Raw genomic sequence first — 56,506 nt, forward strand, 5'->3', positions numbered from 1 at the left:
CTTGCCCGGCTCAATCTGGGTGACCCGCACTCTGTGGTTCCCCTCCTGATTGAAACGGGCGATCACGTCGTCGATCACGTAACCGGCTTGCTGGGAGTGCCACAGCTCCAGTTCAGGCTCCTGAGCCTGCAGGGGGTGGCTCAATGCGAACAGGCAAAGCAGCAAGAGATGATAAAAAGATCGTTTTCTGCTCATGTTATCATCACCGTTATTCCCTGAATTCCAAGGGAAAAATGTAACAAACTACCGGCAAGATCGGTAGGCTCGGGTGTCAACTAATTGACTGAAACAACAAAAAGCCCGGCGCGTGGGCCGGGCTGGGGGATAAATTGCTTATCCGCATATTCTTCGAGGCATCTATTGTGGATGTTGTTTGAGGATGTCGTATATCTCCTCTTTCAGTTTGAGTTTCTGTTTTTTCAGATCTCTCACCTCGGCGCTATAGTCGCTGGCGTGATGCTTTTCCAACTTTCTAATCTCCGCATCCAGGTCGTTGTGCAAGTCAAACTTCTTCTGGAAATGGACATCACTGCTCTTCAGTTTCGAGATGAGTTCTCTGTACTCTGGGAACATGTAATGGAGCCTCCTTGGTTTCGTTTGATTGTGCCTGTAAGACCAAAGCTACCCCTTAGTGCCGGGGATAAATGTGATCCTGATCGGATTTGGGGGCAATGATTTGGGGTATTCGGCGGGATATTTATAACTTGTTGAATCAAAACAAGATAAGTGATTTGTCAATCTGAATGGTGAGCCAAACTGTGCGACAAGTCACAACAGGGGCAGGGTTGGCGTGAGGGTGCAGGATCAAAAAAGGGGCCGAGTGGCCCCTTTTTATGGATGCAGGCAACGTTACTCTTTATCTTCATCCGCCTGCTCTTTTTTCTTTTTCTTCTCGGGCAGCGGCTTGCCGTCGCGGTGGATCACCTTGCCCGCCTCAAAGCCAATCTGGGCGGCCAGCTCCTCCAGATCCGCCGACTTGGCCTGATCCCCGATGGCGTAGCGATAGTTGGCGATGGAGAGTTTGTCAGCCACCGGCGTGCCCGGGACGATAGGCTCGCGCCAGCCCTGGCCGATGTGGGCCACCAGGGTGCCGTTCATCAACAGCTCGCCGACGATCTCCTGGGTCGGATTGCCCTTGCCGTAGGTGAGACCCTGCGGGTGCTTCTTGCCGACCAGCGGCTCGTTGCTGGCGGGGATCAGCTTGGTGCGGATCAGCCACTTGGGCTTTTTGGTGTTGCCCACCGCCTTGCCGGTCTGGTACTCGTTGATCTTGATGGTCTTGATCATCTGGGCCATGAAGTCCTTGGTCAGCGCCTTCTGGGCGTCGCTGGTTTCATCGATGGCGATGGGGGCCACATACCAGGTCTGGGTGGCTTGAGCCTTGGGAGCGGCAGGGGCAGTTTGCGCCATGGCCAGGGGGCTGAGCAGGATGGCAGCCAGCAAGAGTCCTATCTTCTTCATTGTGATTCCGCTTTTGTTTCAACAAGAATTTTGTTTTGCCAGCGACGACTGCGCCAGCGCCAGAACATGGCCAGACCGCGCACCCACTCGTCGCAGGCCAGCGCCAGCCAGATACCGACCAGTCCATAACCCTGCATGATACCGAGGAAATAGGAGAGTGGCACGGCAATTCCCCACATGGAGAGCAACGCCATGTAGAGGGGGAAACGGGCATCCCCGGTGGCCCGCAGGGCGTTGATCACCACCAGATTGAAGGTGCGGCCGGGTTCGAGGATAAGGCTGATAAGAAACAGTTGCGCCACCTGGGTGATGATGTCGGCATCATCGGTAAAGAGGCTGATGATGGTGCGGCCGTTGAGGGCCGCCGCCACGGCGATGACGCAGGTGACCGCCAGCCCCAGCTTGAGGCTCTTGAGCAGCTGCTGATAGGCGCGATCGAACTGTCTTGCTCCCGCCAGATGGCCGATGATGATCTCGTTGCCAAGGCCGATGGAGAGGCCAAACAGCAGGATAAACAGGCAGATCTGAAAGAAGTAGGATTGGGTCGCCAGCGCCTTGTCCCCCAGCAGTCCGACAAAGGCTGTCACCACCATAAACTGCAGCATCCAGGAGAGGTTCTCCCCTGCCGCAGGCAGGCCGATATGGAGCACCTTGCCCAGCATCTCCCGGCTGGGGTGGACGATATCGCGCACCACCAGGCGAATGCCGGTCTTGCGTGATACCAGCCACACCAGCAGCACCACGCCGACCAGTCGGCCAGCGACCGTGCTGATGGCGACACCGGCGACCCCCAGCTGGGGCAGGCCGAACCAGCCGTAGAGCAGCAGCAGGTTGCCGACGAAGGTGATGAGGTTGACGATGAGAGTCACATACATCGCCTGACGGGTGTGGCCATGGGCGCGCAGGGTCGCCGCCAGACAGAGGGCCGCGGCCTCCGGTAACAGGCAGAGACCGATGATCTGCAAGTAAAGCGTCCCGTCGCTCATCAGGTTGGCAGGCAGGTTCATCAGCGCCAGCATGGTGCTGGCCCCCGCCATCACGCCGATGGCGGCCACCAGACCGATCAGCAGGTTGAAGCCGATAGCGGTGTGGATCACCACCCGACTCTTCTCCCGATCGCCTGCTCCCAGATACTGGGTGATCACCACGCTGGTACCGATGCTGACGAAGCTGAACAATGTGATGGCGAGATCGAACACCTGATTGCCGACCGCCAGCGCGGCCACTCCCTGATAGGAGACGTGACCCACCATGAAGGTGTTGAGGGCACCGGTCAGAAAGTGCAGGGCGAGATCGATAAAGAGCGGCCAGGTCAGCGCAAATAGCGTGCCCGGGCCTGCGTGGGATTGAGATTGCATGGCATGTCCAACAGCTGGGAGGGCACGGGGGAGTGCCCTCTGGGGGCGCATTTAACACCAAGGCCAAGGCCGGTGCAATCCTTGTGCAGGATTGCACCGGCCAGGGGAGCAGGCCAAGGGGTCAGGCAGGTGTGGCGCCCGCCTCCTGTTCGCTTGGCAGGGTGAGGCGCGCCGAGTCGGGCAGGGCATCATCCTGCGGCCAATTTGAGCGGATGGCATCTGTGGTGCTCTCCACCACCGCATCATCCTTGAACACCGGCTCGCGATAGCAGCGTGTCAGGCGCAGCGCCTGATACATGTCGGGGCAGAGGATGATCCCCTCATCGCCCACCCGCACGCCTGCCTGCTTTAGCCAGTGGGTCATCTGGCCGTGGCGACCCGCCATCACCATATGGATGCCACGCCGTTTCAGCTCCTTGTGCAGCTCTCCCACCATGCTCATCACGCTGATGTCCTGATGGGTGAAGCAGGCGACCGCATCGATCACCAGACACTTTGGGGCTCGGGGATCCTGCACCAGCAGGGCCAGCACCCGCCGCTTGAAATAGGGGGCATTGAAGTAGGTGAGCGGCGAGTTGAAGCGATAGACCAGAATACCCGGGATCGCCTTGGCCTGTTCGTTATCTCCCAGGGTGCGCACTACCCCCTCGTCATCCATGCCAAGCAGCTGGTCGGTGGGGCGCATCACATTGCGCAGGAACTGGAACAAGCCGAGCAAAACCGCGAGGGTGATCCCCGGGATCACCCCCATGGTGAGCACGCTGATAAAGGTGACCAGCGCCAGCCAGAAGGCGGAGCGATCGGAGTGGCGCAGGGCCCAAAGACCGCGAAAATCGGTGAGTGACAGGGAGGCCATCACCAGCACCACCCCGAGGGCGGCGGTGGGAATATATTTGAGCGGCGCCGTCAGATAGAAGGTGATGAGGGCGATCACCGCCGCGGCGATGATAGAGACCAGCTGGCTCTTGCCGCCGTTGGCGTCGTTGACCGCGGTGCGTGAATCCGCGCCGCTGATGGCAAAACCCTGGGAGACGGCGGAGGCGAGGTTCGCCATACCGAGGGCCCGAAACTCTTTGTCCGCGTCGATTTCGTAACCGTTTTTGGCTGCAAAGCTGCGAGCGGTCAGCATCATGGAGACGAAGCTCACCATGGCCAGGTTAAGCGCAGGCAGTACCAGCTCCCGCATCAGACCGGGAGGAAATTCCGGCATCTGGAACGCGGGCAGGCCGGAGCCCACCGTCCCCAGGGTGGCGATATCAAATTGGCCGAGATTAAAACCCCACACCAGCGCAGCGGTCACCACCATGGCCACCATGGAGGAGGGCCATGCCGGTTTGTAGCGCTTGGCCAGCAGCAGGGTGAGCAGGGCTACCAGACTCATGGCCAGGGTCGGCAGATGGGTCTGGGTGATATAGGTGGCCCCGCTGGCGATCCGCTCGATGAGGTAACGTTCGCTGAAGGTGAAGCCGAAGATCTTGGAGAGCTGGCCCACCATGATGGTGATAGCCACACCATTGAGCAGCCCCATCAGGATGGGGCGGGAGAGAAAGTCCGCCAGCACCCCCAGCTTGAAGCGGCTGGCAATCAGGCACCAGAAGCCGGTCATGGCGGTCATGGTCATCACCAGTTGCCAGTGACGGGTGGGGTCGCCTGCGGCCAGCGGCGTTACCACGGCGGCGATGACCGCACAGGTGGCGGCATCAGGGCCGACGATCAGCTGGCGGGAGGTGCCGAATAGGGCATAGACCAGCATGGGCAGGATGCAGGAGTAGAGGCCGACGATGGCACCCACCCCGGCAAGCTCGGCATAGGCGATGGCGACGGGCAGCGCCACTGCCGCCACCGAGAGTCCGGCGCGAAGATCTGGCATCAACCAGGCGCGCTGGTAATGCAGCAGGGCGGCGAGGCCCGGTAGCCAGCGTTCGAGAGAGAAGAAGTCGCGCATTATTTAACCCATTGAGTTACAACCAGCTTTTCCCCTAGTGTGCCCAAGGTTATCGAAAGATTGCAATCAGGTTATGGCCAGTTTACCTGAAGGTCAGGCCAGATAGCCTGCCAGCGTTTCTCCTTGATGCGCTGGGTAAAAATCTGTTTGTCCTGACGACATTTGGGGTTGGCACTCACTTGCAGCGACCAGTTGATGGCAAAGCCGTAGGGGGCAAGCCACTCGAACTCGCCATCTCGGGCGAGACGCACGCCGATACAGGTGGGCACCTCGACCCAGTGGCTCAGCGCCTCAAGGCTGCTGGCAAATGGCGCTACCAGTTGGCGAGTGTGCATGCGGGCCTGATTGCGCACTTCCCACTGCTGATCCGGCAGCCGCTTTGCCAGCCAGGCTTCATGCGCCGTCTCGGCTAGCCCTTGCGGGTCGCTACTATCGAGGTAGATAAGGTCGATATCGTTGAGCGGGGTAGGGGTTGCCTTGTGATGCAGGTGATCCCAGATGAGATTGCGGATAAAACCGGCCCCCAGCGCCCAGTCGGGCAGATTGAGCTCGGCGGCGGCTTGCAGGCAGGCCATCCGCTGCGGATCAGCCCGCAGCAGGGCTTCTGTTTTGGCTTGGAATTGCTGTTCGAGGACGGTGTTCAGAGGTTCAGTTGTTGGCATTGCGGCGTAACCAGACATCAATGTAGCGGCAGCTCGGCACTATAGTGAGCCCTTCCGCCTGAGTCCAGCTGAAGAAGGCGCGCGCCAGCTGATCGGCAATCCCCTGCACCCGCAGCTCGGGCGGTACGAAGGTGCTGTAGGCGTCGATGGTCTTGGCATCGAGCCGCCGGTAGCGCAGTCTCGACTCTTTCCCCTCCACCATACAGATGAACTGCTGCTGGTTGGCCTGATGGATGATGTCGCTCATGGTGGGCACCTCTGGCATAAAGTTGGGTCTCTCGGCACAACATAACTGTTAGCCAAGGTATAGAACAGATAGTGGATGATGTATCGATTGTTATCAGGATTATTGAGCCAGCTCTTGCTCTCTGGCTTTTATCTTGGCACGAATCGATGTGGCAATAATCAGCAAGTTCGGAAGAGGTAAAAATGGACACGGTAATGTTGAAAGTTACCCGGAAGGTGTTGGCTCAAAGTCAGAACAGCCCAGATCAGCGGCAGATTGCGATTTCTGATGCATCCAACCCTGAACTCAAGGCTCAGTTTGAAATGGCAGGTAAAAATAGAAAAATTCGGCTGTTGTTGGCCAGGAGAATCTCATTGTGGATGGGGGATACGGGGGCTATTTGGTATAGCCACAACCGAGCGAGCAAAAAGAACCAAGATGATTTTGATCAACTCTTTTTATTGTTGGCGCACCATCCTGATGCGCCATTCCAGTTTATTTGTGAGGTTGTAGCCGATTAGCCACTAGGCCCAGGCTCGCTCCAACAGAGTGAGTAACTGCTCACGGTCGGCGTCCTTGCGATTGAACAGCAGGGCACCGTCGTTGACCGCCAGATCGCGGATCTCGGTCAGTAGCGAGCGATCGCTTACCCCTGCCTCGCTCATGGTGCGCGGCAGCTTGACCGCTTGCCACAAGGTGTCGCGCAGGGTGCGAATGGCTGTGATGGTCGCCTCCGCCCGCTGATGGGCCGGGGTGGCGGCAAAGCGCTCTGCCCCCACCAGCGGCAACAGCAGCCGGGCCAGCTCGCTATCCACCTCGGGGCGGTTGTAGTCGAGCACGGTCGGCAAAAAGAGGTTCATGCACAGCCCGTGGGGCAGATGGCAGCGGGCTCCCAGACTGTGGCCGAGGGCGTGCACCAGCCCCACCATAGAGTTGGAAAAAGCCATGCCAGCCAGCGTGGAGCCTTCCGCCAGCTGCAGCCGCAGCAGTTTGTTTTGCGGGTCGTGGATGATTTGCGGCAGGGCGCTGGCGATCTTCTCCACTGCCATCAGGGCCAGCGCATCGCTCACCGGGTTCTTGGCGGTACCGATAAAGGCCTCGATGGCGTGGGTCATGGCGTCCATGGCGGTGGCGGCGGTGATATTGAGGGGCAGCCCCTGGGTCAGGCGCGGGTCTAACACCGCCAGCTGGGGCAGCAGGAAGGGTGAGGTGAAGGGCACCTTGCGCCCGCTCGTCTCATCCTTGATCACTGCAACCAATGTCACTTCTGATCCTGTGCCCGCTGTGGTTGGTACCACCGCCAGCGGCTTGAGGGGACGGGTGAGACAGCCGGCGCCCGAGTAGTCGAGCAGGTGTTCACCCCCCATGGAAGTGAGAATATTGACCGCCTTGGCGGTGTCGATGACCGAGCCGCCCCCCAGCGCCACCAGACTGTCGCAGTCGAGCTCGCGGTAGCGTTTGGCGATCCGCTCCACTACGGCAGTGGAAGAGTCGGCCGGGATCTCGTCCCAGATGGCGGCGACCGGCAGCTCCCCCTCGGCCAGCACATTGGCCAGCAGGGTGGCAAGGCCGGTGGCATTGACCCCCTTGTCGGTCAGCAGCAGCGGGCGACGGGCCCCGAGGCTGGCCAGCTCGCTGGCCAGCTGCTCCAGCGCCTGTTCACCGGCCAGCAGTTTGACCGGGCAGAAGAAATCGTAATAGCGGCTCATTTCAAGGCTCCTTGCGCGTTAGCCGGTCACCAGACCCAGATAGATGTTGCAGGCCCGGCCGATCTTGTTGGTCGGGGCGGGATAGTGGCGCAGCAGCGGCCGCGCGATAAAGGCGGGCAGGATCAGGGACTGCAACTGCTCAAGCCCCCGCACCAGATGCATGGCAACGGTCAGGTCTCCCTCCACCAGCAGCCGGTTTTCGCCAAATGCCTGATTGACCCCGAGCCGAAAACTCAGGGCGCGAAAGGCGATATTGGGATGCTTGAAGCGCACCCGCAGCGGATGGATGGTGGCATGAGGGGCGACTGGCGCGCCGGGATACCAGCGCCCACCCTGCTTGTGCATGTTCATGGCGTAGCGGATGCCGCCTACTTCGAGGCGGATTGCCAACCCGTCCGGCAACGGCGCCAATTCGCGGCGTACCGCCTCATCGGTGCGGGCAGCGCGGCAGAGGGTACGACCCACCACCCAGAGCAGTGTGGTGATCCAGAGGCGGCGGCCAAGGGCTGCCGCAGGTTCAAACATCCGTGTTTGCATGAGGATTGGTTCCTGAGATGGCGGACCAGAAGAGGGCGAACGCACTGGCTTGCCAGTAGTCGTCCTCTCCCAGCTCCGGTTGATCGACAAACAGTGATGCGCAGGCGAGGAACTGGCCCTGACACACCTCCAGCAACAGTGGCGCGGGGGCCTGCATCAGCTCGCCGCTGGCCTGCCCCTTTGCCAGCAGAGCAGGCAGAAAGCGCAGGGCATCGTTCAGGATCTGGCTGCGGGCCGGTCTGGCCAGCAGCGGAGAGTGAAAGAAGCCCAGCACGAATTTGAGCTCATTGGGATGCGCGAGCATCCACCCCATCGCCAGCTGCCAGTAGTGGCGGGTCTGGTCGTACAGCGACAGGGTGGGATCCGCTTCATGGATGGCGCCCCCCATCCGGGTCTTTACATCCTGATAGAGGGCGAGGATCAGCGCCTCCTTGCTCGGAAAGTGGTGGAACAGGGTGCCGTTGGCCACCCCGGCCGCCTTGGCGATACGGGCGGTGGCAGCCCCCTGCAGGCCATCTTCGGCGCAGAGGGCGAGGGCGGCATCCAGGATCTGGCGGCGCTTGTCGGTCATGGTTTGTGGCTGCGGGATAGCCTGGTGCATGGTCATCTCCATCAGCGCAGGAAGAAGGCCATCATCAGCTTCTGGATCCAGCTGTGGTAGGGGGGATGGATCAGGGAGCCGGTAGTGAACTTGCCGCGGGTCAGCACGGTTTTCGCCTTGGAGAAGGTAAGAAACCCCTCGTGGCCGTGGTAGTGGCCCATGCCGGAGGCGCCGATGCCGCCAAACGGCACATCGTCGGCCGCGACCTGAAACAGGCTCTCGTTGATCGCCATGCCGCCGGAGTGGGTCTCCCGGGTCACTTGCGCCTGCAGCTCGGGGTCAAAGCTCATCAGATAGAGGGCCAGCGGGCGGGGCCGCTCGGCCACGTAGGCGAGTGCCTCCTCCAGGGTGTCGTAGGGGATGAGCGGCAGTAGCGGCCCGAAGATCTCCTGCTGCATCACCTGACACTGACCCGGCACCCCGGTCAGCAGGTGGGGCACCAGCAGGCGACGCTGATCGTCGCGGGCCGGGCTGCCACAGGGGTGGAGCTGGGCACCCGCCTGCTCGGCTTCATCGAGCCAGCTGACGAGACGTTGATACTGGCGGTCGTTGATGATGGCGCCGTAGTCGGCGCTATTGAGCCCCTGCGGGTAGAGCTTGCTGAAGTGGCGGCGATAGGCGGCGATAAAGTTATCCACCTCGCTACGGGGCAGCAGCACATAGTCGGGGGCGACGCAGATCTGCCCGGCGTTGAGGCTCTTGCCGAAGATCATCCGCTCGACCGCGGTGGCGACCGGCATGTCGGGGGCGATGAGACAGGGGCTCTTGCCACCCAGCTCAAGGGTGAGGGGGGTGAGCTGGGGCGCGGCGGCGGCCATCACCAGCTTGCCCACCATGGTGGAGCCGGTAAAGAGCAGGTGATCGAACGGCAGTGAGCTGAACGCCGCCGCCATCTGGGCATCCCCCTCGATGATGGCGATCTCGTTTTCGTCAAATACGCTGGTGAGCATGGTGCGCAGCACGGCATTGGTATGGGGAGTGAACTCGGAGAGTTTCAGCATCGCCCGGTTGCCCGCCGCGATGGCGGTGATGAGGGGGCCAAGGCTCAGCATCACCGGAAAGTTCCACGGCACGATAATGCCGACCACCCCGAGCGGCTGGAAGTGCACCTCTACTTTGGCGGGCGCCAGCAGCAGGCCGGGGTGGCGGCGGTGAGGCTGCATCCAGCGCTTGAGCCGCTTCTGGGTGTAGTTGATCTGCATGATGCAGGGCAGCACATCGGCGATCAGGCTGTCGTAGTGGCTGCGCTGGCCATAATCTGCTGCCAGTGCCTTGCACAGCTGCCCCTTGTGGGCGAGCAACGCCTGCTTGAGTTTGGTCAGTTGCGCCCGGCGCTCGGCCAGGGTAGGCATGGGATGAGCCAGACTCGCCCGCTTGAGCCGTGCCAGCTGATCCGGCAGGGACAATTTGATGGCGAGGATATCCTCAGGAGTGTGTTGAAGCTGCGCCGCACCCATGTTGTTCTCCGCATGAAAAATGACCGACTGATTAGTCGGTCTAAATCTAGCTGTTTGTTACCGGAATGTAAAGCTGGCAAGCTGTCTGCCGTTCACCATGAGCCGGACGCAAGAGAGAACTGTGTGTCTCCCCACACTTTTGTGGTTTGCTCGTTGGTGACTTATCTAATAAGGGGTAGTTTTTGGCTATTAACCTACACGGAGAGAGCACTATGACCAGGGAACTGAACAGCTTGTTGGCCCGGCTTGAAGATGTGGTTGAGCGGATGCCGGATTGCTTCAACACCTACGAATTCGCCCAGAAGCTGGCACTGCAATATCAGCCGGAATTCTTTGCCGCGGGCCACTCTCTGGCCGAGCACGAGGGCAAGGTACTGCGGGTGCTGCACCAGAAGATCGCCGAAGCGCTGGCAGGCAGCGAGATGGTGATTGAAGGGGCGCTGCTCCCCTGTGTGACCCCCTGGGGAGAGAAATCCACCTCACCGCGCTGGCATCGCAAGCACTGAGGGGCGTAGTCAGGCAGATCGGTGCCAGACAGCAGATAACGAACAACGATAAAGAGCGCGGCGCTGGCAACAGGGCCGCGCCGTTTTTTGTGCAGATTGTCGCCAGCAGCGCCCCCGCTGCCGGGAGCAAAGGCCCGGTCTGTGATCCCATGCCGGGATACGAGACCGTCAGCCGGGTAGACTCTCCCTTTTGTCGCAGGGTTTGTCACCGTAGGAATTTCTCATGACCCATAAAATCATTCTGGATACCGATCCGGGTATCGACGATGCCATGGCCATCCTGTTTGCCGAGGCCCACTCCGCCATCGACCTGCTTGCCATCACCACTGTTTTTGGTAACGCCACCATCGACAATGGCACCCGCAACGCCCTCTGGCTCAAGCAGAAGTACGGCATGAAAGCAGATGTGGCCAAAGGCGCTGCCGCCCCGCTGCTGCGCGAGCCGGTCGGCCCTACCACCATAGTCCACGGCCCGAGCGGCTTTGGCGACATGGAGGCGGGGGAGGTGACTATCGCTCCGGATCCCCGCCCCGCCTGGCAGTACATAGTCGAGGCGGTGAAAGCCGCGCCGGGGGAGATCACCCTCGTCACTATCGGTCCGCTCACCAATCTGGCGCTGGCGCTACAACAGGCGCCCGAGATTGTCTCGCTGGTGAAACAGGTGGTAGTAATGGGCGGCGCCTTTGGCGTCAACGGCCATCGCGGCAACGTCACCCCCTATGCCGAGGCCAATATTCACGATGATCCCGATGCCGCCGACCGGGTCTTTACCGCCGACTGGCCTGTGGTGATCATCGGGCTGGATGTGACCCAGCAGAGCTTCTTCAGCAGCGTCTATCTGGATGAGCTCAGGGACAAGGCGGGGGAGCCGGGCCGCTTCCTGTGGGATGTCAGCCGCTTCTACCTGCGCTTCTACTCCGAGAAGCTGGGGCTATCCGGTTGTCATGTCCACGACCCGTCCGCCATCGCCTATGTGATTGATCCGACCCTCTTTACCCTGCGGGAAGGGCCGGTGCGGGTTATCACCAGCGGCCCGGCCATCGGCCACACCCTGCAAAAGTTCGATGGCAAACGCCACTCCCACGATGATTGGGCAGCCTATCGTCCGCAGCAGGTCGGGGTAGCGGTGCGCGATGAAGCCTTGCTGGCGCTCTATCGCGAGACGCTGGTGGGCTGGGGCAAGGATTGCTGAGTAAAGAGGCGCTATTGCGTTGACGCGGGGGCTGTGATCGGCGCCAAACAATCCGAGCGCACGGCCGCTTATACTGCCTTATATCAAGAGCTTGGGAGGGATGAAGATGGCCTGGATTTCCTTGATAGTGGCGATAGCCCTGATCTGGTGGTTGATGAAGCTGGGGCGTGGTGCCCTGTTCGAAATCCGCCTTGCACCCGGCAAGGTGGTGGTCAAGCAGGGCAAGGTGTCACCCGCCTTTATTGACCATGCCAAACAGATCCTGCGCCACGATACGGTGCGCGGTCGTATTGTGGGGCAGCGTGATGGCGATGGCGTGAAGCTGATCTTCTCCCGCTCCATCCCCGAACCGGTGGCCCAGCGGTTTCGCAATATCTTCCCCTATGGCGATTACCGCCAGCCAACGGCGCCACTGCCGGGGCCCAAATCCCGCAAGGGATAAGCACCGGAACCTGGTTCATCAATAGCAAACGGGCCTCCAGTGGAGGCCCGTTTTTTATGGCACTTGGCCAAGAGAGGGCTGACTGCCCTTACTCCTTGCCGTGCAGCTCGCGCTGGGCCTTGACCGCCGCCGCCTTGACGGCGGAGCCTTCATTGCCCCAGGAGGCGCGCAGGGTGTTGACCAGCTCGGCGAGCCGCTCGTCATCCATGGTCCAGCCATAGCCCGGCATGTGGTAACCCAGATGGCCGTGGGTGACCGGTGTTTCGGCACCGTGCAGCAGCACGTTGATCAGGCTCGACGGATCGTTCGCCAGCACGGTGCGGTTGTTGACCAGCGAGGGGATGACGTGGTCATTGCCCTGGCCGTTGACCCCGTGACAGGTGGAGCAGTACATGGCGTAGTCCGCCTTGCCGCTGGCACTGGCGTAGGCGCGGGCACCTTTCTCCGCCACCGGCTCATCTTTCAGATCGGTGAGATAGGTGGCGATGCTGGCCAGATCGGCGTCGCTGAAATACTGGCTGCTGTGAGTGATCACTTCCCCCATGGGACCCGCGACCGCTTCATGCTGGCTGCGGCCGGTTTTCAGCAGGTCGATCAGCGCCTGCTTGCGGTAACGGCTGCCGCGAATGTCGGGGGCATACCAGCCATCCAGCGCCGCACCGCTCAGGTAGACAGGATCCGCCTCGGTCAGCGCTTTCTCCTGCATGCCGAGCCCGCGCGGAGTGTGGCAGCTGCCGCAGTGACCGGCGCCTTGCACCAGATAGGCGCCGCGGTTCCACTCTTCGCTCTTGCCCGCCACCGGGGTGAAGCGGCTGTCATCGTGGTAGATCCAGTTCCAGCCCATCAGCGGCCAGCGCATGTTGAGGGGCCAGGGGATGTCGCTCTCCTTGTTGGCGATGGCCAGCGGCTGCATCTCCTTCATCAGGTAGTGATAGAGATCTTCGAGATCCTTATCGCTCATCTTGGCGTAGGCGGTGTAGGGCATGGCCGGATAGAGGCGATGACCATCGCGGGCCACCCCTTCACGCATCACCTTGATGAACTCCAGCAGGCTGTAGTTGCCGATACCGTGGGTCTTGTCCGGGGTGATGTTGGTGGCAAATACGGTACCGATGGGGGTCGGGAACCCTTTGCCGCCCGCCAGCGGCTTGCTGGTTTCGCTGGTGTGGCAGGCGGCGCAATCGCCGAGCTTGGCCACGTATTCCCCCGCCGACATGGCGGGGGCTGCGTTGGCGGCAAGGGCGGGCAGAGCCAGCATCAGGGCGCTGGCGGTCAGTGACAGGGCGCGGCTCATTGGGCACCTCCCTTGCTCATGGCAACCAGCTCGTTGACGGCGCGCCACGCTTCGTCGATGGCGGCGTGGGCGTAGGGGCTCCAGCCTGCATCCGAGTTGGCGATGGTGATGTTGCCGATCGGCTGGCGACCCAGTTCAATCCATTTTTCGCACTGCGCTTCGTCATCAAACAGGGTGTTGGTGACATAGGAGTAGCCGTGGGACCAGCGGTTGACCGTGATGGCAAGGATATCCTGCTCATGGTTGAAACCGGCGCTGCCGAGCATCCCCTGCAACTGCTCGCGGATCATCTGCTCATGCTGCTCGAACGGCATGCCGAGGATCATGGCGCGCCCCTTGCGGGACTGTTCGCGGGCCGACAGACCGCTGCCCGGCAGGGTCGGCACATAGACCATGTGCAGGCACATCGGCTGATCCGGGCTCTTGGGATGCTCGTAGCCACCCATGCTGACCGGATAGTCGAGCTTGACCCGGCTGTAGGGTGCGGCGGGGGAGTAGACCTCGTGCACCCCCAGCTTGACGAAGGCTTGCCAGTTCTTGATCACCACCTTGGTGTAGACCAGCGGTGCCTTGGCATTCTGGCGCAGCGCCTCCTTCTGGGGCTCCGGCATCTCGGGCACCATGTAGGGGATCATCATGTTGTAGCCAGCCATGATCGACTGCTTGGCCCGCACCCGGTGCAGTTTCCCCTCCTTGATGTAGGTGACATCCACCGCCAGCTTGCCGTCGGCGAGGCGCACGTTTTTGGCCTGCAACGCCGTGCTGCCAAGGCGCAGTTGCACCTTGTGCTCCGGCAGGTCGAGCTTGCTGTAGTCAAACTTGGCCAGCACCACATCCTGCATGGTGTGACCCGGCGCCACCTGCGGAATGAGCTTGCGCACCATCAGGCGGGTGAGACCGGCGTTGCCATCGGGGAAGTGGAAGATGTAGGGATCGTCCAGCTCCGCCTGCTCCTCGGCATCCAGCGGCGTCAGATTGAGGCCGTCGAAACCCGGCAAGGCGCACAGACGCGCATCGGCGCAGGCGGTGGCGTCGATGCCGACCGCCTGGAAGTCGTTGGTGCGCTGCTGGAAGTAAGTGATCGCGCGCTCGCTCAGGCCCACTTTATCGCGCAGGAAGGTGATGTAGCTGTTGCGGGTCACCCACTCGTCCTGCTGCTCGCGGGTCATGCCGCTCAGGTAGTCGATCTTCGATTCGTGCAGGGCCAACAGGGCGGCCTTGTCGGCATCATCGAGGGGGAAGTCACCGATAAATTCTGCCAGCGGCCGGCCGTTCAGGCGATCGCGGGGGATATCGTCCGCCACGTTGTGGCCCGGATCCCCGTTCACTATCTTGTTGACGCCAAAGTGCTTCTCGTCGAAATAGACGCCACGGCTCAGCCCCAGATCCGGATAGAAGGTCTGCTGGAAACCGGCGGCCAGCTCGTCGATGTTGACCTCCAGCGCCTTGAGCAGACCCAGCGCCACCGGGCTGTAGACCGAACGCGGTGATTGCAGGGACTCACTGCCGCCGTAACCCAGACGCAGGCCATCGGGGGTGGTGAACTCGTTGCGCTTGGCGTGGCCGCCAAAGTCGTCGTGGTTGTCGAGTAGCAGGATCTTCTTATCCGCGCCGAGCAGTTGCTGATAGAAGCAGGCGGCGGCCAGACCGCTGATCCCGGCGCCGACGATCACCAGATCGACCTCTCCCTCTAGGGGAATATTGGCAAAATCATACTGCTTGCCGTCACGGGCGATGCTGTGGGCCGGTTCGAAAGAGCCCGGGTGGTTGCCGCGCAGGCCAGTGAGGGCGGGCGGGTAGGCCAGGGTTTTATCTGCCAGCGTGCTGCCGCCTTCGGCAGCCTTGAGCAGATTGATGGGGGCGACGCCTGCCGCAATGGTGATGGCAACGCCGTTGAGAAAATCTCTGCGTGTAATACTCATGGCTATCCCTGTGTTAGGAGAAGTAATGAATAAGTGGATTCATTATGGGAGGGAGACACAGATCCTGTTCAGGATTGGGCGCCGAATCTACCGCTATCCTCACGCTGAGTCCATACGATTGCTAATGGATTATTAAGCACCATTTTCCTGCTTGTGACGAGAGTGATGCACTGATGGGGGTGATTTGCCCTGTTGAAGGGCAAATTATCTTCCGGCTCGGTCGGTCAATGATTGCCGCAGCTGATTAGTTTGGGAGGCGTTCGGGCATCATTGTCGACTCGGGGGGATGATCGCGCTAAGCTCTTAACTACTTGTTTTATCGACTCTCTTTTTATTCATAGGCATAAAGGCCACTCAGGAGGCGCAATGAACTGGTACATCTCGGTCCTCAAGCAATATGCGGTATTCAGCGGGCGGGCCCGTCGCACCGAATACTGGATGTTTGTGCTGTGCAACGTCATCGTTATGCTGCTGCTCGGCATGGTGGACAAGCTGATTGGCGGCGACAATGAGCTGATCAGCTCCATCTATTCGCTTGCTGTGCTGCTGCCATCGCTGGCGGTGGCGGCCCGTCGCCTGCACGACACCGACCGCAGCGCTTGGTGGCTGCTGCTCGGGCTTATCCCAATTATCGGCACCCTGGTGCTTATCTATTTTATGGTTTGCAACGGCCAGCAGGGGCCAAACCGCTTCGGTGATGATCCCAAAGCTGCCCCCTCGCAGGGCTTTATCGTCAGCTAACGGGCGCGGCTTGGCCAATCATCGGTCAATAAAAAGAGAGGGAGGCATCACGCCTCCCTCTCTTTTTCGTTTTGATGGCCGATCAACGCTCGATCAGCGGGGCGGAGCGGTAGCTCCACATGCCGTAGGTGCGCAGGGCGTCGCGATAGATGCCGAGCAGCTCGCTCTCGCTCGGGGTGGCCAGCTCCTCGAGGGGCTTGTCGGGGTAGCTGACGCTCGCCACCTTGATGTTGGCCGGGCCAATCTGGTCGCAGGCGATTTCCAGCACCGTCTGGCCGCGGCGTACATGGCTGGCGGAGCTTACCAGCACCGCATAGTCAATCTGGTGGCGGGCGAGGGCATAGGCGCTATAGAGGGCGTTATCCACCGTGCTGGTGGCGTAGTTCTCTTCAATCAGGCGGCTGCGGTCGATGCCGTGGTTGGCCAGCCAGTCGGCCATCAGCTTGCCCTCGGTCTGGCGATTCTGCGGCACGCCGCCGGTCAGGATGATCAGCGCTTCCGGGTCGGCTTTGGCCAGCTCAAGGGTGGTTTGCAGGCGGCCCAGCAGGATCTTGTCCATGCTGCCGTCGGGATTGAGGGCGTAGCCCAGGGTGACGATGGCGCGCTTGCCCTCCTGGGTGGCCTTGACCTGATCCCCGGTCAGTTCGGTCTGCAGCGGGGCGGCGGTGATCCGCTGTACCCGGGCGATGATCTCCTCCAGATCGGCGGCGCGGCCACTGTTGCGATCCGCCACTTTCGCCAGATAGCTGCGGGAGGCCTCCTTGTTACCCTTCACCAGCTGCCAGATGGCGAGATAGCTGTTGATGTCGAGATCATCCGGGGCGACGGCCTGCGCCAGCTCCAGCAAGGTGATGGCGCGGCTCAGGTTGCCGTTGTAGATCTGGGCGTTGGCCGCCGAGATGAGCAGGTCGGTGCGGTAGGGTTCAAGCTGGTAGGCTGCCAGCAGCCGCTCGGTCACCAGCTCCATATTGCTCGGCATCTTGGCGGTAAAACCGGCGTGGGAGATCTTGGCAGGCGACTTGTAGATCTGCAGCGCTTCGCCGAGCAGCATGTCCACCGCCTGGCGTTTGCTGACCAGGGTATTGAGGTCGTGCTCCATCTGCATCGAGCTCTCGGCCGCTTGCAGGGCGAGGGGCGAGAGCGCCAGAAGGCCGCCGAGGGTGAGGGCAAGAAGGGTCTGTTTCATCAAAAGGTCCTCTGTCGGGCTGAATCGCGCCGTAGTGCGCCGGCGTGTGGGCCGATGGGATAAGGCAAATATGCGTCAATTCAGTCTGTTAGTGCCAAAGAGAGGGCAATATAGCAGCTAACGGCGTGGCAAACTGTGAGTCGGGGCGGGTCGTCGGGTGATGCCACACCTGTGGCCGCAAAAATGGCCGCAACGGGTCAGCAGCCATCTGAAAAGGGCAGGGGGAGCGTGACTCCCCCCTGCTGGGAGGGGCGCTGGCCCCTCCCTCTATCGCGATGCAAGACTGATGGCGTCTGAATCTATCTGCTGACGAGTATTCGCGGTCAGTTCCACATCGGGGAGATGCGGGCTTCCAGCGTCTCTTGCTGCTCTTCGGGCATATCGCTGAAGAAGTTGAGTTGGGTCTGTTCCTCCACCTCACGTACCGAGACCCGGTAGTCGGCGATCTGGCTGATGGGCACCTCTTCCTGCGGCATGATAAAGGCGATGGCCTGCAGTCTGGCCGGGTCCATCACGATCTTGTAGTAGGCGCTCGGGATCGCCACACCCTGACCGATGGACTCTTCAGAGCCGGTAAAGATGGGGCCGGTGATCACCTGCACATCCTTGCGGGAGACCGCCCACTTGTTCACCTTGTCCTCCAGCACGCGCCACGCCTTCTGGTTGAGCCCCCCGATCTGCGGTGTCATGTTGCTCAGCAGGAAGCTCTCTTTCATGGTGTTCTTGTTCGATTTCATGTCCCCCGCCGGGGCCTGATGGCCACGGTCGTAGCCCGAGCCCTTGTAGTCGGAGAGGGTGGCGCGGTAGGCAACCGGGATCTCCCTGTCCTCGGCGAAGGCATCCTTGCGCGGCACTGTGCCCTGTGCGCTCTGGGCGGTCATCCGGTAGGAGACCCAGTCCGCCACCTTGTAGTCGTAGTTGTAGCCGACGGCATACCCTTCACGGCAGAGCTTCTGATCCGATTCGGAGGGCAGGCCGAAGCGCACGTGCTCACCGCACTCCCAATGGGCGGCCAGCAAGGGGGTGGCAGTGAGGGTGAGGGTAACAGCCAGAACCAATTTATTGATTTTTATCATTTTTGTGATGCTCCAGTTTAGTAGGCGGAGCCATTTGACATGAGATCTGACCAGCGCTTCAATTGCTGTTTTTTTACACGTCACCGTTCTGTGACGGCTCGCCAAGATCCGTGATGTGACTGGTTAATATGTTTTAAATCAGTGGCTTGGTCGGTGGGATGATATGCGGTTGCTCGGCAGGCAACGAAAAGGGGCCCGTGATGGGCCCCTTGTACTGGTTGGTCTGACTGCTATCAGGCTGCGTTTGCCTTGTTGCCCAGCGTGCGGGCCAGCAGTGCTTCCGGATTGTGGATCGCCTCCTTGGTCTTCACATCGATGACTTCGATATCGGTGAAGCGTTCACGGTATTTGATGGCCACGTCGTGGGCGAAGATAACGCAGCGGGCGTTGGCGACATCCTTGGCGGTAATGCGGTTGATGATGCCGTTGGCGCCCTGGGTCTCGACCTTGATCTTGATCCCCTGCTTGGCGGCAGCCTTCTGCAGGCTCTTGGCGGCGAGGAAGGTGTGGGCCACGCCAGACGGGCAGGCAGTGATGGCCAGTACGTCCGCTTCTCCTTCCGCTTCAATGACTTCGAAGCTGGTTTGGGTGGCGGTCACGTCATCTTCTTCGCTCACCGGCTTCTTCAGCAGGTTGACGATGATGGCGGTGGTCAGGGCGCCGAGGATGGTACCCAGGATGTAGCCCATCTTGCCTTCAACAACCGGCAGGACAATCCAGCCACCCCAGGGGGCGTGGTTGATACTGTGCATCATAAAGCCGGTGATGTTGCCGACGATGCCGCCTGCGACGATGGCCGGGATAACACGCATGGGGTCAGCAGCGGCGAACGGGATAGCACCTTCACTGATACCGATCATGCCCATGATGGCGGCTGCTTTACCGGATTCACGCTCCTCTTTCTTGTAACGCTTCGGAGACATGAAGGTCGCCAGTGCCATACCCAGCGGCGGTACACAGATGGCGATACCGACGCCGCCCATCAGCCAGGGCTGGGTGTTGACCTGAGTCTGGGCAAACAGGGTAGCAACCTTGTTGACCGGGCCGCCCATATCGAAGGCGGTCATACCACCCAGAATGGCACCCAGCATCACTTTACCTGAGCCCGCCATGCTGGAGAGCCAGTGGTTCATCCCTTCCATCATGGCGGCGATCGGGGCACCGATCCCCCACATCACGATGCCACACACCAGGAAGGTACCGATCAGCGGATAGATGAAGATGGAACCAAGGGAGGTCATTGAGTCAGGCAGCTTGATCCGTTTGAGCTGATTGACCACGAAACCTGCGATAAAGCCCACCAGAATGGCGCCGAGAAAACCGGTTTGATAGTGCTGAACGGCAATCCAGGAGCCGATCATGCCCGGGGCCAGGCCCGGCTTGTCAGCCAGCGAGTAGGCGATGTAGCCACCCAGTACAGCGGTAAACAGGGTCAGACCGGCGATACCCATAGTCGCCATGTCTTTGAGGAAGCCCGCTTCCGGCACGGCACCCTTGCCGCTCATCATCACCGACAGGGAGAGCAGCACGCCGCCCGCCACGATGAAGGGGATCATGTGGGAAGTACCAAACAGCAGGTGCTGCTTCATGGTGTTGAGGCGATCCTTGAAGGTGCGCTCTTCGGGGGCCGCCGGGGCAGTGGCTGCCGGTTTGGCGGCTGGCGCCGGTTTTTCCGCTTTCGGGCCTTGCTCGAGCAGGGTCAGGGCTTGTTCGACAGTGGTGGCCGCCTTCATCTGCTCGATAAAACCCGGTTCCAGCAGACGGGTAGAGAGCTCCGCCAGCACTTCGATGTGGTGGTTGGCGCCGCCATCCGGTGAGGCGATCATGAAGATCAGCTGGGTCGGCTTGCCATCTTCGGCGCCGTACTCGATACCTTGGCGGCTGACACCGATGGCAATGGCCGGGCGGCTGACAGCCTTGCTCTTGGCGTGGGGCAGGGCGACACCCTGCTCGAAGCCGGTGCAGTCCAGCTGCTCGCGGGCCCAGATATCCTTGACGAATTGCTGTTGATCAGACACGGCGCCATCGCGCGCCAGCATCTGTGCCATCTCGTCGAACAGGGCCTCCTTGCTGGTGGCCTTCAACTCCAGGCAGATGAGTCTGCCGTTGGTCATGGTGGGTAACATATTACTCTCCTGGCTCCGTTGCCGAGCCGCATGATGGGGGGAACAATTGACCTGGATATTGTTCTCCCGTTGGCGCGGTGCCGAAATCGGACAAATGTGCCGTTTACTGGATTTTTGTGCTGTGCAAGTCGCCATGTGACCCAGCTCGCATATCATCATGAAAGCCAATTCATACCGATATTTTTATTTTTTTAAATAAAAACAATGTATTGTGAGTGCGTCTTGCTACTTGCATGAGTGCAACGAAAAGGTTTCGCCTTCGGAGGTATGGAGATTTGTGTGCTGCTTTGAGGGCGGAAAATGTGAAGGTGCTGGCAAAACGCGTTGAGAGAACAATCAGAAAGAGGGGGGGCTGCTCTTGATGTGAGTTAATCCATCTACTGGTCACTTGTTATGTTCATCATCGGTGTCCTTGGGTTTTGCATGAGCCCTTATTTAACAAAGCCCGCCACTTTTATGGATGGCGGGCTGTTTAGTGCTTCAGCCTTATTGAGCTGATTAATGAGGGGAGGAGAATCGGGCGTTATGTCCGAAACTTGCGTACAACCTCCTGCAGTTGTGTTGCCAACAGGTTGAGGTCGTTGCAAGCCTGAGCCATTTGTTTGGCGCCGGTCGCCACTTCTTCCGAGGCATTGCTGATGTTGACTACATTGCGATTGAGCTCCTCGCTTACCGCCCCCTGCTCTTCAGTTGCGGTGGCAATCTGAATATTCATGTGAGAGATACTGTTAACCGAGCTGCTTATTTCGGCAATAGAGGCTCCCGCTTCACGAGCTGTGTGGACCGTCTCGGACATCATATCCTGACTCTGTTGCATGGTGATGCCAGCTTCGTTAGCACGCTGCTGCAGTTCGGAGATGATGTGGTTGATCTGGGAAGTGGAGTCTTGAGTTCGTTTGGCCAGAGTGCGGACTTCATCTGCAACCACGGCGAAACCACGACCTTGTTCACCGGCTCGGGCTGCCTCGATTGCCGCATTCAGTGCCAGCAGGTTAGTCTGCTCGGCAATCCCCTGAATGACTTCAAGCACCATGCCGATATTTCGGCTGTCATCACCCAGCTGGCGGATCACCAAAGCTGTCTCTTCGATGGCGGTAGCCACCTTTTCAATCCTGCCGATTGAGTCATTGACGGTCTCGCTGCCCTGTGCGGCTGTGTCGCTGGCCGACGTTGCTGCGCTGGCGGCGTCGTTGGTGTTGCGGGCCACCTCCTGTACCGTGGCTTGCATCTCGTTCATGGCTGTGGCCAGCTGATTGAGCTCATGTTGCTGGGCGCCCATGTTGTTGGCCGATTGCTGTGCCACCGCGCTAATCTCTTCGGCGGCCGCGCCCAGCTGCACTACCGAGCCGGAGACCTCGTTGACCAGCATGCGCAGATTGGATTGCATCTCGTTGAACCCCTGAGCCAGCTTACCCAGTTCGTCATGGGAGAATTGCTTCATGTCGAGTTGGCTGGTGAGGTTGCCTGCCGCCACCTGGCGGGTCTGCTCCAGCAGGGTCATCACTGGATTGCGGATCTGCCGGATCAGCAGCCAGGCCACAATAACGACGAACAGCAAGGTTAGCGCACCGACTGTAGTGCTCAGCAGTTTTGCCCGTTCATAGGAAGCCTCACTCTGCTTGGTCAGCAGGTTGGCGACCCGATCGTTCTCCTTGCGCAGCTCCAGACCATCCTGTCCTGCCTGCTCGAGGGCTGCACGAGATTCGTTTTTGATCAGCGACTGCACCTTGGCAATATCTCCCTGCCGTATGGCTGTTTCCAAGTCACCATGGGCTGAAAAATATTTGGCTGCTGCAGTTTTCAGCTCTGCAAACATGTTGCGATCTCGCTCCGACACAAAAGGCATCGATCCATACCGTTGCTCGGCGGCCATGTACTGACTCTTTGCCGCTTCGAAAGACTGAGTGCTGCTGTTGAGGGAGTCGGGATCCTTGCCCAGTGCATCTATCACCATGTTCAGTTCGGCACGGCGAGCGTCCAGCAAGGACACATGCATCTGGCTGGATGCCCGGATGGAGGGAACGATATTGTCGCTGACCTCACTGGCGTCACGGTAAATATTGGAGAGTTGTAAAGTAGCAAACCAGGCAAAACCCAGCATCAACAAAGCGAGAGTGGTAAACGCCATGGTCAGCTTTTGCCCAATTGTCGTTTTTGTCAGCATATATCCTCTTTTATCTATTTTTGTCAGGGGATCTTTGTGTGAAATTTATAGCGGCGAATAGATGTGATACCTTAAAAATAAATCAAATAAAAGAGATCTTAATCACAGAGGGTATTTAAGGTCTATTTCTTTACTGCAATGAGGTTTGGCTGGCATATCAAAAAATAAATATCAAATCTCTCATTATCCCGTCTTTAAATTGATTGGATTGTCAGTTAATGCGGCCTAGCTTTTTTACGGATTATGTCAATTTAAAGTAGGGTTAAAAATAAATATGCTTATATATCAGTGTGTTAATGTTGATTTTTTATGCTGTTATTCTCAGCAAAGATCGAATGATCTGCTTGGTATTAAATTATAGAACGACTAAAAAATAGGGCCACATCTCGAAAATCCAAAAGAGTTTCCTTTCGTTTGCATTATTAATGGCTCTGTATGACTACGTGTGCTAAATGTTTACAGACCAAATGATGATGGCTGGGGAAAGGTTTAATGGCGATGCATCTATGTGCTGTTTTAGTTTTCATCAGGGGGTTAAAATAGTAGAGGATAGAGTTGTTATTTTTATTTCCTCCATTTTAGCCGGATACTCAGAGTGTCGCCGTTGCTTGTGCAGGCTGCAGTCAGGGATGGACTTCAGAGCGAGATGCCTGAAGGACGGTAGGCATAAGAGAGCAGTAGAGATACAGACGGACTTGACTGGTAGGCCATATTGCTCTGTTGGGAGGGGGAGGCATATTCCCCCTCCAACAAGAGTCGGCTCTTATGCTGATTAGCAGCGGTTGCCGGCGCGGGCGACCCGTCCTTCGGCCAGCAGTTGATAAGTGCCAGTCGCTGCAGGAATAAAGGCAGATTGCCCCTTTTCCAGACGCAGTGACTGTTCGCCTTGCTTGAGGGTCACAGTGTCATCGATGGCAAACAGGATCTCGGCGCTGGCAGTGGTGAGCTGATGCTCGCCAGCCGGGTAGACGCTGAAAGTGAAGTCAGGTACCGGCACGTCGAAGTGCTGTACCGCACCATCACAGCGGGGGGCCAGCAGGATCTGGTCGTCCGGCTTGGGCAAGCAGCGGGTGCAATCCAAGAGCTCTGCCACATCGATGTATTTGGGGGTGAGGCCGGCGCGCAGTACGTTGTCGGAGTTGGCCATGATCTCGAGACCCGTGCCGCGCACATAGGCGTGCGGGGTACAGGCATCGAGGAACATCGCCTGACCTGGCTCAAGCGTCACCACGTTGAGCAGCAGCGGCGAGAAGAGGCCCACATCTCCCGGGTACTGGGCCGCCAGACTGGTGATCAGCGCAAAGGTCTCCTCATCCTGATGGGCGGCGGCATAGGCCAGCAGCCCCGCCAGCGCCTCCTCCTTGCGCGCCCCTTCCAGTACCAGCAGCTGGTGGAAGAAGTGCTGCAGGCCCGCTTCATTCTGGCTGGCGGCAAGAGCTGCGGTCAGCTCGGCGATGACCGTCAGATGGACCCGCTCGAACAGCGCCAGAATGGCCGGGATGGCGCGAAAGCCGTTCATCGCCTGATAGGGGGTGAGGGCAAACACCAGCTCGGGCTTGTGGTTCGGATCCTTGTAGTTGCGATTGCTCGCCTTGATATCGATGCCTGCGGCCTCCTCTTTGGCAAAGCCCGCTTCGGCCTGAGCCTTGCTCGGGTGCACCTGAATGGAGAGAGCCTTCTCGGCACACAACACCTTGAACAGGAACGGCAGGCTGCCAAAACGGGCGAAGGTGGCCTCACCCAGCGCGGCGGCCGGAGCCCTGTCGATCACCGAAGAGAGCTTTTGCACACTGCCCGCCAGCGTCACCTCGGAGCAGCCGTTGGGATGGGCGCCCATCCACAGCTCGGCCTGGGGTTTGCCTTGCGGGTTGGGAATGCCAAACAGGGTGGTGAGGGAGTCATGACTGCCCCAGTCATAGCCTTGAATCGGGTTTTGCATCAACAGAAAGGAGGGCAGATCGCTACTGCTCATAAGGGACGCCTCGTCTAGTTTGAAGAAAATCGGGTGCAGAAAAGGGTGGCATTACTGCTGTGGACCGGACTATAACATGGGCGGTCGTGCGCGCCGCAACCGCTTGCCTCTCTCTTGATCAGGATCACCATGTCTCTCATCTTCAGCCAACTGCTCGACGGAGCCCTGAGCGAACAGGTTCCATTTGACCAAATCTGGTTTGCCAGTGAACAGGGGGTGCCACCCAGTTTCAGCTATCAGGTCAACTTTCCCCGCCTCGAGCTGGTCTTTAGCGGCGAGTATCTCAACCAAATTTGGGACAGGGAGGAGGGGGTCAGAGAGATCAGTGTATTGCCGGGACAGGTGCTCTATATCCCTCCCAACGGCTGGAACAAGCCGCTCTGGACCACCGACTGCTCGGTGCTGAGCCTGCTGTTTGGCAAACGCCAGCTGGGGTTCAGTCTGGTGAGCAAGCGCCGTGAAGATCCGGACTTTTTCGATGTGCAAAAGCACAGCATCATGGCGCGGGCGGGCCATGTGATCGAACACATTTTGGCGGCGCTGAACGTACTGACCGAGGATCCCGGTCGCTCTCCCACCGATGATCACCTGCTGCAGGCTCTGCTGACGAGTGCCCGTCAGCTGTTGCTGGAGTCCGCCACGGATCGGCCACGGGGGGCAGAGCTCTTTCACGGGATCTGCATCTATATCCAGGAGAACTTTCACCGTCCCATCACCCGTGACTCCATTGCCCACCGCTTCAACGTCTCGGCCAGCCATCTCTCCCACCTGTTCCGCGAGCAGGGTCATATGCGCCTTGCCGATTACATCAGCTGGGTGCGGATCGATCGGGCCAAATTCATGCTGAAAAAGTACCGCTTTCGTCTTGAGGAGGTTGCCAGTCGCTGCGGTTACAGTGACGTGAACTACTTCTGCCGGGTGTTCAAACAGAAGACCGGCTTGACCCCTTCCCAGTACCGTTCCCTGAGTCAGCCGCAGGCTGCGGCCAGCGAGCTGGAGGGATAACTGGGCGGGGTCGGAGAGGCGTGGTGACGGCGCACTGGCGGGTGGCTACCTCTTTGGTCTGACATGCTTTCTTGTCGTTTTATTATGAAAATGAATGGGCTAAGATGGCCGCGCGCAACAAACAAGTTGATAACAAACGGAAGTTAGGAGATGCCGATGGAAAGCAAAGTAGTAATCCCGACCCAAGGTCAGAAAATCACAGTCGATGCCAACGGCAAGCTGCAGGTTCCCAACCATCCGATCATTCCGTTTATTGAAGGGGATGGCATCGGTGTTGACGTAACCCCGGCCATGTTGAATGTGGTGAATGCTGCGGTCGAGAAAGCCTACAAGGGCGAGCGCAAGATCGCCTGGATGGAGATCTATACCGGCGAGAAGTCGACTCATGTCTATGGCGAAGGTGCCTGGCTGCCGGCCGAAACCCTGGATTTCATTCGTGAATATTGCGTGGCCATCAAGGGCCCGCTGACTACTCCGGTCGGTGGCGGTATTCGCTCCCTCAACGTAGCCCTGCGTCAGGAGCTGGATCTCTACATCTGCCTGCGTCCGGTGCGTTACTACGACGGCACCCCGAGCCCGGTCAAGCGTCCTGATCTGACCGACATGGTGATCTTCCGCGAGAACGCCGAAGATATCTACGCCGGTATCGAGTGGAAGGCCGACAGCGTTGAAGCGAACAAGGTGATCGCCTTCCTGCAAAACGAAATGGGCGTGAAGAAAATTCGCTTCCCCGAGTCCTGCGGGATCGGCATCAAGCCGATGTCCAAAGCCGGTACCGAGCGTCTGGTGCGTGCCTCTATCGAGTATGCCATCGACAACGATCGCGACTCCGTGACTCTGGTGCACAAGGGCAACATCATGAAGTTCACCGAAGGTGCCTTCAAGGATTGGGGTTATGCTCTGGCCCAGAACGAGTACGGTGCCCAGCTGATTGACGGCGGCCCCTGGTGCTCCTTCAAGAACCCGAAAACCGGCAAGACCATCGTCATCAAGGATGTCATCGCCGATGCCTTCTTGCAGCAGATCCTGCTGCGCCCGGCCGAGTATGACGTCATCGCCTGTATGAACCTCAACGGCGACTACATCTCCGACGCGCTGGCCGCTCAGGTAGGCGGTATCGGTATCGCACCGGGTGCCAACATCGGTGACGGCGTGGCCCTGTTCGAAGCGACCCACGGTACTGCACCGAAGTATGCCGGTCAGGACAAGGTCAACCCGGGCTCCCTGATCCTCTCCGCCGAGATGATGCTTCGCCACATGGGTTGGGTCGAAGCGGCCGATCTCATCATCAAGGGCATGGAAGCGGCGATCCGCAACAAGACCGTCACCTATGACTTCGAGCGTCTGATGGAAGGGGCCACCCTGCGCTCCTGCTCCCAGTTTGCTCAGGACATGATCGACCAGATGTAATCTGCTGCTTGCCAGAAACGCAAAACCGGCGCCATGTGCGCCGGTTTTTTTTATCGCGAAAGAGTGCAGGGGCTTATTGCGCCTGCTCTACGTGTTGCTGATAGCGTTGCTGCCATTTGCTGGTTTCTGCTTCATCACCCTGGGCCTTCCAGAAGGCGCAGATGGTGTTGGCAAGTTCCGAAGCCATCGCGTGATCTCCGTCACGTCGACTCATCAGATAATCTCCCAGCCAGCTTTGATATTGTTTCATTACCCGATCTCCTTATCTCATGTGCCCTTGAGGGTGCCCACCTTGACGGGAGCCTGTCGGCTCATCTTGGGGGGAGCATCATCAGGCATGATGGTGCAAAGTCACGACCCGGGCAGAGAGCCCGATGGGCAATCTGGCGGCGAACGTGACGCGAGATGTCAAAAAATGAGCGTCATTTTAGCACAAACTGACCAACTTGGGGAAATTGTCGCCATGGATTGCGACAGAACTGCCCCATCCCCTTGTTCCCAAAACAGAAAACCCGCCGTGATGGCGGGTTGATTTGCAGATAAAAGTGGCAAAACAGCCTAGATCTTGGCGCTGGCCAGGTACTTTGCCATCTCTTCGGCGGGCACCATGCCACCGCCGGTGGCCCACACCAGATGGGTGGCCTGTGCCATGGTTGCGGCATCGAAACCGCGCCCGGTGAGCCACTCGGGATTGGCAGCCACCCGCCACGGGCCAGCCATACCAGCCAGAGCGGAGGGCTCGAGTGTGATCTGCTCATCGCGCGCCAGCAGTCCGAGCAGGTCATACATCTCCTGATCGCTCAGGGTGTAGAAGCCATCGAGCAGTCGTTCCATGGCGCGGCCGACGAAGCCGGAGGCGCGACCTACCGCGAGGCCGTCGGCTGCGGTGAGGTTATCGATGCCCAGATCCTGCACCGCAATGGCATCGTGCAATCCGGTGTGGACCCCCAGCAACATGCAGGGGGAGTGAGTGGGCTCGGCGAAGAAGCAGTGGACGTTATCCCCGAACGCCAGCTTGAGACCAAAGGCCACGCCGCCCGGGCCGCCACCTACGCCGCAAGGAAGGTAGACAAACAGCGGGTGGTCGGCATCCACCTTGATGCCCATCTGGTCGAACTGCGCTTTCACCCGCTCGCCCGCAACCGAGTAGCCGAGGAACAGGGTGCGGGAGTTCTCGTCATCGATAAAGAAGCAGTTGGGATCCCGCTCGGCCTCTTTGCGCCCCTGTTCCACCGCCACCCCGTAATCCTCGGCATATTCGACCACGATGACGCCGTGTTCACGCAGCTTGCGCTTCTTCCACTCCCGTGCATCGGCCGACATGTGGACGGTGACGGTAAAGCCGAGCTTGGCGCTCATGATGCCGATGGACATGCCAAGGTTGCCGGTGGAGCCCACTGCGATGCTGTACTGGCTGAAGAACTGGCGAAACTCGTCGCTGAACAGTTTGCGGTAGTCATCCTCTTCCCGCAGCAGACCAGCCTTGATCGCCAACTGTTCGGCGTGAGTCAGCACCTCGTAGATACCGCCTCGCGCCTTGATGGAGCCGGAGATGGGCAGGTGACTGTCTTTTTTCAGCAGCAGTCGACCGGTGACCTCAACCCCGTAGCGCTGGTTGAGCGTAGCCTGCATCGCCGGAATAGCGGCGATCTCGGACTCCAGAATGCCGTTGCTGGTGCGGGTCTCGGGGAAGGCTTCGCACATGTAGGGGGCGAAGCGGGTCAAGCGGGCGGAAGCGTCCACCACATTGTTGTTATCGAGCCCCACATAGGGCAGACCGGCAGCCAGAGTGGTGGTGTTGGGGTTGAACCAGGTGACTGGCTCAAGCGCGATCAGGGATTGCACCAGTGGAAATTGCGCTGTGAGCTGTTGGACGTCGATGTTTTTCATAGTGTTCTCGGTCTTGTTACACGATAAAGGAGAGCAGGAAAGTACCGGCCAGCGCCATCAGGGAGGCGACCAAGGTGGCGGTGGTGTAGTACTTGAGCGTTTCGTTCAGGGTGGCACCGCAATACTGTTTGACCAGCCAGAACAGAGAGTCGGTCACCATGGTGCAGCCAATGGCACCGGAGCCGATGGCCAGGGTCATGATCTCCGGGCTGATATCCGGGTAGTGCACCATGATGGGGGAGACGATGGCGGTGGCGCCCATCATGGCGACGGTGGCGGAGCCCACGGCGGCGTGCAGCACGATGGCCACCAGCCAGGCCAGTAGAATGGGGGGCATATCCAGCTGGGAGAGGATGGTGGCCAAGCTATCGCCCAGGCCACTTGCCTTGAGCACCCCGTTGAAGGCGCCCCCCGCACCGATGATGAGCAGAATGTTGGCGATGGAGGAGAAGCACTCCTCGGTCTTGTTAAGCAGTCCATCCATCTTCATTTGCTGGCGGATCCCCAGCACGTAGTAGGCGGTGAAGGCGGCGATAAACATGGCAGTGATGGGGTTGCCGATAAACTCCAGCACGGTGTAGAGGTGGCTGGCGTGCTCCATATTGAGCTCGGCGACCGTCTTGGCCAGCATCAGCAGGATGGGCAGCAGCACGGTGAAGAGCGAGGCGCCTAAAGTCGGGAGAGTTGCTTCATCGCGGGCCTTGATGTCGGCAAAGGCAGCGGGTACCCCCTTGAACGGGAGCCGGTTACCCAGCAGCTTGAGGAACAGCGGGCCGCCCACCAGCGAGGCAAACAGCCCGACCGCGAGGCCATAGACGATGACGGATCCCACATCGGCGCCCAGCTGATTGGTGACATAGAGGGCGGCAGGGTGAGGCGGCACTATGCAGTGCACGGCCATCAGGGCGGTACAGAGCGGAATGGCCAGCTTGAGCAGCGAGGTGTTGGTCTTGCGGGCGATGGAGAAGGCCAGCGGGATCAGCAGTACCACGCCGACTTCGACAAACAGGGTGATGCCACATACCAGACCAACCAGCACCATGATGACCTGAGGCGAGAGCCAGCGGCATCTCTGCAGGGCGAGGCCGATGCGCTCCGCCGCGCCCGACACCTCCATCATCTTGCCGAGTATGGTGCCAAGGCCGATGACGGCGGCGAGAAAGCCGAGCGTGCCGCCAATCCCCTCTTCCATGGCGCTGACCATCTTGAGGGGCTCCATTCCCATCAGGGTGCCCACATAGAAGCTCGCCAGCAGCAGGGCGAGGAAAGGATGCACCTTGCCCTTCACTATGGTGACCACGATAAGAACGATGCTACTTAGCAAGGTAGCGATGACCCATACCTCTGAACTCATACTGCGCCTCGACATCTGTTGTGTGTGATTGTTTATGCGCTTATTGAATGAAAATGAGGCGGGGCTGACAAATGATGAAATCGACCACTTGGGTGATCTGAGGTGATGCAAAGGCGCTACATTGGTCACAATTCATCGAAATCACACTCTTTGGGTCTTTTGGTTTCATCCTGAAAGTGGCCTGTGGGTGTATCATCGACGGCCATTGCGAAGAGGGGGATGAATGTATAACGGGGATAATTACATATCGCGCAACAAGCTGTTGAGCGGCTACCAGTTGGCCAAGTTGCACACCTTCGAGGCGGCCGCCCGCCACGGATCCTTTGCCATGGCAGCTGATGAATTGTCGCTGAGCCCCAGTGCCGTGAGTCACCGGATCAGTGCGTTGGAAGAGGAGCTGGGGTTCAAGCTCTTTGAGCGTTTTCACCGCAAGGTGGTACTGACGGCGGATGGGCAGCGGGTGTTCTGGGCGCTCAAATCTTCGCTGGAGTTCATCAATCAGGAGATCCTGGAGATCAAGAATCAGGAGCTCTCCGGTACCCTGACCATCTATTCGCGTCCCTCCATCGCCCAGTGCTGGCTGGTGCCCAGGTTGGCTGATTTCTCCCGCCTGCATCCGCAGATCGAGCTCAATATCATCACCGGAAACGAGAACATCAACCTGCATGGTTATGGCATCGATTTGACCCTCTATTTCGATGAGAAGAGCCCGGAGCGGCTTGCCATCTACCCGCTGATGGATGAGTTCATGCTGCCGGTCTGCAGCCCGGAATATGCCGAGCAGCACGGGCTTGTCGGTAATCCCACCAACTTGTCTTTGTGCCGTCTGCTTCATGATCGGCAGGCATGGGGATTTGACTCGGATACCGATGAATGGAGCTGCTGGGCTCGCCACGCCGGGGTCAGCCTCGAGGCATGCCAGCTGAGCATGGGTTTTGATCGCTCGGATCTCGCCATCATCGCCGCCATGAATCACGCCGGGATCGCCATGGGGCGCAAGAATCTGGTGAGCAAGCGACTGGCACGCAACGAGCTGGTGGCCCCTTTTGCCGGGCTGGAGATCAAGTGCGAGCAGCGTTATTACATGGCGACCCTGCCCAATCGGGCGTGTCCCAAGATCCAAGCCTTTATCGACTGGGCGCAGGAAATGGCTGCCGAGATGGAATGAACAGAGGCCGGTGCGCAAGAGCAAAATGAAGATGGTAAAGCGCGAGTGAACGAAGGTAGCGGTTTAACGTAGCGGGAAAATTGGGGGAGAGGGGTTGGCTGATGGTGGTTGGTCGCGAGTGGCCTTGCTGCCAACCGTGGCTGGCAGCAAGGCAACGGTCGGGATCAGGTGGTCTTTTCCAGATGGTTCTGGTAAATCTGCTGCCACTTGTCCAGTTCGTTTTCATCACCCTGCTGCTGCCAGAACTCGCAGATGGAACTCGCCATCTCGCATGCCATGGCGTGGTCACCGTCACGGCGACTCATCAGGTATTGCCCCAGCCAGCTTTGATACTGTTTCATTGCACGATCTCCTTATCTATTTAACCCTTGATACTGCAGCTGTGGGACACCCGTCCGGCAGTGTTGCGCCACACTCCACTTTCGCCGCGCGTTGCTTGTTATCGCCGCGCTTGTTGTCTATCAGGACAGAGAGCGTATGAGAAAGCGGCGAAAGTGTTAAAAATTGGCCACCACCTTATCACAAAATGGTGTGATATGCAGGCTTTGGGGCCAATTGAGTTATAAGCGCGGGTTGTGTGTCCCGACATAGCGACAGGAATTGACGGAGAGTATCGGCACGCAACTTGTGCCGCAAGCAGGCGTTTGAGCGGTTACTGGGTCACCCGACGTGCCTGCCAGTAGCGACTGTTCCAGTAGACGTTGTCGAGACGGGAGCGGATCACTCCCTTGCTGGTGGAGGCGTGAATAAACTCGCCGGCACCTGTGTAGACCCCCACATGGTACTGTTGCCAGCCGGTTTTGAAGAAGACCAGATCCCCGTGTTGCAGCCGGTAGCGATCCACCGGTTTGCCAATGCTGGCCTGAGATTCGGTGGTTCTTGGCAGGTTGAAGCCCAGCACCTGACTGTAGGCGAGCTGGGTGAAGGCGGAGCAGTCTAGCCCGGCGCGGCTGGCGCCACCCATGCGGTAAGGGACACCGCGCCACTGTTGGTAGAAGCCATCAAAGGCACTGCTCTGCCGGGGGGCCGGAGGCGGCTCCGGCGTACTGGAACAGGCGGCCAGCAGCAGAGTCAGCAGGGATAGCAGCAGCTTGCGATACATCGGGCTCTCTCCACGGACGGGTCTACCAAACGAGACATTTATCGAGCACCATATCCTGCCAAATCGTTCTGGCGGCAGGAGGGCACGCGACAACTTTTCCATCATAAACAGGGATCTGGCTCCAGACCTAGTCTCCGAGAGGAAAAATGTGGCGGGGAACTGAAAAACGCCAACCCGAGGGCTGGCGTTTGTTGTCACTCGTTGTGGCTGATCAGCGGTTTAAGCAGCTCGGCCAGCTTGTAGAAGGTCTGCACCCGGGTGGTGCTAGGGCGCCAGACCAGCCCGATTTCGCGATAGGAGGTCTCTCCCGGCAGCGGGATGGCCACCAGATCGGAGTTGGCAAGAATGCCGGCATCGATGGCCATCTGCGGCAGGAAGGTGGTGCCAAGACCCGCTTCCACCATCTGCACCAGGGTGTGCAGGCTGGTTGCAGCAAACGGGTTGATCTTGCTCTTGTCCCGCAGGCGGCAGGCGCTCACTGCGTGCTCGGTGAGGCAGTGCTCCCGCTCCAGCAGGAAGATGCTCTGGTTGGGCAGCTCCTTGTAGTCGAACGGGGTATGCAGACCGGCCGCCATGCTGGCGGGCATCACCATGTGGAACGGATCCTGGCCGACGGTCTTGCAGTGAAATCCACCGATCTCGATGGGCAGGGCGAGGATCAGCAAGTCGAGCTGACCCTGTTCCAGCTGCTTGAGCAGATTGCTGGTGGTGTCTTCACGCAGCAACAATTCGAGGTCAGGATAGGTTTTGCTGCACTCTTTCAGCAGCTTGCTCAGCAGGAAGGGGGCGATGGTGGGAATGCAGCCAAGACGCACCGTCCCCTGCATCACGCCGCCCTGATGTTGCCCGAGTTCCATCAGATCCCGCGCATCGGAGAGCAAATTGCGAGCGCGCTCGACGATTTCCATGCCGACCGGGGTCATAATGAAGCTCTTGTGGTCCCGCTCCACCAGTTGCAGGTTCATCATGTCCTCCAGCGTCTGGATCCCGGTACTCAGGGTCGACTGGCTGACATGACAGGCCTTGGCGGCGCGGTTGAAGTTCTTGTGCTCATCGAGAGCGACCAGATATTGCAGCTGTTTGAGGCTGGGCCAACGTTGCATAGAAAAACCCGATTAATGCTATCTATTTAATTTGATTTAACTAATCTACCACCGGGTCTATAGTTTGTCGCTTGAATTAGATGGACTTGGCTCTAGGTAGCCCAATCCTCACCGGATTGTTCACTTCACATAAAGAGGAATTGAATATGGTATTGGTAGGCCGTCCCGCACCCGATTTTACCGCCGCAGCTGTTCTGGGTAATGGCGAGATCGTTGATTCATTCAACCTGTCATCCCACATCAAAGGCAAAGCTGCTGTCGTCTTCTTCTACCCGCTCGATTTCACCTTCGTCTGCCCGTCTGAGCTGATTGCCTTCGATCACCGTTATGAAGAGTTCCAGAAGCGTGGTGTGGAAGTGATCGGTGTTTCCATCGATTCCCAGTTCTCCCACAACGCATGGCGCAACACCAAAGTGGAAGATGGCGGTATTGGTCAGGTCAAGTACCCGCTGATCGCCGACGTGAAACACGAAATCTGCAAAGCCTATGATGTTGAGCATCCGGAAGCCGGTGTGGCGTTCCGTGGCTCCTTCCTGATCGACAAGAACGGTGTCGTTCGTCACCAGGTTGTCAACGATCTGCCGCTGGGCCGCAACATCGACGAGATGCTGCGCATGGTCGATGCCCTGCAATTCCACGAAGAGCACGGCGAAGTGTGCCCGGCTCAGTGGGAAAAAGGCAAAAAAGGTATGCAAGCCTCTCCGGACGGCGTTGCCAAGTACCTGTCCGAGAATGCTGACTCCCTGTAATCGGGTCGTACTCTCCTTGAAAAACCGGTGCCTTGGCACCGGTTTTTTTTATATCTGCGATTTATCTATCCCCTGACATTGCGGTCACACTTTTCTCGCTCCATCGCTATTCCAAGCAGCCGTTCGCTGGCGTACTCGTTGTTTCGAAATGAGGTGCTGATCCGAATGGCTGGATGGGGGGATATGCCGACAGACAATAGCCATAAAAAAAGCGCGCCACAGGCGCGCTCAGTTCACAAGCGGAGGCGTTATTCCTCAAAGATCCCGAAGTGATCCTTGGCGAAATTGACCCGTTGCTCCACGTTCATCTTCACCTGTCCCAGCTTCTCGATGGTCTTGAGGTTGGGCACCAGGCCGCGACCGTTGGCGATCTGGATGGCAAGGCCGGGACGGGCGTTGAGCTCCAGCAGCATGGGGCCGCGGAACTTGTCCAGCACCATGTCAGTACCGATATAGCCCAGACCCGACATCTCGTAGCAGGAGGCGGCCAGAGTTAGCAGGGTATCCCAGTGGGGCACCTTGAGCTCATAGAGGTCGAGGCCGGTATCCGGATGGTGGCGCAGCGGATTGCCAAACTGCACCGCCCGCAGGGCACGACCGGTACGCAGGCACAGACCAACCCCCACGGCGCCCTGGTGCAGGTTCGCCTTGCCATCGGAGGCGGCGGTGGAGAGGCGCATCATCGCCATCACCGGGAACCCCTTGAAGATGATGACTCGGGCATCGGGTACCCCTTCGAAGGAGTAGCCGTCGAACACATCATCAAAGTTGATGAGGCCTTCCACCAGTGCCACGTCTGGCTTGCCGCCAAGCGAATAGAGCCCCGCCAGAATGTTGGAGACATGGCGCTCCAGATCCTGACCGTTGGAGGCGCTGCCGTTGGGTTTATAGAAGAGGCCATCTTCCTGACGCAGGATCACCAGGATCCCCTTGCCGCCCGAGCCACGGGCCGGCTTGATGCAGAAGCCCGGCCAATCTTTTACCAGCTCGGTGATGCGACCCACATCGTGCTGGGCACGGATGGTACCGATCAGCTCAGGCACGGTAACCCCTGCATCCAGCGCAATTTGCTTGGTCTGCAGCTTGTCATCCACCAGCGGATAGAGGCTGCGCGGATTGTAGCGGCTGATGTAGGAGTGGTTGCGCTTGTTCATGCCGAGGATGCCTGATTGGGACAGGCTCCACGGGGTGGTGTATTTTTCCCAGAACCACATCGGTTACTTGTCCTTACCCGGGGTGACGCCAGATTTCATCTCGTCCACCAGCGGCTTGAAGCGCTTCAGTTCGCTCAGCTTGTAGCCGGTGTAGTTACCCATCAACAGCACGGTCGCCATCAGCACCAGCTGCAGGCCGAGGAAGTTGAAGGTGAGGTGACGAATAAGCTCGTTATCCATGGCCAGATAGGCGATGACGGCAACCAGCAGAGAGCCGCCGCCCTGGCGGAACACCTCTTTCGGGCCCTCTTCTTCCCACAGGATGGACATCCGTTCGATGGTCCAGGAGAGGATGATCATCGGGAAGAAGGTGATCTTCATACCGTCGGTCAGCCCCAGCTTGAAGGCGAATGCGGAGAAGATACCGATCATCGAGATAACCATGATGATGATGGCCGATATTCGGGCGACCAGCAGCAGGTTAAGCCGAGACAGATAGGAGCGGATGATGAGACCGGTGCCGACGATCAGCAGGAAGCCGATGAGGCCGGTGACCAGCGAGGTCTGGATAAAGGCGACCGCGATCAGCACCGGCATAAAGGTACCTGAGGTCTTGATCCCCACCAGTACCCGCAGGAACACCACCATCAGCACGCCGATCGGGATCAGCAGCAAGCCCTTGAACAGAGTCTGCTCTTCCAGCGGCAGGCTGTGGATGGAGAAGTTCATCATCTCTGATTTTTCGAACTTCTGCGCCAGTGCAACGCTCACCGGCTGCTCCTGCTCGATCATCGAGAAGCTGACACGGGAGTTGTGACCACCGGTCACGTCCAGCAGGGCGCCGGAGTTGTATTCCCACAGCAGCAGGTTGGCCGGACGACCCTGTTCACCGGTTTGCGGGTTGAACAGCTTGTAGTCGGTCGGGCTGTTGAATACCTGCAGGTAATCCACCAGCTCCTGACGACGGCGGCCATCTTCCAGATTCAGGGCATGCACCACGCGGGTGGGGACGTCAGCATTGTTGAGCAGCTCGGCGATCAGGTTGGCGCGGCTCTTGTGCTTTTTCAGCAGCTCGGCATTCTGCTCCTGCTTCTCGATCTCTTTGATGATCTCGCGAGTCAGGGTGTAGCCGTCGGCAGAGCGCTCCTGTGCCCGCTCGAGGATCTGCTTCATCGCGGTGGCATAAGGCTCACTCTCGATCTGCTTCTCGATGGCGGGCGGCTGAGGATTGGCGGCCGGTTTGGCGTGGGCATCCGCCATCATGTCGACGCGGTAGTAGAGCTCCTGACGGCCGGAGGCGGTGCGGATGGACCACTCGGCGCGGGCATCGCCATCTTTCTCGACAAAGGAGAGGCCGTAGCCGGGGCTGGCTGCGTTCTCGTTCATCAGGGTGAAACCGGGCTGGGTGCCCGGAATGGCCAGGGAGGCGATCACCGGCTCACCGGTCGCCTCAAACTCCAGCTTGGCTTCGATGGACCAGATCTGGCGCTTTTCACCGGGCGTCAGCGGCACATCCAACGCGATATGGTGATAGATCGTCATCCCCAGGCCGACAATGTACAGCAGGGCTACCAGCAAATAGAACGGCTTACGGGAAACCATGGATTATTTCACATCCTTGAGCTTGGGTTTGGGTTGGATATATTCGCGGGCCACATCAACCACGGCGATGTCTTTCAAAAATTCGCGACCCAGCAGCACAGGGAAGGTCATGTCGCTACGGTCTTTCAGGGTAAATTCGGCTTTCTCGGTCATGTCGCCAATGCGCACGGCCAGACGCACCACCGGACGGCGGTCCAGATCGTCGGCAGAGGCCTGACGCACCCGTACATGGCGTACCAGCGGCGCTTCGATCTGGATCTTGTCGTCCACTTCCTGATGGCTCAGGAAGAAGCGCACCCAGTTTTTGCCGTTGCGCTCGAAAATGGTGATCTCCTGCGCACTGATGGAGGAGGTGGTCGCACCGGTATCGACCCGCGCCTGGAAGGCGTCGTTGGCCGCATCAACCCAGATCCACTCGGCTTCACCGACCATCAGTTTGCCATCGATGGTGTGACCCTGATTGGGGGCCGGGCACTTCTCGGTGGGGATGGCCATCGGCTTGGGCGGCTCGGAGGGGAGGGTGGCGAGCTTGTGGTCTACTTGCTTGACGGACTCTTTCATATTGGTGACATCTGTGTTGAGCTGAACCAGCAGGTGCTGTTGCTGCACATACTGCTTCTGTTGCTGTTCCATGGATGTTTGCAGGCGCTGCTCGCTCTGGCTCAGCTCGCTACGAAGCTCGGCCAGCGTCAGAGCAGGAACCTGAGGCGCTTTTTCCATATTGACACACCCGCCGAGACTAAGCAGGGAGAGCAGGGTCATTCCTTTTAATTTGCTTTTCATGTCATTCATTTAACTGTGCTTCCTGGAATTGGGTCAGTGTAACTTCCTGAATCGCCATCGGCTAGTCTTTGGCCTTGCGGGCAATCAGTACGGCACGTTTCGGCGCCGGGTGTCCTTCTACCGTGAGTGCCGGATTGTCTGGATCCAGATAGTCACTCAGGGATTCATTAATCATCCAGTCGGTACGACGCTGTTCGTCGGTGCTGGTCATATTCTCGTCTACTATCCGCACGTCGGTGAAGCCGCAGCGCTCGACCCACAGCTTGAGGGCGCGGCTTGAGGGAATAAACCAGACGTTGCGCATCTTGCCGTAACGGTCAGTGGGCATCAGCACGTCGTTGACCCCGCCATCAATCACCAGCGTCTCCAGCACCAGCTCGCCATCATCTTTCAATTGATTGCGCAACTGCTCGATGTGCTCAATGGGGGATTTGCGGTGATAGAGCACCCCCATGGAGAAGACGGTGTCAAAAGCACGCAGTTCCGGCAGTTCCTGAATGCCGAGCGGCAACAGGTGGGCGCGCTGATTATTGCCCGCGAAGTGGCGAATGGCCTCGAACTGGCAGAGGAACAGCGGGCTCGGGTCGATGCCGACAGCAAGCCTGGCCCCTTCACCCACCATGCGCCAGAGGTGGTAACCGCTGCCGCAGCCCACATCCAGCACGTAACGGCCTTCGAGCGGGCTGATATGGGGCAGCACCCGATCCCACTTCCAGTCAGAGCGCCACTCGGTGTCGATGTGGATGCCGTGCACGGTGAACGGCCCCTTGCGCCAGGGCATGAAGTGGCGCAGCAGGCTCTCGACCTTCTTGCGTTCACCTTCGCCAAGGCTCTCGGCCGAGCCAATCTCGACCCGGCTTTTCAGCTCGACGTTGCCGGGGGAGACCACCGGCAGCTTGTTGAGGGCGCGGTTCCAGCGCGGCAGGTCGCCATGCTGGTTGTCATGTTGCCAGGCGTGCAGCTGGGCGGGCAGGGTATGCAGCCAGTGGCTCAGCCGGTTTTTGGCAATCAGTTGATAGAAATTGGCAAAGTCGATCATGGCTGGGCGTCGCTGGATTTGATGGCAATCATGGAGCCGAAGTTAAAGCACTGGAACCAGAGATCCTGATGGACGAAACCGGCGTCGCGCAGACGGGCCTGATGCACCGGCAGGCTGTCGGTGCGCATCACGTTCTCAAGGGCGGTGCGTTTCTGGCTGATCTCCAGCTCGCTGTAGCCATTGGCCCGCTTGAAGTCGAGATGCAGATCGATGAGCAGCTCGTTGACCGGTTCATCTTCGAAGCGGAACTTTTCGCTCAGGATCAGGATCCCGCCCGGGCGCAGCCCATCGTGAATGCGCTGGATCAGGGCGGCCCGTTTCTCTGGCTCGACAAATTGCAGGGTGAAGTTGAGCACCACCACGGAGGCGTTCTCGATCTCGATGTCGCAGATATCTGCTTCCACCAGCTCCACCGGCACCTCGGATTTGAAACCGGAGAGGTGGGCGCGGGCGCGCTCAATCATCGGGTGGGAGAGATCCACCGCGGTGATGCGGCAGCCGGACTGGCTGACATGGCGACGCATCGCCTGGGTCGCGGCGCCCAGTGAGCAGCCGAGATCATAGAGTCGGCTCTCGGGTTGGGCGTAGCGGGCGGCCATCATGCCGATGGCAGAGATGATGTTGCTGTAACCCGGCACCGAGCGCTGGATCATATCGGGAAACACGTCGACGACCTGTTCGTCAAAACAGAAGTCACCCAATCGGGCGATCGGGGCGGCAAAAATTTGATCTTTGGTATGCATGCTGGCGCAACCTGACAGTCGGGACATCACCCGGCTGTATTGTTCAATTGAGTCGTTGGGTGACACCCATCAGAGTAGATTTATCACCTGTTTACGAACGGGGTGGCTGGTCATGAAATCCTTTGGACCTGTCCTGTTCGTACGGGCCATGTTCCGGACCCTTACTTGGGGCGGTAGTGTAGAGGATTGATGGCCGTTTGTCTTGACGCCAGGGCTTGCCACGCCACAAAAAAGCACTTTTTTTGCAGCGAAACGATGACCGCAGAATGGGTTGGCTAAAAGCGCAGCACTCCCTGCCGTGCGCGATCGTTTTCCCCCGGCCAGGGGGCCATCTCCTGCTCCAGCAAGTGGGTGATCTGGCGGGCCAGCTCAGGTGCCTGGGCGTTGTCGGCAGTATGTATATAGAGGTAGAGATCCTTGCCCTCGGAAAGCCACTGGTGCCAGTGGGGGAGCCAACTGGGCAGGAAGGGGTGATTGGCCGCCGGATCCGGCAGGCCGATAAAGCGCACCATGGGGGCGTTGGCGGTGGCCAGCAGATGCACCGGCAGGCGCGGTTTCTTGCCCTGGGCATCGACAAGGGCTGGCGTGGTTGCTGGCACCGAGAAGAGTGGCCGGCTGTCGAGCATCACCCGGTTCACACCCTGTTCCATCAGCAGCCGGTTCAATGCCCGCTCGGCCTCCCCCTTGGCGAAGAACTCAGGGTGACGCACTTCGAGGGCGTAGCGAAACGCCCGCGGCAGCCGCTCGATAAAGGCCGCCAGTCTGGCCAGCCCCTGTGGCCCGAAACGGGCGGGCAACTGCAGGGTGAGCAGCCCCAGCTTGTCGTGCAGCGGGGCGAGCAGACGAATAAAGTCGGCGACTTGTTTGTCTGCGCTCACCAGATCGCTCTGGTGGCTGATGGTTTGCGGAAATTTGAAGTTGAAACGAAAGTGATCGGGCACCGCATCGGCCCAGCGCTGTACCGTGTCCGGTGTCGGCAGGGCGTAGAAGGTGGTGTTACCCTCCACCGAGTTGAAGACGGTCGCGTAGTGGGCGAGGTGTTCGGCAGGCTTGGCGCCAAGGCCCAGTAACTGGCCGGGCCAGCTGGGGTGGGACCACTGCGGCAGGCCCAAATAGAGGCTCATGGTGGCTAATCTCTTCGCTCTTGGTGCATTCGTGCCGATTTTTTGCCCGCTTTTTGCCATCGAGTGCAAAAAACTGGCGAAAGGAGGCTGCTGGCCATTTTACCCAAAAGGGGGTTTTCCTCTATAATGCCAGCCCTTTTGTTTTTCAATTTCTTGTGACCCATGCCTATCTACGAATATCGTTGCGACGTCTGTGGCCATGAATTGGCAAAACTGCAAAAGCTTTCCGATGCCCCCCTGACCGACTGCCCGGCCTGTAGCAAGCCGAATCTGGTCAAGCTGATATCGGCGGCAGGCTTCCGGCTCAAGGGAACCGGATGGTACGAGACTGATTTCAAACCGGGTAAGAAAAAGAATCTGGCCAGCTGTGAGACAGACGGTGCTTGCCAGTCGTGCCCGGCGGCCCAAGGTTAACCGTCTCTCTACAATTTCGAAGGAAGAAGTCCATGCGCTCTATCTATTGCGGACAGGTCAATGAGGCCCATGCAGGGCAGACCATTACATTGTGCGGTTGGGTTCATCGTCGTCGTGATCTCGGCGGTCTGATCTTTATCGACATGCGCGACCGGGAAGGGATCGTTCAGGTGTTCTTCGATCCGGACAAACCGGATGCGTTCGCCCTGGCCTCCGAGCTGCGCGGCGAGTTCTGCATCCAGGTGACCGGCGTGGTGCGCACCCGTCCCGAGTCCCAGCGCAACAGCGACATGGCCACTGGCGCCATCGAAGTGTTCGCCCACGAACTCAACATCATCAACCGTGCCGAGCCGCTGCCGCTGGACTTCAATCAGGTCAACAGCGAAGAGATCAGCCTCAAGTATCGCTACCTGGATCTGCGTCGTCCCGAGATGGCCAAGTACCTGAAGACCCGTGCCAAGGCCAGCGCCTTCGTACGCCGCTTCATGGACGAGCACGGCTTCCTCGATATCGAGACCCCGATGCTGACCAAGGCCACCCCGGAAGGTGCCCGTGACTATCTGGTGCCGAGCCGCGTGCACAAGGGCAAGTTCTACGCTCTGCCGCAATCACCCCAGCTGTTCAAGCAGTTGCTGATGATGTCCGGTTTCGATCGCTACTACCAGATCGTCAAGTGCTTCCGTGACGAAGACCTGCGTGCCGACCGCCAGCCGGAATTCACCCAGATCGACGTGGAGACCTCCTTCATGACCGCGCCGCAGGTGCGTGAAGTGATGGAAGAGATGATCCGCAAACTGTGGCTGCACATCCTGAACGTGGATCTGGGCGACTTCCCGATCATGACCTTCGACGAAGCCATGCGTCGCTACGGCTCCGACAAGCCGGACCTGCGTCTGCCAATGGAGCTGGTCGATGTGGCCGATCTGCTGACCGCCGTTGAGTTCGCCGTGTTCGCCGGCCCCGCCAACGATCCGAAAGGCCGCGTGGCTGCCCTGAAAGTGCCGGGCGGCGCCGAGCTCTCTCGCAAGCAGATCGACGAGTACACCAAGTTTGTCGGCATCTACGGTGCCAAGGGCCTGGCCTGGATGAAGGTCAACGAAGCGGCCAACGGCATCGAAGGGGTACAGTCCCCGGTGGCCAAGTTCCTCTCTGACGCCATCGTGCGCGAGATCCTGACCCGTACCGGCGCGGCCGACGGCGACATCATCTTCTTTGGCGCTGACAGCAAGAAAGTGGTCTGCGATGCCATGGGCGCCCTGCGTCTGAAAGTGGGCCGTGATCTGGCTCTGCTGGAGAACAGCTGGAAACCGCTGTGGGTCATCGACTTCCCGATGTTCGAGGAAGATGGTGAAGGTGGTCTGGCCGCCATGCACCACCCGTTCACCGCGCCGAGCAACATGAGCCCGGCCGAGCTGAAAGCCAACCCTGTGGGTGCTTACGCCAACGCCTACGACATGGTGATCAACGGCTACGAAGTGGGTGGCGGCTCTGTCCGTATCCACAACAGCGAGATGCAGTCCACCGTGTTCGACATCCTGGGTATCACCCCGGCCGAGCAGCGCCTGAAGTTCGGCTTCCTGCTGGATGCCCTGAAGTACGGTACCCCGCCGCACGCCGGTCTGGCCTTCGGTCTGGACCGTCTCAGCATGCTGCTGACCGGCACCGAAAACATTCGGGACGTCATCGCCTTCCCGAAAACGACCGCGGCCGCCTGTCTGATGACAGACGCCCCCAGCCTTGCCAACGCCGCCCAACTGGGTGAGCTGGCGATTGCAACCACCGTCAAGGGCGACGAGTAAGCCGATACCGGCACCGGAGGCCGCCGCCGTGCGGCCTCTGTGTTTCCCTTGGGTTAGTCATGATCAGTGTTACTGACATTTAAAAGATAACGGAGAGTCTCTATGGCAGGTCACAGTAAATGGGCCAACATCAAACACCGCAAGGCCGCTCAGGACGCCAAGCGTGGCAAGATCTTCACCAAGTTGATCCGCGAAATCACTACCTCCGCGCGTCTGGGTGATGCCGATCCGGCCAACAACCCGCGTCTGCGTGCTGCGGTGACTGCCGCCCTGACCAACAACATGACCCGCGACACCATCAACCGTGCCATTCAGCGTGGCGCCGGTGGTGGCGATGGCGAACAGCTCGAGACCATCGTGTACGAAGGTTACGGCCCGGCTGGCTCTGCCGTGATGGTAGAGTGCCTGACCGACAACCGTAACCGTACCGTAGCCGAAGTGCGTCACGCCTTCAGCAAGTGCGGTGGCAACCTAGGCACCGACGGCTCCGTTGCCTATCTGTTCAGCAAGAAAGGTCTGCTGACTTTCGTGGGCGTAGACGAAGATGCCCTGATGGATGCCGCGCTGGAAGCGGGCGCCGATGACGTGGTCACCGAAGAGGATGGCACCATCGAGGTGTACACCACCCCGAACGACTTCGGTACCGTGCTGGACGGTCTGGAAGCTGCCGGCTTCAAGGCCCAGAGCGCCGAAGTGACCATGATCCCCTCCACCGAAGCGGAGCTGGATGCAGAAACTGCACCCAAGCTGATGCGTCTGATCGACATGCTGGAAGATCTGGACGATGTGCAAGAGGTGTATCACAACGGCTCCATCTCCGATGAAGTCGCTGCGACCCTCTGATCGCTGAATTGTGCTCTCCCGATGGCAGCCTGATGGCTGCCATTTTTTTATCTTTGCATCGTGGCAACTGCTGATGTGTCGGTTGCGCAACCGGTGCTACAACTCTCTTCACTGACAATCTTTCCCGCTTTCTCTGCGCATCATCATTGCTCTATTCATGCCAGTCGGTTGGCCCTGCACGTATGCCAGTCGCAGTTCTGCTGCATTGCGTTAGTGAGGCTCCGCCTATCCTGTTTATCACCCCTATAGCTCTTGAGATGGCGTTGACTGCTCACATCTGCCCGTCAGGGTAATTCGTTGCGGGTAGGGGAGAGGAGGTGATGGGGAGTGCTCTTGTTATCAGAGGGGTCCATCAATACAGAGTCACAGGTTGGGATGTTGATAGCGGATTGGCTGGGGCGAGTTGGTTGGTTGGGAAGTTAGGGGCTGCACTACCGCAATCGGCTGGAGAGAGGAGCTCTGTGATAAGTGGCAGATAAAAAAAGCCCGCGCAGTGCGCGGGCTTGTTATCTCAGGACTGGTTATCAGGCCTTGGATTTCTTCTTGCCTTCAACCTTGGCTTCAACCGGGGCAGCAGTTACCGGAGCGGCTTCGGTGAACGGACGACCGTAGTAGGAGTCCAGCAGAACCTGCTTCAGCTCGCTGATCAGCGGGTAGCGCGGGTTGGCGCCGGTGCACTGGTCATCGAAAGCTTCGATAGCCAGCTGGTCAACCTTGGCCAGGAAGTCAGCTTCAGTCACGCCAGCTTCGCGGATAGAGGCCGGGATACCCAGGGTCGCCTTCAGCTCGTCCAGCCAGGTCAGCAGCTTCTCGATCTTGGCGGCGGTGCGGTCACCGGCAGCAGTCAGACCCAGGTGGTCAGCGACTTCGGCGTAACGACGACGAGCCTGCGGACGGTCGTACTGGGAGAACGCAGTCTGCTTGGTCGGGTTGTCGTTCGCGTTGTAGCGGATGACGTTGCTGATCAGCAGGGCGTTAGCCAGACCGTGCGGAATGTGGAACTCGGCGCCTAGTTTGTGAGCCATGGAGTGGCACACACCCAGGAAGGCGTTGGCGAACGCGATACCGGCGATGGTGGCAGCATTGTGCACCTTCTCACGAGCGATCGGGTCGTTGGCACCGTTCTGGTAGCTGGACGGCAGGTACTCTTTCAGCATTTTCAGGGCTTGCAGCGCCTGGCCGTCGGAGTACTCGTTAGCCAGTACGGAAACATAGGCTTCCATGGCGTGAGTCACGGCATCGATACCACCGAAGGCACACAGGGACTTCGGCATGCCCATGACCAGGTTGGCATCAACGATGGCCATATTCGGGGTCAGCTCGTAGTCAGCCAGCGGATACTTCTGACCAGACACTTCATCGGTTACTACTGCAAACGGAGTGACTTCAGAACCGGTACCGGAAGTGGTGGTGATACAGACCAGTTCGGCCTTCACGCCCATTTTCGGGAACTTGTAGATACGCTTGCGGATATCCATGAAGCGCATGGCCAGATCTTCGAACGCAGTGTTCGGGTGCTCGTACATCACCCACATGATCTTGGCTGCATCCATCGGTGAACCACCGCCCAGCGCCAGGATAACGTCCGGTTTGAAGGAGTTGGCCATCTCGGCACCCTTGCGAACCACAGCCAGGGTCGGGTCAGCTTCTACTTCGTAGAACACTTCCACTTCCATATTCTGTGCTTTCAGCAGGCTGACCAGTTCATCGGCGTAGCCGTTGTTGAACAGGAAGCGGTCAGTTACGACCATGGCACGCTTTTTACCTTCCAGGTCGCTCAGAGCGATCGGCAGGGAACCACGACGGAAGTAGATGGATTTCGGAAGTTTGTGCCACAGCATGTTTTCTGCCCGTTTTGCGACTGTCTTCTTGTTGATCAGGTGCTTCGGACCCACGTTTTCGGAGATGGAGTTACCGCTCCAGGAGCCGCAACCCAGGGTCAGGGACGGAGCCATTGCGAAGTTGTACAGGTCACCGATACCGCCTTGGGTAGACGGAGTGTTGATCAGGATACGCGCGGTCTTCATCTTGTCGCCGAAGTACTTGATGCGGTCAGCGTTGCGGTCCTGGTCGGTGTACAGACCTGAGGTGTGGCCGATACCACCGATGTTGACCATGTCACAGGCCATATCAACGGCGTTTTCGAAGCTGCTTGCACGGAACATACCGAGCAGCGGGGACAATTTCTCGTGAGCAAACTCATCTTCTGCACACAGCTTGACGCCTTCACCGATCAGGATCTTGGTATCAGCCGGTACAGTCACGCCTGCCATCTCGGCAATCTTGGTGGCTGGCTGACCGACGATGTTGGCATTCAGGGCACCGTTGATCAGGATGACTTTACGTACCTTGTCAGCATCTTCTTTGGAGAGCACGTGGCCCTTGTGGGATGCAAAGCGCTCTTTAACTTGGTCGTAGATGGCATCAACAACGATGACTGCCTGCTCGGAAGCACAGACCACGCCGTTATCGAAAGTCTTGGACATCAGGATGGAGGCAACGGCACGCTTCACGTCGGCGGTTTCGTCGATAACGATAGGTACGTTACCGGCACCCACACCGATAGCAGGCTTACCGGAGGAGTAGGCTGCTTTCACCATGCCCGGGCCACCGGTGGCCAAGATCAGGTTGATGTCTTCGTGCTTCATCAGGGCGTTGGAGAGCTCAACAGACGGTTGGTCGATCCAGCCGATGATGTCTTTCGGTGCACCAGCGGCAACAGCGGCATCCAGTACCAGCTTGGCAGCGGTATTGGTGGAGTTCTTGGCGCGGGGGTGCGGGGAGAAGATGATGGCGTTGCGGGTCTTGAGCGCGATCATGGATTTGAAGATCGCAGTAGAGGTCGGGTTGGTGGTCGGAACGATACCACAGATGATACCTACCGGCTCGGCGATGGTGATGGTACCCATCTGATCATCTTCGCTCAGAATGCCGCAGGTTTTCTCGTCTTTGTACTTGTTGTAGATGTATTCGGAGGCGAAGTGGTTCTTGATAACCTTGTCTTCGATGATACCCATACCGGATTCTTCCACGGCCATCTGGGCCAGGGGGATACGGGCGTTGTTGGCGGCCAGGGCGGCGGCACGGAAGATCTTGTCTACCTGCTCTTGAGAGAAGCTGGCGAATTCACGCTGGGCTTCCTTAACGCGGGCGACCAGTGCATCCAGTTCAGCCAAATTGGTTACTGCCATGTTTATCTCCTGATTATTTGAAAACTGTTTAGTAAGACGTTGGCAATGCCCGGCAATTATAGTCGCCCTGTCAAGACGGTATCGTTGCAACAGCTTTTTCACATGCCTTACTAAATCGCTTTCTGAGTCGATTATAGAGCGGGGCTGACTCAGAAAAACTTGATCTGGATCATGTGTAACAAAAGAACAAAAGAAATTTTATTTCACAATCCTTGTTTGACTGATGTTATCGGAATGTGCATCAAAGGGAAAGGTGAGAGACTTGTTAATGCAGAGTAATAAACCACATTTATCAAGTGGTTAATTGCACTCGGCCATAGTATTACAGAGCTATTTTGGCGGTATAGGTTAGCAAATATGAGTGAATTGGTTTCAAAATCACCGACAAACGCACTTTATTCCAGCGTTTGTTGCAAAAATGATTGTTGTTTTAATCCATGACTAATCCGCTTTATTCCCCAAGGAGGCTATTTCTGCCCGCTTTCCCGGTTTTTGCATTGTGGCTCTCTTGCCGAGTCAATGAAGTGATGTCTGGCCTGAAATAGTGGGAAGGCAAAGCTTGGATTCTCTCGAGTCGCTTGGTTATTCGGTCAGTCACCGTCTTATTCTCTGGTCATGACTAAGCAGGCTTGCGCTCACTTTTCTGGCGCGTGTCGGGCGGTAGAAAGGGCTTTTGGCATCGGTTTATGCCAGTTAGCGCGGATGCATTAGATGAACTAACTAAAAAACCCTCAAAATGGTGAGATTATTTGATTGGTGCCCGCTCTGGCTATGATGTAAATTTACGCACGAAATTAATGGACTGGCCCGCTGGGCCCGAAACTCTATTGGAAGGCGCCTATGGCAGCAATTGACGTCTCGTTGTATCTGAAGTTTTTTGTCGGTTTGTTCGCAATTATCAACCCGCTTGGTTTGTTGCCGGTGTTTGTCAGCCTGACCAGCCACCATACCCAGGCCGAGCGGATGAAAACCAATACCACCGCCAATATCGCGGTGATGGTGATCCTGCTGGTCTCCATGTATATGGGGCAGCTGATCCTCGATGGGTTTGGCATCTCGCTGGCATCGTTCCGGATCGCCGGTGGGTCGCTGATTACCCTGATTGCCTGGTCGATGCTGCAGGGCAAGCTGGGCGAGGTGAAGCACAACAAACAGGAGAAGGGTGAACTGGCGGTGCGCGAGTCTATCGCCGTGGTACCGCTGGCGCTGCCGCTGATGGCGGGCCCAGGAGCCATCTCCTCGGTGATTGTCTATGCCAGCCAGAGCCACTGGCAGCAGCTGCTCGGCATGTCAGTGGTTGTCGTGGTCTTCTCCTTCTGCTCCTGGCTCATCTTCCGCGCCGCGCCGCTGCTGTTCAAGATCATGGGCAACACCGGCATCAACGTGGTGACCCGTATCATGGGTCTTATCATGATGTCGCTGGGTATCGAGATCATGGTGGCCGGTATCAAGGGGGTTTTCCCCAGCCTGATGTGAGCCAGCTCCGCTTTATGAAAGCCGGTCCTCGTGACCGGCTTTTTATTGGTTGCTTTTTGCCCGGTCTTTTCTAGAATCGGTCGTTTGTGTGAAAAATGAGCGCTTTGCTGGTGTTTTAATACTGAAAAAGCGCATGCTAGCTGATTTTTTGACCAGAAAATGACGATTACCCTGACAATATCTGTTGCATTATCGGAATTGGCAGGGAATTATGCTGGGAGCGGGTTTTAACCCCGTCACTTTAAAAAACGCATGGAATGTTCTTGTTGGAGTAGGGAAATGACTCATAAAAAAACAATGATTAACACATTGCTGGTGGCTGCACTGTTTGGTGGCGTCAATGTGGCTCAGGCTGCCGATGTCCCGGCGGGAACCAAGCTGGCTGAAGTCCAGCAACTGGTAAAAGGCAACGGCTCCGAGCCTGCGACCCTTGACCCGCACAAGACCGAAGGAACGGTCGAATCCAATATCCTGCGCGACCTGTTCGAGGGTCTCGTTGCTTCCGGCCCGAAAGGGGAAATTCTCCCGGCTGTGGCTGAATCCTGGGAAACCAAGGATAACAAGCACTACGTCTTCCACCTGCGCAAAGATGCCAAGTGGTCCAACGGTGACCCGGTCACTGCCCACGATTTCGTCTTTGCTTTCCAGCGTGCCGTTGATCCGAAAACCGCCTCTCCTTACTCCTGGTATCTGGAGATCCCGACCATTGCCAATGCCTCCGAGATCATCGCAGGTAAAAAGCCGGCTGATACGCTGGGCGTGAAGGCGAGCGACGACTACACCTTCGAAGTACAACTCGAGAAAGCGATCCCTTACTTCGTCAGCATGCTCTCCCACACCACCACCTATCCGGTACCGAAGAAGGTGATCGAGAAGTTCGGTGACAAGTGGACCCAGCCGGAAAATATGGTATCCAACGGTGCCTATGTCCTGAAGAACTGGGTGGTGAACGAGCGCGTCGAAGTGGAGCGCAACAAGCACTACTGGAACGATGGCAAGACCGTTATCAACAAGGTGGTCTATCTGCCCATCCAGTCTACCAACGCCGACTTGAGCCGCTATCTGGCGGGCGAAGTGGACATCACCTATCAGATGCCCATCGAGCGCTTCAAGCAGATGAAGAAAGAGAAGCCGGACGAGCTGAAAGTGACCGGTTATGTTGGTACTTACTACTACCAGTACAACGTCAAGAAGAAGCCGTTTGACGATGTGCGTGTCCGTACTGCGCTCTCCTATGCCATCGATCGCGACGTGATCGCCGACAAGGTGATGGGTCAGGGTCAGACGCCCGGTTACACCCTGGTGCCGGACTTCGTCGATGGCTTCAAGCCGGTCGCCCCCGAGTGGTCGAAGATGACCCAGGCCGAGCGTGATGCCAAGGCCAAGGCGCTGCTGCAAGAGGCCGGTTTCGATGCCAGCAAACCGCTGAAGTTCGAGCTGCTCTATAACACCGACGACAACCACAAGAAAGTGGCTGTGGCCGTGGCATCCATGTGGAAGAAGCTGGGCGTGCAGGTGAGCCTGGTCAACCAGGAGTGGAAAACTTACCTGGAAACCAAGAAACAGGGTCAGTTTGACGTAGGTCGTGCCGGCTGGATCGCCGATTACAACGAAGCCTCCTCCATGCTGGATCTGATGCAGACCACCCACGGTAACAACGACGGCAAGTACTCCAATCCGGAGTTCGACAAGCTGATGGATTCATCCCGTGATCAGGTCGATGTGGCTGCCCGTAACAAGCTCTACGTCCAGGCTGAAGAGATCCTGGCCAAGGACATGCCGATCGCCCCCATCTACCAGTACGTGACTGCCCGTATGGTCAAACCCTATGTAGGCGGCTACCCGGCCAACCCGCTGGATAACCTCTACAGCAAAGATATGTACATCATTGCTCACTGATTTAAAGCAACAAGTCGCATAACAAGCAGGGCCCGCCAGACGGCGGGCCTTTATTACAATCGCGACCCTTTGGAAGCAGTACAGGACAGGAAATGTCTATGTTGAAATTCATTTTTAAACGGCTATTGGAAGCGATCCCGACTCTGCTGGTCTTGATCACCGTCTCTTTCTTCATGATGCGTTTCGCCCCGGGTAACCCCTTTACCAGCGAGCGTTCACTGCCCCCCGAAGTCATCGCCAACATCGAGGCCAAATACGGGCTCGACAAACCCATTGGCATGCAATATCTCACCTACCTGGGCAACCTGGTGCAGGGTGATTTGGGCCCCTCTTTCAAATACAAGGATTTCACCGTCAATGATCTGGTGAGCCAGGCGCTGCCTGTTTCCGCCAAGATCGGGACCACGGCCTTCTTCTTCGCCGTGCTGCTGGGGGTCACCTTCGGCACCATAGCGGCCCTGAAACAGAACACCATCATCGACTATCTGCTGATGTCGTCGGCCATGGCCGGGGTGGTGATCCCGGGCTTTGTGCTGGCGCCCTTGCTGGTGCTGTTCTTCAGTATTCATCTGGGTTGGTTCCCTGCCGGTGGCTGGCAGGGGGGTGGCATCCAGTTTATGGTGCTGCCGGTGTTCGGCATGATGATGTACTACATCTCTGCCATCTCGCGGATCATGCGGGGCAGCATGATCGAGACCATGAACTCCAACTTCATCCGTACCGCCCGTGCCAAGGGCTTGCCGCTGCGCCACATCATCCTGAAACACGCGCTGCGTCCAGCCATGCTGCCGGTGGTCTCCTATCTGGGCCCGGCCTTTGTCGGCATCATCACAGGTTCCGTGGTGATCGAGACCATCTTCGGCCTGCCGGGGATCGGTCAGCTGTTCGTCAACGGTGCCCTTAACCGTGATTACTCCATGGTGCTCGGTCTGACCATTCTGGTCGGCGCCCTCACCATCACCTTTAACGCTGTGGTCGATATTCTCTACGCCTTTATCGATCCCAAGATCCGTTACTAATTCGGGAGTTCATCATGGTTGTTTCAACTGAAAAACGCGATGCCGTCGAGGCGTTCGCGCAAAAAGTGGAAGTGGTGGAGGGGCGCTCCCTGTGGAAGGATGCCCGTCGCCGTTTCCTGCGCAACAAGGCGGCCCTGACCAGCCTGATCATTCTGACCATCATCGGTCTGGCGGTCATCTTTGGCCCCCATTTGTCCCAATACACCTTTGACGATCCGGACTGGGGCGCCATGCAGTCGCCGCCCGATATGGAAGCGGGTCACTACTTCGGAACCGACAGTCTGGGGCGCGATCTGTTCGTGCGCACCCTGCTGGGCGGTCGCATCTCCCTGATGGTCGGCATCATGGGCGCCATGGTGGCGGTCATCATCGGTACTTTGTATGGCGCGGCCTCCGGCTTTATCGGCGGGCGGGTCGACAGCCTGATGATGCGGGTACTGGAGATCCTCAACGCTTTCCCCTTCATGTTCTTCGTCATCATGCTGGTCACCTTCTTTGGCCGCAATCTGGCGCTCATCTTTATCGCCATCGGGGCGGTGAGCTGGCTCGACATGGCGCGTATCGTGCGGGGCCAGACTCTCAGCCTCAAGAGCAAGGAGTTTATCGAGGCAGCCCACGTCTGTGGCGTCTCCAAGTGGAAGATCATCACCCGTCACATCGTACCGAACGTACTCGGTATCGTGGCCGTCTACGCCACCTTGCTGGTGCCGGGGATGATCATGTTTGAATCCTTCCTGAGTTTCCTGGGCCTTGGAGTTCAGGAACCGATGACCAGCTGGGGTGCCCTGCTGGATGAAGGCTCCAAGTCGATGGAAGTGGCCATCTGGCAACTGCTGTTCCCCGCCTGCTTTATGGTGGTGACCCTGTTTTGCTTCAACTTCCTCGGGGATGGTCTGCGTGACGCCCTCGATCCGAAAGATCGTTAATCGAGCATCGGATCGACAGGAAAGCATCACGAAAGATCGATAAGGAGTTTTTATATGAAGTTACTGGATGTGAAAGATCTGCGGGTCGAGTTCAAGACCCCGGACGGCAATGTGGTGGCGGTCAACGACCTCAACTTTTCTCTCTCTGCGGGTGAAACCCTGGGGATTGTCGGCGAGTCTGGCTCCGGCAAATCCCAGACGGCCTTTGCCATCATGGGGCTGCTGGCCAAAAACGGCATTATTACCGGCTCTGCCAAATTTCAGGGGGAGGAGATCCTCAACCTGCCGGAGTCCAAGCTCAACAAGATCCGCTCCGAGAAGATCGCCATGATCTTCCAGGACCCCATGACCTCGCTCAACCCCTACATGAAGGTGCAGGATCAGCTGATGGAAGTGCTGATGTTGCATAAGGGCGTCAGCAAGGCTGAAGCGTTCGAAGAGTCGGTACGGATGCTCGATGCGGTCAAAATTCCTGAAGCACGCAAGCGGATGGGGATGTATCCCCACGAGTTCTCCGGCGGTATGCGTCAGCGGGTGATGATCGCCATGGCGCTGCTCTGCCGGCCGCAACTGCTGATCGCCGACGAGCCGACCACCGCGCTCGACGTGACCGTGCAGGCCCAGATCATGACCCTGATGAACGAGCTCAAGCGCGAGTTCAACACCGCCATCATCATGATCACCCACGACCTTGGCGTGGTCGCCGGTATCTGCAACAAGGTGCTGGTGATGTATGCCGGTCGTACCATGGAGTACGGCAAGGTAGACGATATTTTCTATCGCCCGAGCCACCCCTATACCGAAGGCTTGCTGCGCGCCATTCCCCGCCTCGATACCGAAGGGGAAGTGCTGCCCACCATCCCGGGCAATCCGCCCAACCTGCTGCGTCTGCCGACCGGCTGCCCCTTCCAGGAGCGTTGCCACCGGGTCAGCGAGATTTGCGGCCAGCAGTCACCAGTTCTGACCCCGTTCAACGACGGTCGAGAGCGTGCCTGTCACTGGGTTTCGGATGCCATCAACAAGGGGGCCAACTAAATGGGTGCCGACAAAAAATTGCTGTTGGAAGTGTCTGACCTCAAGGTTCACTTCAGTATCAAGAGTGGCAAGGCGTGGCCCTGGGCCAAGCCGTCTGATCTCAAGGCGGTCGATGGCGTGACCTTGCGTCTCTATGAGGGTGAAACTCTTGGTGTTGTGGGGGAATCCGGCTGCGGCAAGTCCACCTTTGCCCGCGCCATCATCGGTCTGGTACCGGCCACCGATGGCAAGGTGGTGTGGCTGGGTGACGATCTCACCAAGCTCGATCAGAATGCCCTGCGCGAGAAGCGCAAAGAGATCCAGATGATCTTCCAGGACCCGCTGGCCTCCCTGAACCCGCGCATGACCATCGGCGACATCATTGCCGAGCCGCTCATCACCTTCTACCCCAACCTGCCACGGGAAGAGGTGAAGGAGAAGGTGCGTGCCATGATGAGCAAGGTGGGGCTGTTGCCCAACCTGGTCAACCGCTACCCGCACGAGTTCTCCGGCGGTCAGTGCCAGCGGATCGGGATTGCCCGGGCACTGATCCTCGAGCCCAAGATGATCATCTGTGACGAGCCGGTCTCGGCGCTTGACGTCTCCATTCAGGCGCAGGTGGTCAACCTGCTCAAATCCCTGCAAAAGGAGATGGGGCTGTCGCTTATCTTCATCGCCCACGACCTGTCGGTGGTCAAGCATATCTCCGATCGGGTGCTGGTGATGTATCTGGGCAACGCCGTCGAGCTGGGGACCCGCAAGGAGATCTTCGCCAACCCGCTGCATCCTTACACCAAGGCGCTGATGTCAGCGGTGCCAATCCCGGACCCTGAGCTGGAGCGCAACAAGGTGATCCAGATCCTGGAGGGGGATTTGCCCTCACCGATGAATCCTCCGTCAGGCTGCGTGTTCCGCACCCGCTGCCCGGTGGCTGGCCCCGAGTGTGCCAAGACCCGCCCAGTGCTGGAGGGGAACTTCGATCACGCGGTCTCCTGCCTCAAGGTCGACCCGCTCTGATGGGGATGTGTTGAACCTGCTTGCGGGGCTCCTTGATGGGGCCCCGATTTATTTTTGACGGCAGTGAAGATGCCTCTTGGCGTTATCATTTACCGCTGCTACTATCCGCGCAACAAGGGGAGTAACTTCTCGCCGGTTTGTCGTCATTACGGTGCACCCAGTTCCTGCAGTGCACCCGGCAGCCGGGCAGTTGATGCAAATCAGCTGTAAGTGAGACCTTGCCGAGAGGCAAGGTGTATCTGCTCCAAACGCAAACCCACGCCTCTCGGTCGTGGGTTTTGTCGTTTTTGGGAGAAGTGAACATGGGTGAATGGTGGATGTGGACCGGTTTCTTCAGCATAGTGCTGGTCCTGTTATGGATAGACATACGCTTTGTCGGTGGCGGCAAGTCACACAAGGTGTCCCTCAAAGAGGCGGGTGTCTGGTCTCTCATCTGGGTCAGCGTGGCCCTGCTCTTCAACCTGGCTATCTGGCTCTGGCTGGATCACAGCGCGGGCCGTGAAATCGCCAACCAGAAGGGACTGGAGTTCCTCACCGGCTACCTCATCGAGAAAGCGCTGGCAGTGGACAACGTCTTCGTCTGGCTGATGCTGTTCGGCTACTTTGCCATTCCGGCCGAGCTGCAGCGCCGGGTGCTGCTCTACGGGGTGCTGGGGGCCATCGTGATGCGTGCCGGTATGGTGTTCGCGGGCAGCTGGCTCATCGAGCAGTTCCACTGGATCCTCTATCTGTTCGGCGCTTTCCTGCTGCTGACCGGTGCCAAAATGCTGTGGGCGGCCGACAAGGAGCCTGATCTCGCCAACAACCCGCTGCTGGGCTGGATGCGCCGTCGCTTCAAGGTGACCGAGACCCTGGAAGGGGAGAAGTTCTTCGTCTGGCGTGACGGTGTGCGCTATGCCACCCCGCTGCTGCTCATTCTGGTGCTGGTGGAGGTGAGCGACCTCATCTTCGCGGTGGACAGTATCCCGGCCATCTTCGCGGTGACCACGGATCCCTTCATCGTGCTGACCTCCAACATCTTCGCCATCATGGGTCTGCGTGCCATGTACTTCCTGCTGGCCGGTGTGGCTGATCGCTTCGCCCTGCTCAAATACGGTCTGGCGCTGATCCTGATGTTTATCGGAGTCAAGATGCTGCTGCTGGATATCTTCAAGATCCCGACCGGCATAGCACTGGGCGTAGTCGCGTTGATCCTGCTGGCATCCATGGGGCTGAGTCTGTTTGTGACCCGTAAAAAGGCCGCTTAAACGCAACATTATTTAATACCAAACAACAAGGGCTCCCGCGGGAGCCCTTTTTCATATCGCGTGATCAGCGTTTGATCTTCTTGGGGTTGGTGTAGCCCCAGATGGTGTACATGTCCGCCAGCAGGGCGCCGTTGTACTCCTCCAGATCCGCCTGTTTCACTTCGGCTTCACCCTGACGGCCAAACAGCACCACCTCGTCGCCGGGTTTCACCCCTTTCAGATCAGTCACATCCACCATGATGGTGTTCATGGAGGTCTTGCCGACCACCGGCACCTTCTGACCCTGGATCAGCACATAGGCCTTGTTGCTGAGGGCGCGGCGATAGCCATCGGAGTAGCCCAGCGGCAGGTTGGCGAGCCAGGAGTCACGCTTGAGAGTGAAGGTGCGGTCATAACCGACGGTGTTGCCCGCGGCATAGTGGTTGACCGAGGCGACCTGGGTTTTGAATGCCATCACCCGCTTGTATTCGGTATGGGAGGGGATGGAGTCGCCGTAGAGCAGGCCGCCCGGGCGCACCATGTCGAAGTAGGCGTCCGGCACGGCCAGGGTGGCGAAGGAGTTGGCGGCGTGGATGGTGATCTTGCTGCGATCCAGCTTGCCCGCTTCCAGCAGCCATTGGGAGTCCAGTTTGAACTGGGCCAGCCCCATCTTGACGTCCTCTTTCTCCTCCACCGGGAAATGGGTCATGATGCCGACGGGGGTGATCCCCTTGAGCTTGAGCATGGCCAGCGCATCCTGCTTGGCATCGGCCAGACGCAGGTCGATGCCGTTGCGGCTCATGCCGGCGGAGTTGAGTGCAATATGCACCGGAATGGTGGTGTGGTGGCGCTGGGCGATATCGGCGATGCCCTGGGCAC

51 protein-coding genes (2 of these 51 running past the window's edge) are annotated in these 56,506 nt (G+C 58.6%); 19 read left to right on the forward strand and 32 right to left on the reverse strand.

The features are described 5' to 3' along the window. The 7 genes from OKC42_RS01260 to OKC42_RS01290 form a co-directional block, all read right to left on the reverse strand. Positions 1-195, reverse strand: partial view of a sugar ABC transporter substrate-binding protein gene (locus tag OKC42_RS01260; RefSeq protein WP_270818979.1) — the beginning only. The gene continues 999 nt to the left of window position 1, outside the view; 195 of the gene's 1,194 nt are visible here — the first part of the coding sequence; its start codon is at positions 193-195; the stop codon falls past the left edge of the window. 162 nt (positions 196-357) lie between these two features. Further along, a complete protein-coding gene (locus tag OKC42_RS01265) occupies positions 358-573 on the reverse strand; it encodes a YdcH family protein (RefSeq protein WP_005337763.1) in 216 nt (71 codons plus the stop codon). Positions 574-849: 276 nt separating this feature from the next. Continuing rightward, positions 850-1,461 (reverse strand): hypothetical protein, encoded by a 612-nt coding sequence (locus OKC42_RS01270; protein WP_040094762.1) that lies wholly within the window; start codon positions 1,459-1,461, stop codon positions 850-852. After that, positions 1,458-2,819 carry an MATE family efflux transporter gene (locus OKC42_RS01275; RefSeq protein ID WP_150996553.1) on the reverse strand — a complete coding sequence of 454 codons (1,362 nt, stop codon included), beginning with the start codon at positions 2,817-2,819 and terminating at the stop codon, positions 1,458-1,460. Before OKC42_RS01275 ends, OKC42_RS01270 begins: the two co-directional genes overlap by 4 nt. A 121-nt stretch (positions 2,820-2,940) precedes the next feature. Further along, positions 2,941-4,764 carry a SulP family inorganic anion transporter gene (locus tag OKC42_RS01280; protein ID WP_021230679.1) on the reverse strand — a complete coding sequence of 608 codons (1,824 nt, stop codon included), beginning with the start codon at positions 4,762-4,764 and terminating at the stop codon, positions 2,941-2,943. 71 nt (positions 4,765-4,835) lie between these two features. Next, positions 4,836-5,426: a nucleotidyltransferase family protein gene (locus OKC42_RS01285; protein ID WP_270818980.1), complete on the reverse strand. Its 591-nt coding sequence runs from the start codon at positions 5,424-5,426 to the stop codon at positions 4,836-4,838. After that, positions 5,413-5,673 (reverse strand): GNAT family N-acetyltransferase, encoded by a 261-nt coding sequence (locus OKC42_RS01290; protein ID WP_270818981.1) that lies wholly within the window; start codon positions 5,671-5,673, stop codon positions 5,413-5,415. Before OKC42_RS01290 ends, OKC42_RS01285 begins: the two co-directional genes overlap by 14 nt. Before the next feature lie 194 nt (positions 5,674-5,867). On the opposite strand from OKC42_RS01290, the gene OKC42_RS01295 reads away from it, so the two are divergent. Next, entirely contained in the window at positions 5,868-6,173 is a 306-nt protein-coding gene (locus tag OKC42_RS01295; RefSeq protein WP_150389372.1) for a hypothetical protein, read from the forward strand. A 3-nt stretch (positions 6,174-6,176) separates the two neighbouring features. Here OKC42_RS01295 and OKC42_RS01300 read toward each other — a convergent pair whose 3' ends face one another. The 4 genes from OKC42_RS01300 to OKC42_RS01315 are packed head-to-tail and all read right to left on the reverse strand — an operon-like array spanning position 6,177 to position 9,956. Further along, complete coding sequence (locus tag OKC42_RS01300; RefSeq protein WP_199415892.1) at positions 6,177-7,361, reverse strand: iron-containing alcohol dehydrogenase; 1,185 nt, start codon at positions 7,359-7,361, stop codon at positions 6,177-6,179. An 18-nt stretch (positions 7,362-7,379) separates the two neighbouring features. Then, positions 7,380-7,898 (reverse strand): hypothetical protein, encoded by a 519-nt coding sequence (locus OKC42_RS01305; protein ID WP_005337743.1) that lies wholly within the window; start codon positions 7,896-7,898, stop codon positions 7,380-7,382. After that, positions 7,879-8,499, reverse strand: coding sequence for a TetR/AcrR family transcriptional regulator (locus OKC42_RS01310; protein WP_270818982.1), 621 nt, complete (start codon positions 8,497-8,499; stop codon positions 7,879-7,881). Before OKC42_RS01310 ends, OKC42_RS01305 begins: the two co-directional genes overlap by 20 nt. An 11-nt stretch (positions 8,500-8,510) precedes the next feature. Next, positions 8,511-9,956, reverse strand: coding sequence for a coniferyl aldehyde dehydrogenase (locus OKC42_RS01315; protein ID WP_270818983.1), 1,446 nt, complete (start codon positions 9,954-9,956; stop codon positions 8,511-8,513). A gap of 212 nt (positions 9,957-10,168) precedes the next feature. On the opposite strand from OKC42_RS01315, the gene OKC42_RS01320 reads away from it, so the two are divergent. From OKC42_RS01320 to OKC42_RS01330, 3 genes are all read left to right on the forward strand, one after another. Beyond that, a complete protein-coding gene (locus OKC42_RS01320; protein WP_005337735.1) occupies positions 10,169-10,462 on the forward strand; it encodes a hypothetical protein in 294 nt (97 codons plus the stop codon). A 223-nt stretch (positions 10,463-10,685) separates the two neighbouring features. Next, positions 10,686-11,654 carry a nucleoside hydrolase gene (locus OKC42_RS01325; RefSeq protein WP_270818984.1) on the forward strand — a complete coding sequence of 323 codons (969 nt, stop codon included), beginning with the start codon at positions 10,686-10,688 and terminating at the stop codon, positions 11,652-11,654. 106 nt (positions 11,655-11,760) lie between these two features. Further along, positions 11,761-12,096: a DUF3634 family protein gene (locus tag OKC42_RS01330; protein ID WP_005347215.1), complete on the forward strand. Its 336-nt coding sequence runs from the start codon at positions 11,761-11,763 to the stop codon at positions 12,094-12,096. Positions 12,097-12,184: 88 nt separating this feature from the next. Here the strand turns inward: OKC42_RS01330 and OKC42_RS01335 are convergent, their stop codons facing one another. Together OKC42_RS01335 and OKC42_RS01340 are read right to left on the reverse strand one after the other, a co-directional pair. After that, positions 12,185-13,390 (reverse strand): cytochrome c, encoded by a 1,206-nt coding sequence (locus OKC42_RS01335; protein WP_270818985.1) that lies wholly within the window; start codon positions 13,388-13,390, stop codon positions 12,185-12,187. Continuing rightward, positions 13,387-15,312 (reverse strand): NAD(P)-binding protein, encoded by a 1,926-nt coding sequence (locus tag OKC42_RS01340; protein WP_270818986.1) that lies wholly within the window; start codon positions 15,310-15,312, stop codon positions 13,387-13,389. Before OKC42_RS01340 ends, OKC42_RS01335 begins: the two co-directional genes overlap by 4 nt. A 366-nt stretch (positions 15,313-15,678) precedes the next feature. On the opposite strand from OKC42_RS01340, the gene OKC42_RS01345 reads away from it, so the two are divergent. Continuing rightward, positions 15,679-16,053, forward strand: a complete 375-nt coding sequence (locus OKC42_RS01345; protein WP_005337730.1) for a DUF805 domain-containing protein — start codon at positions 15,679-15,681, stop codon at positions 16,051-16,053. 82 nt (positions 16,054-16,135) lie between these two features. On the opposite strand, the gene OKC42_RS01350 is transcribed toward OKC42_RS01345, so the two are convergent. The 5 genes from OKC42_RS01350 to manA all read right to left on the reverse strand — a co-directional run bounded on the left by OKC42_RS01350 (position 16,136) and on the right by manA (position 24,577). Then, positions 16,136-17,239, reverse strand: coding sequence for a YdcF family protein (locus OKC42_RS01350; RefSeq protein WP_270818987.1), 1,104 nt, complete (start codon positions 17,237-17,239; stop codon positions 16,136-16,138). Between the two features lie 323 nt (positions 17,240-17,562). Then, positions 17,563-18,315 (reverse strand): DNA/RNA non-specific endonuclease, encoded by a 753-nt coding sequence (locus OKC42_RS01355; protein WP_270818988.1) that lies wholly within the window; start codon positions 18,313-18,315, stop codon positions 17,563-17,565. A 233-nt stretch (positions 18,316-18,548) separates the two neighbouring features. Further along, entirely contained in the window at positions 18,549-20,441 is a 1,893-nt protein-coding gene (locus OKC42_RS01360) for a PTS fructose transporter subunit EIIC (RefSeq protein WP_270818989.1), read from the reverse strand. 523 nt (positions 20,442-20,964) lie between these two features. Further along, entirely contained in the window at positions 20,965-22,605 is a 1,641-nt protein-coding gene (locus OKC42_RS01365; RefSeq protein WP_270818990.1) for a methyl-accepting chemotaxis protein, read from the reverse strand. 772 nt (positions 22,606-23,377) lie between these two features. Further along, a complete protein-coding gene (manA, locus tag OKC42_RS01370; RefSeq protein WP_270818991.1) occupies positions 23,378-24,577 on the reverse strand; it encodes a mannose-6-phosphate isomerase, class I in 1,200 nt (399 codons plus the stop codon). 129 nt (positions 24,578-24,706) lie between these two features. Between manA and OKC42_RS01375 the strand changes: the two genes are divergently transcribed. Together OKC42_RS01375 and icd are read left to right on the forward strand one after the other, a co-directional pair. Next, positions 24,707-25,582 (forward strand): helix-turn-helix transcriptional regulator, encoded by an 876-nt coding sequence (locus tag OKC42_RS01375; RefSeq protein ID WP_270818992.1) that lies wholly within the window; start codon positions 24,707-24,709, stop codon positions 25,580-25,582. Positions 25,583-25,738: 156 nt separating this feature from the next. Beyond that, the gene (gene icd / locus OKC42_RS01380) at positions 25,739-26,992 is read left to right on the forward strand and encodes an NADP-dependent isocitrate dehydrogenase (protein WP_120413946.1); all 1,254 of its coding nucleotides are present in this window, start codon (positions 25,739-25,741) and stop codon (positions 26,990-26,992) included. Between the two features lie 73 nt (positions 26,993-27,065). Here the strand turns inward: icd and OKC42_RS01385 are convergent, their stop codons facing one another. From OKC42_RS01385 to dsdX, 3 genes are all read right to left on the reverse strand, one after another. Next, on the reverse strand, positions 27,066-27,242 hold the full coding sequence (locus OKC42_RS01385) for a hypothetical protein (RefSeq protein WP_005337712.1): 177 nt from the start codon (positions 27,240-27,242) through the stop codon (positions 27,066-27,068). Between the two features lie 308 nt (positions 27,243-27,550). Further along, on the reverse strand, positions 27,551-28,882 hold the full coding sequence (locus OKC42_RS01390) for a D-serine ammonia-lyase (RefSeq protein ID WP_270818993.1): 1,332 nt from the start codon (positions 28,880-28,882) through the stop codon (positions 27,551-27,553). Between the two features lie 16 nt (positions 28,883-28,898). Beyond that, on the reverse strand, positions 28,899-30,236 hold the full coding sequence (gene dsdX, locus OKC42_RS01395; protein WP_270818994.1) for a D-serine transporter DsdX: 1,338 nt from the start codon (positions 30,234-30,236) through the stop codon (positions 28,899-28,901). A gap of 223 nt (positions 30,237-30,459) precedes the next feature. On the opposite strand from dsdX, the gene dsdC reads away from it, so the two are divergent. Then, positions 30,460-31,404, forward strand: coding sequence for a DNA-binding transcriptional regulator DsdC (dsdC, locus tag OKC42_RS01400; protein WP_270818995.1), 945 nt, complete (start codon positions 30,460-30,462; stop codon positions 31,402-31,404). A gap of 164 nt (positions 31,405-31,568) precedes the next feature. Here the strand turns inward: dsdC and OKC42_RS01405 are convergent, their stop codons facing one another. The 3 genes from OKC42_RS01405 to OKC42_RS01415 form a co-directional block, all read right to left on the reverse strand. After that, complete coding sequence (locus tag OKC42_RS01405) at positions 31,569-31,745, reverse strand: hypothetical protein (RefSeq protein ID WP_005337704.1); 177 nt, start codon at positions 31,743-31,745, stop codon at positions 31,569-31,571. A 311-nt stretch (positions 31,746-32,056) separates the two neighbouring features. Beyond that, entirely contained in the window at positions 32,057-32,506 is a 450-nt protein-coding gene (locus OKC42_RS01410; RefSeq protein ID WP_005337703.1) for a C40 family peptidase, read from the reverse strand. A gap of 194 nt (positions 32,507-32,700) precedes the next feature. Further along, positions 32,701-33,609 carry a hydrogen peroxide-inducible genes activator gene (locus OKC42_RS01415; protein WP_005337702.1) on the reverse strand — a complete coding sequence of 303 codons (909 nt, stop codon included), beginning with the start codon at positions 33,607-33,609 and terminating at the stop codon, positions 32,701-32,703. Between the two features lie 146 nt (positions 33,610-33,755). Between OKC42_RS01415 and OKC42_RS01420 the strand changes: the two genes are divergently transcribed. Then, complete coding sequence (locus OKC42_RS01420) at positions 33,756-34,358, forward strand: peroxiredoxin C (RefSeq protein WP_005337701.1); 603 nt, start codon at positions 33,756-33,758, stop codon at positions 34,356-34,358. A gap of 248 nt (positions 34,359-34,606) precedes the next feature. Here the strand turns inward: OKC42_RS01420 and OKC42_RS01425 are convergent, their stop codons facing one another. From OKC42_RS01425 to OKC42_RS01450, 6 genes are all read right to left on the reverse strand, one after another. Further along, positions 34,607-35,572, reverse strand: a complete 966-nt coding sequence (locus OKC42_RS01425) for an alpha-L-glutamate ligase-like protein (protein WP_005337700.1) — start codon at positions 35,570-35,572, stop codon at positions 34,607-34,609. Positions 35,573-35,575: 3 nt separating this feature from the next. Then, positions 35,576-37,114, reverse strand: coding sequence for an inactive transglutaminase family protein (locus OKC42_RS01430; protein ID WP_005337699.1), 1,539 nt, complete (start codon positions 37,112-37,114; stop codon positions 35,576-35,578). Positions 37,115-37,117: 3 nt separating this feature from the next. After that, positions 37,118-37,906 carry an ATP-dependent zinc protease family protein gene (locus tag OKC42_RS01435; RefSeq protein ID WP_005337698.1) on the reverse strand — a complete coding sequence of 263 codons (789 nt, stop codon included), beginning with the start codon at positions 37,904-37,906 and terminating at the stop codon, positions 37,118-37,120. A 52-nt stretch (positions 37,907-37,958) separates the two neighbouring features. After that, on the reverse strand, positions 37,959-38,936 hold the full coding sequence (gene cmoB, locus OKC42_RS01440; RefSeq protein WP_270818996.1) for a tRNA 5-methoxyuridine(34)/uridine 5-oxyacetic acid(34) synthase CmoB: 978 nt from the start codon (positions 38,934-38,936) through the stop codon (positions 37,959-37,961). Continuing rightward, positions 38,933-39,679, reverse strand: coding sequence for a carboxy-S-adenosyl-L-methionine synthase CmoA (cmoA, locus tag OKC42_RS01445; protein WP_069529805.1), 747 nt, complete (start codon positions 39,677-39,679; stop codon positions 38,933-38,935). Before cmoA ends, cmoB begins: the two co-directional genes overlap by 4 nt. A 275-nt stretch (positions 39,680-39,954) precedes the next feature. Then, positions 39,955-40,803 carry a DUF72 domain-containing protein gene (locus OKC42_RS01450; protein ID WP_270818997.1) on the reverse strand — a complete coding sequence of 283 codons (849 nt, stop codon included), beginning with the start codon at positions 40,801-40,803 and terminating at the stop codon, positions 39,955-39,957. 162 nt (positions 40,804-40,965) lie between these two features. Here OKC42_RS01450 and OKC42_RS01455 point away from each other — a divergent pair, with 162 nt between their 5' ends. The 3 genes from OKC42_RS01455 (at position 40,966) to OKC42_RS01465 (ending at position 43,859) form a co-directional block, all read left to right on the forward strand. Then, complete coding sequence (locus OKC42_RS01455) at positions 40,966-41,217, forward strand: FmdB family zinc ribbon protein (RefSeq protein ID WP_005337686.1); 252 nt, start codon at positions 40,966-40,968, stop codon at positions 41,215-41,217. Between the two features lie 32 nt (positions 41,218-41,249). Then, complete coding sequence (gene aspS / locus OKC42_RS01460) at positions 41,250-43,016, forward strand: aspartate--tRNA ligase (RefSeq protein WP_270818998.1); 1,767 nt, start codon at positions 41,250-41,252, stop codon at positions 43,014-43,016. 102 nt (positions 43,017-43,118) lie between these two features. Then, positions 43,119-43,859, forward strand: coding sequence for a YebC/PmpR family DNA-binding transcriptional regulator (locus OKC42_RS01465; protein ID WP_005337681.1), 741 nt, complete (start codon positions 43,119-43,121; stop codon positions 43,857-43,859). A 524-nt stretch (positions 43,860-44,383) separates the two neighbouring features. On the opposite strand, the gene adhE is transcribed toward OKC42_RS01465, so the two are convergent. Next, the gene (adhE, locus tag OKC42_RS01470; RefSeq protein WP_019446648.1) at positions 44,384-47,050 is read right to left on the reverse strand and encodes a bifunctional acetaldehyde-CoA/alcohol dehydrogenase; all 2,667 of its coding nucleotides are present in this window, start codon (positions 47,048-47,050) and stop codon (positions 44,384-44,386) included. Between the two features lie 840 nt (positions 47,051-47,890). On the opposite strand from adhE, the gene OKC42_RS01475 reads away from it, so the two are divergent. The 7 genes from OKC42_RS01475 (at position 47,891) to OKC42_RS01505 (ending at position 55,648) form a co-directional block, all read left to right on the forward strand. Then, positions 47,891-48,526, forward strand: coding sequence for a YchE family NAAT transporter (locus OKC42_RS01475; RefSeq protein WP_005337678.1), 636 nt, complete (start codon positions 47,891-47,893; stop codon positions 48,524-48,526). A gap of 279 nt (positions 48,527-48,805) precedes the next feature. Beyond that, entirely contained in the window at positions 48,806-50,425 is a 1,620-nt protein-coding gene (locus OKC42_RS01480; RefSeq protein ID WP_270818999.1) for an ABC transporter substrate-binding protein, read from the forward strand. Positions 50,426-50,523: 98 nt separating this feature from the next. Then, positions 50,524-51,444 carry an oligopeptide ABC transporter permease OppB gene (gene oppB / locus OKC42_RS01485; protein WP_005337672.1) on the forward strand — a complete coding sequence of 307 codons (921 nt, stop codon included), beginning with the start codon at positions 50,524-50,526 and terminating at the stop codon, positions 51,442-51,444. A 14-nt stretch (positions 51,445-51,458) separates the two neighbouring features. After that, entirely contained in the window at positions 51,459-52,370 is a 912-nt protein-coding gene (oppC, locus tag OKC42_RS01490) for an oligopeptide ABC transporter permease OppC (protein ID WP_005337670.1), read from the forward strand. A 54-nt stretch (positions 52,371-52,424) separates the two neighbouring features. Then, on the forward strand, positions 52,425-53,405 hold the full coding sequence (locus tag OKC42_RS01495) for an ABC transporter ATP-binding protein (RefSeq protein WP_100646210.1): 981 nt from the start codon (positions 52,425-52,427) through the stop codon (positions 53,403-53,405). Next, a complete protein-coding gene (gene oppF, locus OKC42_RS01500; protein ID WP_005337666.1) occupies positions 53,406-54,401 on the forward strand; it encodes a murein tripeptide/oligopeptide ABC transporter ATP binding protein OppF in 996 nt (331 codons plus the stop codon). A gap of 302 nt (positions 54,402-54,703) precedes the next feature. Next, on the forward strand, positions 54,704-55,648 hold the full coding sequence (locus OKC42_RS01505) for a TerC family protein (protein WP_005337664.1): 945 nt from the start codon (positions 54,704-54,706) through the stop codon (positions 55,646-55,648). A gap of 64 nt (positions 55,649-55,712) precedes the next feature. On the opposite strand, the gene alr is transcribed toward OKC42_RS01505, so the two are convergent. Further along, positions 55,713-56,506, reverse strand: partial view of an alanine racemase gene (gene alr / locus OKC42_RS01510; protein ID WP_042056513.1) — the 3' portion only. It continues 433 nt past the right edge of the window; only the last 794 of its 1,227 coding nucleotides appear in the window; the start codon falls outside the window, past its right edge — the gene reads right to left on this strand; the stop codon is at positions 55,713-55,715.

This window comes from Aeromonas sp. Y311-2 (assembly GCF_027706025.1).
Lineage (GTDB): Bacteria > Pseudomonadota > Gammaproteobacteria > Enterobacterales > Aeromonadaceae > Aeromonas > Aeromonas veronii.

What these genes read in the sequence shown, in the direction of transcription:
- OKC42_RS01265 (WP_005337763.1), bottom strand. Translation starts at nt 573, where the DNA reads ATGTTCCCAGAGTACAGAGAACTCATCTCGAAACTGAAGAGCAGTGAT.
- OKC42_RS01270 (WP_040094762.1), bottom strand. Translation starts at nt 1,461, where the DNA reads ATGAAGAAGATAGGACTCTTGCTGGCTGCCATCCTGCTCAGCCCCCTG.
- OKC42_RS01275 (WP_150996553.1), bottom strand. Translation starts at nt 2,819, where the DNA reads ATGCAATCTCAATCCCACGCAGGCCCGGGCACGCTATTTGCGCTGACC.
- OKC42_RS01280 (WP_021230679.1), bottom strand. Translation starts at nt 4,764, where the DNA reads ATGCGCGACTTCTTCTCTCTCGAACGCTGGCTACCGGGCCTCGCCGCC.
- OKC42_RS01285 (WP_270818980.1), bottom strand. Translation starts at nt 5,426, where the DNA reads ATGCCAACAACTGAACCTCTGAACACCGTCCTCGAACAGCAATTCCAA.
- OKC42_RS01290 (WP_270818981.1), bottom strand. Translation starts at nt 5,673, where the DNA reads ATGAGCGACATCATCCATCAGGCCAACCAGCAGCAGTTCATCTGTATG.
- OKC42_RS01295 (WP_150389372.1), top strand. Translation starts at nt 5,868, where the DNA reads ATGTTGAAAGTTACCCGGAAGGTGTTGGCTCAAAGTCAGAACAGCCCA.
- OKC42_RS01300 (WP_199415892.1), bottom strand. Translation starts at nt 7,361, where the DNA reads ATGAGCCGCTATTACGATTTCTTCTGCCCGGTCAAACTGCTGGCCGGT.
- OKC42_RS01305 (WP_005337743.1), bottom strand. Translation starts at nt 7,898, where the DNA reads ATGCAAACACGGATGTTTGAACCTGCGGCAGCCCTTGGCCGCCGCCTC.
- OKC42_RS01310 (WP_270818982.1), bottom strand. Translation starts at nt 8,499, where the DNA reads ATGCACCAGGCTATCCCGCAGCCACAAACCATGACCGACAAGCGCCGC.
- OKC42_RS01315 (WP_270818983.1), bottom strand. Translation starts at nt 9,956, where the DNA reads ATGGGTGCGGCGCAGCTTCAACACACTCCTGAGGATATCCTCGCCATC.
- OKC42_RS01320 (WP_005337735.1), top strand. Translation starts at nt 10,169, where the DNA reads ATGACCAGGGAACTGAACAGCTTGTTGGCCCGGCTTGAAGATGTGGTT.
- OKC42_RS01325 (WP_270818984.1), top strand. Translation starts at nt 10,686, where the DNA reads ATGACCCATAAAATCATTCTGGATACCGATCCGGGTATCGACGATGCC.
- OKC42_RS01330 (WP_005347215.1), top strand. Translation starts at nt 11,761, where the DNA reads ATGGCCTGGATTTCCTTGATAGTGGCGATAGCCCTGATCTGGTGGTTG.
- OKC42_RS01335 (WP_270818985.1), bottom strand. Translation starts at nt 13,390, where the DNA reads ATGAGCCGCGCCCTGTCACTGACCGCCAGCGCCCTGATGCTGGCTCTG.
- OKC42_RS01340 (WP_270818986.1), bottom strand. Translation starts at nt 15,312, where the DNA reads ATGAGTATTACACGCAGAGATTTTCTCAACGGCGTTGCCATCACCATT.
- OKC42_RS01345 (WP_005337730.1), top strand. Translation starts at nt 15,679, where the DNA reads ATGAACTGGTACATCTCGGTCCTCAAGCAATATGCGGTATTCAGCGGG.
- OKC42_RS01350 (WP_270818987.1), bottom strand. Translation starts at nt 17,239, where the DNA reads ATGAAACAGACCCTTCTTGCCCTCACCCTCGGCGGCCTTCTGGCGCTC.
- OKC42_RS01355 (WP_270818988.1), bottom strand. Translation starts at nt 18,315, where the DNA reads ATGATAAAAATCAATAAATTGGTTCTGGCTGTTACCCTCACCCTCACT.
- OKC42_RS01360 (WP_270818989.1), bottom strand. Translation starts at nt 20,441, where the DNA reads ATGTTACCCACCATGACCAACGGCAGACTCATCTGCCTGGAGTTGAAG.
- OKC42_RS01365 (WP_270818990.1), bottom strand. Translation starts at nt 22,605, where the DNA reads ATGCTGACAAAAACGACAATTGGGCAAAAGCTGACCATGGCGTTTACC.
- manA (WP_270818991.1), bottom strand. Translation starts at nt 24,577, where the DNA reads ATGAGCAGTAGCGATCTGCCCTCCTTTCTGTTGATGCAAAACCCGATT.
- OKC42_RS01375 (WP_270818992.1), top strand. Translation starts at nt 24,707, where the DNA reads ATGTCTCTCATCTTCAGCCAACTGCTCGACGGAGCCCTGAGCGAACAG.
- icd (WP_120413946.1), top strand. Translation starts at nt 25,739, where the DNA reads ATGGAAAGCAAAGTAGTAATCCCGACCCAAGGTCAGAAAATCACAGTC.
- OKC42_RS01385 (WP_005337712.1), bottom strand. Translation starts at nt 27,242, where the DNA reads ATGAAACAATATCAAAGCTGGCTGGGAGATTATCTGATGAGTCGACGT.
- OKC42_RS01390 (WP_270818993.1), bottom strand. Translation starts at nt 28,882, where the DNA reads ATGAAAAACATCGACGTCCAACAGCTCACAGCGCAATTTCCACTGGTG.
- dsdX (WP_270818994.1), bottom strand. Translation starts at nt 30,236, where the DNA reads ATGAGTTCAGAGGTATGGGTCATCGCTACCTTGCTAAGTAGCATCGTT.
- dsdC (WP_270818995.1), top strand. Translation starts at nt 30,460, where the DNA reads ATGTATAACGGGGATAATTACATATCGCGCAACAAGCTGTTGAGCGGC.
- OKC42_RS01405 (WP_005337704.1), bottom strand. Translation starts at nt 31,745, where the DNA reads ATGAAACAGTATCAAAGCTGGCTGGGGCAATACCTGATGAGTCGCCGT.
- OKC42_RS01410 (WP_005337703.1), bottom strand. Translation starts at nt 32,506, where the DNA reads ATGTATCGCAAGCTGCTGCTATCCCTGCTGACTCTGCTGCTGGCCGCC.
- OKC42_RS01415 (WP_005337702.1), bottom strand. Translation starts at nt 33,609, where the DNA reads ATGCAACGTTGGCCCAGCCTCAAACAGCTGCAATATCTGGTCGCTCTC.
- OKC42_RS01420 (WP_005337701.1), top strand. Translation starts at nt 33,756, where the DNA reads ATGGTATTGGTAGGCCGTCCCGCACCCGATTTTACCGCCGCAGCTGTT.
- OKC42_RS01425 (WP_005337700.1), bottom strand. Translation starts at nt 35,572, where the DNA reads ATGTGGTTCTGGGAAAAATACACCACCCCGTGGAGCCTGTCCCAATCA.
- OKC42_RS01430 (WP_005337699.1), bottom strand. Translation starts at nt 37,114, where the DNA reads ATGGTTTCCCGTAAGCCGTTCTATTTGCTGGTAGCCCTGCTGTACATT.
- OKC42_RS01435 (WP_005337698.1), bottom strand. Translation starts at nt 37,906, where the DNA reads ATGAATGACATGAAAAGCAAATTAAAAGGAATGACCCTGCTCTCCCTG.
- cmoB (WP_270818996.1), bottom strand. Translation starts at nt 38,936, where the DNA reads ATGATCGACTTTGCCAATTTCTATCAACTGATTGCCAAAAACCGGCTG.
- cmoA (WP_069529805.1), bottom strand. Translation starts at nt 39,679, where the DNA reads ATGCATACCAAAGATCAAATTTTTGCCGCCCCGATCGCCCGATTGGGT.
- OKC42_RS01450 (WP_270818997.1), bottom strand. Translation starts at nt 40,803, where the DNA reads ATGAGCCTCTATTTGGGCCTGCCGCAGTGGTCCCACCCCAGCTGGCCC.
- OKC42_RS01455 (WP_005337686.1), top strand. Translation starts at nt 40,966, where the DNA reads ATGCCTATCTACGAATATCGTTGCGACGTCTGTGGCCATGAATTGGCA.
- aspS (WP_270818998.1), top strand. Translation starts at nt 41,250, where the DNA reads ATGCGCTCTATCTATTGCGGACAGGTCAATGAGGCCCATGCAGGGCAG.
- OKC42_RS01465 (WP_005337681.1), top strand. Translation starts at nt 43,119, where the DNA reads ATGGCAGGTCACAGTAAATGGGCCAACATCAAACACCGCAAGGCCGCT.
- adhE (WP_019446648.1), bottom strand. Translation starts at nt 47,050, where the DNA reads ATGGCAGTAACCAATTTGGCTGAACTGGATGCACTGGTCGCCCGCGTT.
- OKC42_RS01475 (WP_005337678.1), top strand. Translation starts at nt 47,891, where the DNA reads ATGGCAGCAATTGACGTCTCGTTGTATCTGAAGTTTTTTGTCGGTTTG.
- OKC42_RS01480 (WP_270818999.1), top strand. Translation starts at nt 48,806, where the DNA reads ATGACTCATAAAAAAACAATGATTAACACATTGCTGGTGGCTGCACTG.
- oppB (WP_005337672.1), top strand. Translation starts at nt 50,524, where the DNA reads ATGTTGAAATTCATTTTTAAACGGCTATTGGAAGCGATCCCGACTCTG.
- oppC (WP_005337670.1), top strand. Translation starts at nt 51,459, where the DNA reads ATGGTTGTTTCAACTGAAAAACGCGATGCCGTCGAGGCGTTCGCGCAA.
- OKC42_RS01495 (WP_100646210.1), top strand. Translation starts at nt 52,425, where the DNA reads ATGAAGTTACTGGATGTGAAAGATCTGCGGGTCGAGTTCAAGACCCCG.
- oppF (WP_005337666.1), top strand. Translation starts at nt 53,406, where the DNA reads ATGGGTGCCGACAAAAAATTGCTGTTGGAAGTGTCTGACCTCAAGGTT.
- OKC42_RS01505 (WP_005337664.1), top strand. Translation starts at nt 54,704, where the DNA reads ATGGGTGAATGGTGGATGTGGACCGGTTTCTTCAGCATAGTGCTGGTC.